General features: G+C 65.3%; 54 protein-coding genes and 1 riboswitch (1 of these 55 only partly in view). Of the genes, 27 read left to right on the forward strand and 27 right to left on the reverse strand.

Translation table 11 applies throughout. From position 1 onward, the window contains the following. Window positions 1-1156 (forward strand): calcium-binding protein (locus QPK32_RS13175; protein ID WP_290413276.1); only part of this gene is annotated, 1156 nt, incomplete at its 5' end. A gap of 33 nt (window positions 1157-1189) precedes the next feature. Beyond that, on the forward strand, window positions 1190-1786 hold the full coding sequence (locus QPK32_RS13180; protein WP_290413277.1) for a PEP-CTERM sorting domain-containing protein: 597 nt from the start codon (window positions 1190-1192) through the stop codon (window positions 1784-1786). A 62-nt stretch (window positions 1787-1848) separates the two neighbouring features. Here QPK32_RS13180 and purM read toward each other — a convergent pair whose 3' ends face one another. Continuing rightward, window positions 1849-2892, reverse strand: coding sequence for a phosphoribosylformylglycinamidine cyclo-ligase (gene purM / locus QPK32_RS13185; RefSeq protein ID WP_290413278.1), 1044 nt, complete (start codon window positions 2890-2892; stop codon window positions 1849-1851). A gap of 175 nt (window positions 2893-3067) precedes the next feature. Here purM and hda point away from each other — a divergent pair, with 175 nt between their 5' ends. From hda to thpR, 7 genes are all read left to right on the forward strand, one after another. Beyond that, the gene (gene hda / locus QPK32_RS13190) at window positions 3068-3763 is read left to right on the forward strand and encodes a DnaA regulatory inactivator Hda (RefSeq protein WP_290413279.1); all 696 of its coding nucleotides are present in this window, start codon (window positions 3068-3070) and stop codon (window positions 3761-3763) included. Then, window positions 3760-4443 carry an HAD family phosphatase gene (locus tag QPK32_RS13195; protein WP_290413280.1) on the forward strand — a complete coding sequence of 228 codons (684 nt, stop codon included), beginning with the start codon at window positions 3760-3762 and terminating at the stop codon, window positions 4441-4443. Before hda ends, QPK32_RS13195 begins: the two co-directional genes overlap by 4 nt. Then, window positions 4440-5822 (forward strand): polynucleotide adenylyltransferase PcnB, encoded by a 1383-nt coding sequence (gene pcnB, locus QPK32_RS13200; protein ID WP_290413281.1) that lies wholly within the window; start codon window positions 4440-4442, stop codon window positions 5820-5822. The genes QPK32_RS13195 and pcnB overlap by 4 nt, the downstream gene beginning before the upstream one ends. Further along, window positions 5819-6295: a 2-amino-4-hydroxy-6-hydroxymethyldihydropteridine diphosphokinase gene (folK, locus tag QPK32_RS13205; protein ID WP_290413282.1), complete on the forward strand. Its 477-nt coding sequence runs from the start codon at window positions 5819-5821 to the stop codon at window positions 6293-6295. The genes pcnB and folK overlap by 4 nt, the downstream gene beginning before the upstream one ends. After that, window positions 6295-6642, forward strand: a complete 348-nt coding sequence (locus tag QPK32_RS13210; protein ID WP_290413283.1) for a DMT family protein — start codon at window positions 6295-6297, stop codon at window positions 6640-6642. The genes folK and QPK32_RS13210 overlap by 1 nt, the downstream gene beginning before the upstream one ends. A 117-nt stretch (window positions 6643-6759) precedes the next feature. Next, window positions 6760-7629 carry a 3-methyl-2-oxobutanoate hydroxymethyltransferase gene (gene panB, locus QPK32_RS13215; protein WP_374046741.1) on the forward strand — a complete coding sequence of 290 codons (870 nt, stop codon included), beginning with the start codon at window positions 6760-6762 and terminating at the stop codon, window positions 7627-7629. 15 nt (window positions 7630-7644) lie between these two features. Then, entirely contained in the window at window positions 7645-8172 is a 528-nt protein-coding gene (thpR, locus tag QPK32_RS13220) for an RNA 2',3'-cyclic phosphodiesterase (protein WP_290413284.1), read from the forward strand. 105 nt (window positions 8173-8277) lie between these two features. On the opposite strand, the gene QPK32_RS13225 is transcribed toward thpR, so the two are convergent. The 3 genes from QPK32_RS13225 to QPK32_RS13235 all read right to left on the reverse strand — a co-directional run bounded on the left by QPK32_RS13225 (window position 8278) and on the right by QPK32_RS13235 (window position 11759). Continuing rightward, a complete protein-coding gene (locus QPK32_RS13225; protein WP_290413285.1) occupies window positions 8278-9459 on the reverse strand; it encodes an MFS transporter in 1182 nt (393 codons plus the stop codon). Then, window positions 9456-10244 (reverse strand): DeoR/GlpR family DNA-binding transcription regulator, encoded by a 789-nt coding sequence (locus tag QPK32_RS13230; RefSeq protein WP_290413286.1) that lies wholly within the window; start codon window positions 10242-10244, stop codon window positions 9456-9458. Before QPK32_RS13230 ends, QPK32_RS13225 begins: the two co-directional genes overlap by 4 nt. A gap of 183 nt (window positions 10245-10427) precedes the next feature. After that, the gene (locus QPK32_RS13235; RefSeq protein WP_374046746.1) at window positions 10428-11759 is read right to left on the reverse strand and encodes a glutamine synthetase family protein; all 1332 of its coding nucleotides are present in this window, start codon (window positions 11757-11759) and stop codon (window positions 10428-10430) included. Window positions 11760-11947: 188 nt separating this feature from the next. Between QPK32_RS13235 and QPK32_RS13240 the strand changes: the two genes are divergently transcribed. From QPK32_RS13240 to QPK32_RS13250, 3 genes are all read left to right on the forward strand, one after another. After that, entirely contained in the window at window positions 11948-13030 is a 1083-nt protein-coding gene (locus QPK32_RS13240) for a sensor histidine kinase (protein ID WP_290413287.1), read from the forward strand. Beyond that, window positions 13027-13770 (forward strand): LytTR family DNA-binding domain-containing protein, encoded by a 744-nt coding sequence (locus QPK32_RS26685; protein WP_290413288.1) that lies wholly within the window; start codon window positions 13027-13029, stop codon window positions 13768-13770. Before QPK32_RS13240 ends, QPK32_RS26685 begins: the two co-directional genes overlap by 4 nt. A 320-nt stretch (window positions 13771-14090) precedes the next feature. Beyond that, the gene (locus tag QPK32_RS13250) at window positions 14091-15548 is read left to right on the forward strand and encodes a sodium:solute symporter family protein (RefSeq protein ID WP_290413289.1); all 1458 of its coding nucleotides are present in this window, start codon (window positions 14091-14093) and stop codon (window positions 15546-15548) included. A gap of 164 nt (window positions 15549-15712) precedes the next feature. Here the strand turns inward: QPK32_RS13250 and QPK32_RS13255 are convergent, their stop codons facing one another. The 3 genes from QPK32_RS13255 to QPK32_RS13265 all read right to left on the reverse strand — a co-directional run bounded on the left by QPK32_RS13255 (window position 15713) and on the right by QPK32_RS13265 (window position 19458). After that, window positions 15713-17137 carry an aspartate aminotransferase family protein gene (locus QPK32_RS13255; protein ID WP_290413452.1) on the reverse strand — a complete coding sequence of 475 codons (1425 nt, stop codon included), beginning with the start codon at window positions 17135-17137 and terminating at the stop codon, window positions 15713-15715. Window positions 17138-17181: 44 nt separating this feature from the next. After that, window positions 17182-18552, reverse strand: coding sequence for a glutamine synthetase family protein (locus tag QPK32_RS13260; protein ID WP_290413290.1), 1371 nt, complete (start codon window positions 18550-18552; stop codon window positions 17182-17184). A gap of 123 nt (window positions 18553-18675) precedes the next feature. Then, complete coding sequence (locus tag QPK32_RS13265; protein WP_290413291.1) at window positions 18676-19458, reverse strand: gamma-glutamyl-gamma-aminobutyrate hydrolase family protein; 783 nt, start codon at window positions 19456-19458, stop codon at window positions 18676-18678. 665 nt (window positions 19459-20123) lie between these two features. Here QPK32_RS13265 and QPK32_RS13270 point away from each other — a divergent pair. Continuing rightward, window positions 20124-21800 carry a methyl-accepting chemotaxis protein gene (locus QPK32_RS13270; protein ID WP_290413292.1) on the forward strand — a complete coding sequence of 559 codons (1677 nt, stop codon included), beginning with the start codon at window positions 20124-20126 and terminating at the stop codon, window positions 21798-21800. Window positions 21801-21901: 101 nt separating this feature from the next. Here the strand turns inward: QPK32_RS13270 and QPK32_RS13275 are convergent, their stop codons facing one another. The 9 genes from QPK32_RS13275 to QPK32_RS13315 form a co-directional block, all read right to left on the reverse strand. Beyond that, the gene (locus QPK32_RS13275; protein WP_290413293.1) at window positions 21902-22270 is read right to left on the reverse strand and encodes a nucleotide pyrophosphohydrolase; all 369 of its coding nucleotides are present in this window, start codon (window positions 22268-22270) and stop codon (window positions 21902-21904) included. Further along, entirely contained in the window at window positions 22267-22947 is a 681-nt protein-coding gene (gene can / locus QPK32_RS13280) for a carbonate dehydratase (RefSeq protein ID WP_290413294.1), read from the reverse strand. The genes QPK32_RS13275 and can overlap by 4 nt, the downstream gene beginning before the upstream one ends. Window positions 22948-23045: 98 nt before the next feature. Further along, on the reverse strand, window positions 23046-24170 hold the full coding sequence (gene dnaJ / locus QPK32_RS13285) for a molecular chaperone DnaJ (RefSeq protein WP_290413295.1): 1125 nt from the start codon (window positions 24168-24170) through the stop codon (window positions 23046-23048). A gap of 267 nt (window positions 24171-24437) precedes the next feature. Beyond that, entirely contained in the window at window positions 24438-26384 is a 1947-nt protein-coding gene (gene dnaK / locus QPK32_RS13290) for a molecular chaperone DnaK (protein WP_290413296.1), read from the reverse strand. Window positions 26385-26481: 97 nt separating this feature from the next. Further along, window positions 26482-27030 carry a nucleotide exchange factor GrpE gene (gene grpE, locus QPK32_RS13295; RefSeq protein WP_290413297.1) on the reverse strand — a complete coding sequence of 183 codons (549 nt, stop codon included), beginning with the start codon at window positions 27028-27030 and terminating at the stop codon, window positions 26482-26484. A 483-nt stretch (window positions 27031-27513) separates the two neighbouring features. Then, window positions 27514-28635 carry a ferrochelatase gene (hemH, locus tag QPK32_RS13300; protein WP_290413298.1) on the reverse strand — a complete coding sequence of 374 codons (1122 nt, stop codon included), beginning with the start codon at window positions 28633-28635 and terminating at the stop codon, window positions 27514-27516. A gap of 120 nt (window positions 28636-28755) precedes the next feature. Next, window positions 28756-30420, reverse strand: a complete 1665-nt coding sequence (recN, locus tag QPK32_RS13305; RefSeq protein ID WP_290413299.1) for a DNA repair protein RecN — start codon at window positions 30418-30420, stop codon at window positions 28756-28758. Between the two features lie 46 nt (window positions 30421-30466). Continuing rightward, on the reverse strand, window positions 30467-31369 hold the full coding sequence (locus QPK32_RS13310; protein ID WP_290413300.1) for an NAD kinase: 903 nt from the start codon (window positions 31367-31369) through the stop codon (window positions 30467-30469). A 154-nt stretch (window positions 31370-31523) separates the two neighbouring features. Beyond that, a complete protein-coding gene (locus QPK32_RS13315) occupies window positions 31524-32495 on the reverse strand; it encodes a DUF3667 domain-containing protein (protein ID WP_290413301.1) in 972 nt (323 codons plus the stop codon). Window positions 32496-32622: 127 nt separating this feature from the next. Here QPK32_RS13315 and QPK32_RS13320 point away from each other — a divergent pair, with 127 nt between their 5' ends. The 5 genes from QPK32_RS13320 (at window position 32623) to ribB (ending at window position 36266) form a co-directional block, all read left to right on the forward strand. Beyond that, window positions 32623-32946 (forward strand): hypothetical protein, encoded by a 324-nt coding sequence (locus QPK32_RS13320; RefSeq protein ID WP_290413302.1) that lies wholly within the window; start codon window positions 32623-32625, stop codon window positions 32944-32946. Further along, window positions 32943-34241 carry a sorbosone dehydrogenase family protein gene (locus tag QPK32_RS13325; protein ID WP_290413303.1) on the forward strand — a complete coding sequence of 433 codons (1299 nt, stop codon included), beginning with the start codon at window positions 32943-32945 and terminating at the stop codon, window positions 34239-34241. Before QPK32_RS13320 ends, QPK32_RS13325 begins: the two co-directional genes overlap by 4 nt. A gap of 20 nt (window positions 34242-34261) precedes the next feature. After that, window positions 34262-34690, forward strand: a complete 429-nt coding sequence (locus QPK32_RS13330) for an OsmC family protein (protein ID WP_290413304.1) — start codon at window positions 34262-34264, stop codon at window positions 34688-34690. 174 nt (window positions 34691-34864) lie between these two features. Next, window positions 34865-35281 (forward strand): lactoylglutathione lyase, encoded by a 417-nt coding sequence (gene gloA, locus QPK32_RS13335; protein WP_290413305.1) that lies wholly within the window; start codon window positions 34865-34867, stop codon window positions 35279-35281. 76 nt (window positions 35282-35357) lie between these two features. Beyond that, a riboswitch (FMN riboswitch) is annotated at window positions 35358-35511 on the forward strand. Window positions 35512-35609: 98 nt separating this feature from the next. After that, window positions 35610-36266, forward strand: coding sequence for a 3,4-dihydroxy-2-butanone-4-phosphate synthase (ribB, locus tag QPK32_RS13340; protein WP_290413306.1), 657 nt, complete (start codon window positions 35610-35612; stop codon window positions 36264-36266). A gap of 67 nt (window positions 36267-36333) precedes the next feature. On the opposite strand, the gene QPK32_RS13345 is transcribed toward ribB, so the two are convergent. From QPK32_RS13345 to QPK32_RS13360, 4 genes are all read right to left on the reverse strand, one after another. After that, window positions 36334-37689 carry a TolC family outer membrane protein gene (locus QPK32_RS13345; RefSeq protein WP_290413307.1) on the reverse strand — a complete coding sequence of 452 codons (1356 nt, stop codon included), beginning with the start codon at window positions 37687-37689 and terminating at the stop codon, window positions 36334-36336. Window positions 37690-37738: 49 nt separating this feature from the next. Then, the gene (locus QPK32_RS13350) at window positions 37739-38062 is read right to left on the reverse strand and encodes a rhodanese-like domain-containing protein (protein ID WP_290413308.1); all 324 of its coding nucleotides are present in this window, start codon (window positions 38060-38062) and stop codon (window positions 37739-37741) included. A gap of 11 nt (window positions 38063-38073) precedes the next feature. Further along, the gene (locus QPK32_RS13355; RefSeq protein WP_290413309.1) at window positions 38074-38727 is read right to left on the reverse strand and encodes a protein-L-isoaspartate O-methyltransferase; all 654 of its coding nucleotides are present in this window, start codon (window positions 38725-38727) and stop codon (window positions 38074-38076) included. A 164-nt stretch (window positions 38728-38891) separates the two neighbouring features. Continuing rightward, complete coding sequence (locus QPK32_RS13360; protein ID WP_290413310.1) at window positions 38892-39554, reverse strand: TetR/AcrR family transcriptional regulator; 663 nt, start codon at window positions 39552-39554, stop codon at window positions 38892-38894. 273 nt (window positions 39555-39827) lie between these two features. On the opposite strand from QPK32_RS13360, the gene QPK32_RS13365 reads away from it, so the two are divergent. Continuing rightward, complete coding sequence (locus QPK32_RS13365) at window positions 39828-40085, forward strand: YkgJ family cysteine cluster protein (protein ID WP_290413311.1); 258 nt, start codon at window positions 39828-39830, stop codon at window positions 40083-40085. Between the two features lie 21 nt (window positions 40086-40106). Here the strand turns inward: QPK32_RS13365 and QPK32_RS13370 are convergent, their stop codons facing one another. Together QPK32_RS13370 and QPK32_RS13375 are read right to left on the reverse strand one after the other, a co-directional pair. Continuing rightward, window positions 40107-40475 carry a hypothetical protein gene (locus QPK32_RS13370; RefSeq protein WP_290413312.1) on the reverse strand — a complete coding sequence of 123 codons (369 nt, stop codon included), beginning with the start codon at window positions 40473-40475 and terminating at the stop codon, window positions 40107-40109. A gap of 2 nt (window positions 40476-40477) precedes the next feature. Next, window positions 40478-40999, reverse strand: a complete 522-nt coding sequence (locus QPK32_RS13375; RefSeq protein WP_290413313.1) for a hypothetical protein — start codon at window positions 40997-40999, stop codon at window positions 40478-40480. Between the two features lie 267 nt (window positions 41000-41266). On the opposite strand from QPK32_RS13375, the gene QPK32_RS13380 reads away from it, so the two are divergent. Genes QPK32_RS13380 through mobF form a run of 4 tightly spaced genes read left to right on the forward strand, consistent with a single transcriptional unit; the run spans window position 41267 to window position 45861 of the window. Continuing rightward, window positions 41267-41761 (forward strand): hypothetical protein, encoded by a 495-nt coding sequence (locus tag QPK32_RS13380; protein WP_290413314.1) that lies wholly within the window; start codon window positions 41267-41269, stop codon window positions 41759-41761. Beyond that, on the forward strand, window positions 41758-42084 hold the full coding sequence (locus QPK32_RS13385; protein ID WP_290413315.1) for a hypothetical protein: 327 nt from the start codon (window positions 41758-41760) through the stop codon (window positions 42082-42084). The genes QPK32_RS13380 and QPK32_RS13385 overlap by 4 nt, the downstream gene beginning before the upstream one ends. A 1-nt stretch (window position 42085) precedes the next feature. Continuing rightward, window positions 42086-43294 (forward strand): type IV secretion system DNA-binding domain-containing protein, encoded by a 1209-nt coding sequence (locus tag QPK32_RS13390; protein WP_290413316.1) that lies wholly within the window; start codon window positions 42086-42088, stop codon window positions 43292-43294. Then, window positions 43288-45861 carry a MobF family relaxase gene (mobF, locus tag QPK32_RS13395; protein ID WP_290413317.1) on the forward strand — a complete coding sequence of 858 codons (2574 nt, stop codon included), beginning with the start codon at window positions 43288-43290 and terminating at the stop codon, window positions 45859-45861. Before QPK32_RS13390 ends, mobF begins: the two co-directional genes overlap by 7 nt. Window positions 45862-45899: 38 nt before the next feature. Here mobF and QPK32_RS13400 read toward each other — a convergent pair whose 3' ends face one another. Beyond that, a complete protein-coding gene (locus QPK32_RS13400) occupies window positions 45900-47561 on the reverse strand; it encodes a recombinase family protein (RefSeq protein ID WP_290413318.1) in 1662 nt (553 codons plus the stop codon). Window positions 47562-47630: 69 nt separating this feature from the next. Here QPK32_RS13400 and QPK32_RS13405 point away from each other — a divergent pair, with 69 nt between their 5' ends. The 3 genes from QPK32_RS13405 (at window position 47631) to recQ (ending at window position 50674) form a co-directional block, all read left to right on the forward strand. Further along, window positions 47631-47840, forward strand: a complete 210-nt coding sequence (locus QPK32_RS13405; RefSeq protein WP_308632550.1) for a Fe-S-cluster oxidoreductase — start codon at window positions 47631-47633, stop codon at window positions 47838-47840. 143 nt (window positions 47841-47983) lie between these two features. Next, window positions 47984-48817 carry an undecaprenyl-diphosphate phosphatase gene (locus QPK32_RS13410; RefSeq protein ID WP_290413319.1) on the forward strand — a complete coding sequence of 278 codons (834 nt, stop codon included), beginning with the start codon at window positions 47984-47986 and terminating at the stop codon, window positions 48815-48817. 36 nt (window positions 48818-48853) lie between these two features. Then, entirely contained in the window at window positions 48854-50674 is a 1821-nt protein-coding gene (gene recQ / locus QPK32_RS13415) for a DNA helicase RecQ (RefSeq protein ID WP_290413320.1), read from the forward strand. A gap of 3 nt (window positions 50675-50677) precedes the next feature. Here recQ and QPK32_RS13420 read toward each other — a convergent pair whose 3' ends face one another. From QPK32_RS13420 to trmB, 3 genes are all read right to left on the reverse strand, one after another. Further along, a complete protein-coding gene (locus QPK32_RS13420; protein WP_290413321.1) occupies window positions 50678-51436 on the reverse strand; it encodes a LytTR family DNA-binding domain-containing protein in 759 nt (252 codons plus the stop codon). Further along, window positions 51433-52662, reverse strand: a complete 1230-nt coding sequence (locus QPK32_RS13425) for a sensor histidine kinase (RefSeq protein ID WP_290413322.1) — start codon at window positions 52660-52662, stop codon at window positions 51433-51435. Before QPK32_RS13425 ends, QPK32_RS13420 begins: the two co-directional genes overlap by 4 nt. A 198-nt stretch (window positions 52663-52860) precedes the next feature. Further along, on the reverse strand, window positions 52861-53541 hold the full coding sequence (trmB, locus tag QPK32_RS13430) for a tRNA (guanosine(46)-N7)-methyltransferase TrmB (protein WP_290413453.1): 681 nt from the start codon (window positions 53539-53541) through the stop codon (window positions 52861-52863). A 138-nt stretch (window positions 53542-53679) separates the two neighbouring features. Here trmB and QPK32_RS13435 point away from each other — a divergent pair, with 138 nt between their 5' ends. Continuing rightward, window positions 53680-54798 carry a succinylglutamate desuccinylase/aspartoacylase family protein gene (locus QPK32_RS13435; RefSeq protein ID WP_290413323.1) on the forward strand — a complete coding sequence of 373 codons (1119 nt, stop codon included), beginning with the start codon at window positions 53680-53682 and terminating at the stop codon, window positions 54796-54798. A gap of 132 nt (window positions 54799-54930) precedes the next feature. Here QPK32_RS13435 and QPK32_RS13440 read toward each other — a convergent pair whose 3' ends face one another. Further along, window positions 54931-55539 carry the final stretch of an EAL domain-containing protein gene (locus QPK32_RS13440; protein WP_290413324.1) on the reverse strand. 2085 nt of this gene lie beyond the right edge of the window, so the window shows 609 of its 2694 coding nt (coding positions 2086-2694); the start codon falls outside the window, past its right edge — the gene reads right to left on this strand; its stop codon occupies window positions 54931-54933.

Here is a 55539-nt window from a genome sequence, read left to right on the forward strand (position 1 = left end):
GCTCAGCGGCGCGCCCACCCAGGCCGTCATCGACGGCGGCGACGGCAACGACACCTTCTACCTCTACGACCGCGGCAGCGTCCAGACCATTACCACCGGCAGCGGCGCGGACACGCTCTACCTGAGCGGCCTGACGAGTGGCAGCGCGGTCGTGACCGTCACCGACTTCATGGCGGGCGGCGGCGGCGACAGGATCGACCTGAACGGCATCTTCGGCTACCTGACGGGATATGCGGCGAGCAGCGATCCCTTCGCCGGCGGCTTCCTGCGCCTGGTGCAGAACGGCGCCGACACCGAACTGCAATGGGACCGCACGGGCAGCGGCGACGGCGCGGCCTGGAATACGCTGTTCGTGCTGAAGGGCACGAATGCTGCCGCCTTCACGCTCGATAACTTCAACCCCGCCTACAACCCGGACGGCAGCGGAACGGGCCTGACGATCGACGGCACCGAGAACGGCGAGAGCCTGGCCGGCACGCCGAACAACGACACCATCAACGGCCTGGGCGGCGGCGACTACCTGTACGGCGGATTCGGCAACGACACCCTCGACGGCGGCGCCGACAGCGACTACCTGCAAGGGGAACAAGGCGACGATACGCTGGTCGGCGGCGCCGGCAACGACACCCTGTCCGACAACAGCGGCATCAACAAGCTGTACGGCGGCGACGGCAACGACACCTTCTCGCTCAGCGGCGCGCCCACCCAGGCCGTCATCGACGGCGGCGCCGGCAGCGACACCTTCTACCTCTACGACCGCGGCAGCGCCCAGACCATTACCACCGGCAGCGGCGCGGACACGCTCTACCTGAGCGGCCTGACGAGCGGCAGCGCGGTCATGACCGTCACCGACTTCACGGTGGGCAGCGGCGGCGACAGGATCGAGCTGGGCGGCATCACTGGCTACCTGAGCGGGTACGCAGGCGGCGATCCCTTCGCGGCCGGCTTCCTGCACCTGGTGCAGAACGGTGCCGACACCGAACTGCAATGGGACCGCACGGGGCCGTCCGACGGCGTCGCCTGGAACACGCTGTTCGTGCTGAAGGGCGTCACGGCATCCAGCCTCACGGCCGACAACTTCAACCCAGGCTATGCGCCCGCCGTCGCGCTGGTCGGGGTGGCGCCGGTCGCCGATACCGCCGCGCTGGCCGCATGACCACTACCAATCCGACAACGACAAAGGAACACCATGAAACAACTGATCATCCTCCTCCTCGCGCTCGCCGGCACGAGCGCCAATGCCACGGTCATCAAGGCCGACTTCAGCGCCAGGGCCGGCCAGGCGGCATGCACCACGTGCCCGCCGGACCTCGGCCCGGTCACGCTGCAGGCCCTGGGCCAGGCGGTCGGGAGCGGCATCGAACTGGATGACGGCGCCAGCTACGCCAACCCGTCCGGCTACCTGGGCGGCAAAGTCCATATCGACCTCGACCCGGTCGCCAGGACGCTGACGCTGCTGTCCCAGGACGACTACGATTTCTCCACCTTCGTGGCCGACATCGCCAATATCCGGTTCGACACCAACGAAATCATCACGGGACTGTCGCTCGTGTCGAACGACCTCACCGAAGACGAGGTGGTGGTGCCGCTGCTGTCCTTCACTGGCGACAGCCTGAAGATCAGCTACGATGCCGGTCCGGATGGCTTCTTCTACTTCACGGGACGCAGCGCCGTGTTCCAGTTCACCACGGAGGAGCGGCAGGTAGAGGTGCCGGAACCAGCTAGCCTGGCGCTGCTTGCCATGGGGCTGGGAGGCCTGGCCGCCGCCCGGCGCCGGCGCGGATGACGTTTGCACCATAGACAAAGGGCGCCGCGGCGCCCTTTGTCGTCGAAGGCCGGACCTTCCGCTTACACGACGATCGTCTGGTGCTCGCCCTCGCCACGCGCGCGGATCTCGCCGATGCGGTAGACGGTCTCGCCGGCCGCCTGCAGCTGGGCCATGGCGGCGTCCGCGTTCTCTTTCGAAACGATCACGGTCATGCCGATGCCGCAGTTGAACACGCGGTGCATTTCGGCGTCGGCCACGCCGCCGTGCTGCTGCAGCCACTGGAACAGCGGCGGCAGGGTCCAGGACTTGCTGTCCAGCACGGCCGTCAGGCCATCCTGCAGCACGCGCGGGATGTTCTCGACCAGGCCGCCGCCGGTGATGTGCACCAGGCCCTTCACTTCCATCGACTGCATCAGCGCCAGCAGCGGCTTCACGTAAATGCGGGTCGGCGCCATCAGGGCGTCGGACAGCTTCTGGCCGTGGAAGTCGCCTTCCAGGTCCGGTTTCGAGACTTCGATGATCTTGCGCACCAGCGAGTAGCCGTTCGAGTGGATGCCCGACGAGGCCAGGCCCAGCACGACGTCGCCCGGGGCGATCTTGGTGCCGTCGATGATCTGCGATTTTTCCACGGCGCCGACGGCAAAGCCGGCCAGGTCGTATTCGCCGTCCGGGTACATGCTCGGCATTTCGGCGGTCTCGCCGCCGATCAGCGCGGCGCCGGCCTGTTCGCAGCCGGCGGCGATGCCCTTGACCACGGCGGTGGCGGTCGGCACGTCCAGCTTGCCGCAGGCAAAGTAGTCGAGGAAGAACAGCGGCTCGGCACCCTGCACCAGGATGTCGTTGACGCTCATGGCGACCAGGTCGATGCCGACGGTGTCGTGGCGGTTCAGTTCGAACGCCAGCTTAAGCTTGGTGCCCACGCCGTCGGTACCGGAGACCAGCACCGGTTCCTTGTATTTCTTGCTGATCTCAAACAGCGCACCGAAACCGCCGATGCCACCGAGCACGCCTTCGCGCATCGTGCGCTTGGCAAATGGTTTGATCGCTTCGACCAGGGCGTCGCCGGCATCGATATCGACACCGGCATCGCGGTAGGAGAGAGAAACATTAGATGGTTGGCTCATGGTATTTGGCAGCGGAGGCGGTAAAATAGTAGGCGGTTGACTGATCGACACATTTGCGGCATTGGAGCCGACGGCCAACTGGTCAATCCGTTATTTTATCAAAACGGCCCGCTACGACGCTGTTTTACCGCCATAACAATAAATACCTGATTTTTAAAAACGTGAGAATCGCGCGATGAAACAGCTGGTGCTCGATTTAGGCGCCGAACCGGCGTACAGCCTCGACACCTTCCAGATAGGCGAGAATGCCGAAATGGCGCACCTGATGCACCAGTTCGCGCAGCGCGCCTCGCGCGAGCATTTCTGCTACCTGTGGGGCGAGACGGGCGCCGGCAAGACGCACTTGCTGCAGGGCCTGGCGGCCACGCCCGGCTCGCGCTACGTCGCGGCCGGGGCCGACGCCGCCGAATTCGTCTACGCGCCCGACGCCAGCCTGTACCTGGTCGACGACATCGACCAGCTCTCGCCGCAGCGCCAGATCGACGCCTTCGCCCTGTTCAACCAGGTGCGCGAGCACGGCGCCTACATGGTATGTACGGGCCCGGTGCCGCCGGCCGTGCTGCCGGTGCGCGAAGACCTGCGCACGCGCATGGGCTGGGGCCTGGTCTACGAGATCCACGGCCTGTCCGACGACCAGAAGATCGCCGCGCTGACCCAGGCGGCCGAGGCGCGCGGTTTGACGCTGTCGGCCAGCGTGTTACCCTATTTGCTGTCCCATTTCAAGCGCGACATGCGCTCCCTGTCGACCATGCTGGATGCCCTCGACCAGTACTCGCTGGAGACCCAGCGGCCCGTCACGGTCCCGCTGCTGCGCGACCTGCTGCTGCAGGAAAACCAAGGCAATGCGCCGCACAACGAAACCAAAGAATGAAGAACCTCGCGCTGTTTGACCTCGACCATACGCTGCTGCCGATCGATTCCGATCACGAATGGGGCGAGTTCCTGGTGCGCCAGGGCGTCGTGAACGCCGACGACTACCAGCGCCGCAACGACGCCTTTTTCGCCCAGTACAACGCCGGCAAGCTCGATCCCGTCGAATACCTCGAATTCGCCCTCGGCACGCTGGCCGGCTTCGAGCCGGCCGTGCTGCGCGACTTGCACGGCCAGTACCTGAAGGACGTGATCGCGCCGGCCATCAAGCCGTCCGCCGTCGCGCTGCTGCGGCAGCACCAGGACGCCGGCGACCTGGTGGCCATCATCACCGCCACCAACGCCTGGCTGACCGCCCCCATCGCGAAGATGCTGGGCGTGGAGCACCTGCTCGCCGCCCGTCCGCAGCTGGACGGGCGCGGCCACCCGACGGGCAAGCTGGACGGCCTGCCGTCCCACGGTCCCAACAAGGTGGTCCACATGCACGCCTGGCTCGACACCCTGGGCCGGCCGTTCGACAGCTTCGAGCGCAGCTATTTTTACAGCGACTCGCACAACGACATCCCGCTGCTGTCGGTCGTCTCCCATCCGGTGGCGACCAACCCGAGCGCGCTGCTGCACCAACACGCAAGCGCCAATGGCTGGCCTTTACTGCACCTGTTCGACGCATCTGTTCAATGATCAAAAAATTCATCCGTAAAATCCTTGGCGTGAAAGACGAGCGCGACCCCACCGAACCCGTAGTCCTTGGACCGGAACAGCACGGCATCGATCCGAAGCTGGTGTCCGGCAATGCCATCCGCGTGACCCAGACCCTGCAGGAAGCGGGCTTCAAGGCCTTCGTCGTCGGCGGCGCCGTGCGCGACCTGCTGCTGGGCGTGAAGCCGAAGGACTTCGACATCGCCACCGACGCCACGCCGGAAGAAGTGAAGCGCCTGTTCCGCCGCGCGTTCATCATCGGCCGCCGCTTCCAGATCGTGCACGTGATGTTCGGCCAGGACCTGCTGGAAGTGACGACCTTCCGCGGCCGCGGCAGCGACAATGCGCCGAAGGACGAGCATGGCCGCGTCCTGCGCGACAACAACTTCGGTCCGCAGCACGAGGACGCCGAGCGCCGCGACTTCACCATCAACGCCATGTACTACGACCCGGCCACGCAGACGGTGCTGGACTACCACGGCGGCATCGAGGACATCCGCGCCAAGATCCTGCGCATCATCGGCCAGCCGGAAGCGCGTTACCGCGAAGACCCCGTGCGCATGCTGCGCGTGGTGCGCTTCGCCGCCAAGCTGCAGTTCACGATCGAGCCGGCCACGCGCGCGCCGATCCCCGTCATGGCCCCGCTCATCAACAACGTGCCGGCCGCGCGCGTGTTCGACGAGATGCTCAAGCTGCTGATGAGCGGCCATGCGCTGGCCTGCCTGAAGGAGCTGCGCTCGTCGGGCCTGCACCATGGCCTGCTGCCGCTGCTGGACGTGGTGCTGGAGCAGCCGATCGGCATGAAGTTCGTGACGCTGGCGCTGGACTCCACCGATGCGCGCGTGCGCGCCGGCAAGGGCGTGTCGCCGGGCTTCCTGTTCGCCTCCCTGCTGTGGCACCAGGTGCTGGAAAAGTGGAACGCCTACCGCGCCGCCGGCGAATCGCCGATTCCCGCGCTGCACCTGGCCGCGGACGACGTGCTGGACAACCAGACCGACAAGCTGGCCCTGCAGCGCCGCATCGCCACCGACATGCGCGACATCTGGGCCATGCAGCCGCGCTTCGAACGCCGCAACGGCAAGGCGCCGTATAAGCTGCTGGAGCACCCGCGCTTCCGCGCCGGCTTCGACTTCCTGCTGCTGCGCTGCGAATCTGGCGAACTGGATGCCGACGTCGGCAACTGGTGGGCCACCTTCTACGCCGGCGACGTGGCCGAGCGCGAACGCCTGATCAACTCGGCGCGCGAGACGGCGCCCGCCGCCGCCAAGAAGCGCCCGCGCCGCCGCGGCCCGCGCAAGACGGGCGAAGGCGAAGCGGCCGGCTCCACCGTCGCCAACGAAGGCGGAGCCGCCGCCGAATGATCGCCTGGGTCGGCATCGGCGCCAACCTGGGCGACGCGCGCGCGAACGTGCTGGACGCGATCGATCGCCTTCGGCGCCTGCCCGGCGCGCGCTTCCTGCAGGCCTCCTCGCTGTACCGCACGGCGCCCATCGATTCCTCGGGCGACGATTACGTCAATGCCGTGGCCGCGCTCGACACCGACCTCGATGCGCACGCGCTGCTGCGGACCCTGTTCGACATCGAGCAGGCCCACGGCCGCGAACGCCCCTACCGCAACGCGCCGCGCACGCTCGACCTCGACCTGCTGCTATACGGCGACCAGGTGATCGCCGACGCGCCTGCCCTGCTCGTGCCGCATCCGCGCCTGCACGAGCGCGCGTTCGTGCTGGCGCCGCTGGCCGAACTCGCCCCCGACCTCGTCATTCCCGGCCGCGGCAGCGTGGCGTCGCTGTTGCCGGGCGTGGCCGGCCAATCCATCGAAAGGCTGTGCTGATGCAACTTCCCGTGATCGTCCAGACCGGCGGCTTGCTGGTCCTGTCCAACGTGTTCATGACCTTCGCCTGGTACGGTCACCTGAAGAACCTGTCGAACAAGGCCTGGTACGTGGCGGCGCTGATCAGCTGGGGCATCGCGCTGTTCGAGTACCTGCTGCAGGTGCCCGCGAACCGCATCGGGGCGAGCCAGTACAACCTGGGCCAGCTCAAGATCATGCAGGAAGTGATCACGCTGTCCGTGTTCGTGCCGTTCGCCGTGTTCTACATGGACCAGCCGTTCAAGCTGGACTACGTGTGGGCGGCGCTGTGCATGCTGGGGGCGGTGTATTTCATTTTCAGGTCCTGACCAGCAGGGCTTCGATTTCGGGTGCAGAATGGCACCCTGCGCGTATCACCGCGTGGGCGGGGTACCCGCCCACCCTACCCGTCGTTATCGGCGGTTTTTTGTTTTAAGAGGAATACTATGAGCGGATATTTGGGTGGCAAGGACATGGCGGCCCCGGGACAATCGAACGTGGCGCCCGCGCCCGCCAAGCCCGTGCAGAAGGCCGTGACCATTCCCTCGCTGATGGCCATGCGCGCCGCCGGCGAGAAGATCGCCATGCTCACCTGCTACGACGCCAGCTTCGCGTCCCTGATGGACCGCTGCGGCGTGGAGATCCTGTTGATCGGCGATTCGCTGGGCATGGTCTGCGCCGGCTACGATTCGACGCTGCCGGTGACGGTGGCCGACGTCGCCTACCATACCGCCTCCGTCAAGCGCGGCAGCAAGAACGCCCTCGTGCTGGCCGACCTGCCCTTCGGCAGCTACGGCAGCAAGGAACAGGCCTACGACAATTGCGCCGCGCTGATGCGCGCCGGCGCCCACATGGTCAAGATCGAGGGCGGCGAATGGCTGGCCGAGACCGTGCACTTCCTGGTCCAGCGCGGCATTCCCGTCTGCGCCCACATCGGCCTGACCCCGCAATTCGTGCACCAGCTGGGCGGCTACAAGGTGCAGGGCAAGACCGACGCCGGCGCAGACCAGCTCAAACGCGACGCCGGGGCCCTGCAGGATGCCGGCGCCGCCATCGTGCTGCTGGAAGCCGTGCCGGCCGCCCTCGGCAAGGAAGTCACGGACATGCTGCGCGTGCCGACCATCGGCATCGGCGCCGGCCCGGACTGCTCGGGCCAGGTGCTCGTCATGCACGACCTGCTGGGCGTGTTCCCGGGCCGCAAGGCGCGCTTCGTGAAGAACTTCATGGAAGGCCAGACGAGCATCGACGCCGCCGTCGGCGCCTACGTGGCGGCCGTCAAGGACGGCAGCTTCCCGGCGCCGGAACACTGCTTCTGAGCGTAGGATGGGGGCATGAACGAGATCGCCCCCTCCCCTGCCCCGTCTTCCCTGCGCCTGTTCCTGGCGCTGTGGCCCGACGATGCCGTGCGCGCGCAATTGCGCGCATGGCGCGACCGGTGGACCTGGCCGCGCGGCGCGGCGCCCGTCGACAGCGCCAAGCTGCACCTCACGCTGCACTTCCTCGGCGGCGTGCCGTCCGAGCGGCTGCCCGATCTGCTGGACGGCTTTTCCCTTCCCTTCTCTCCCTTCGCCCTGTACCTGGGCCGCGCCGAGCTGTGGCACAACGGCATCGCCGTGCTGGCGCCGCACGATGTGCCGCGGGCGCTGCTGGACCTGCATGCGGGCCTGGCGCAATCGCTGCAGGACCTGGGCCTGCAGCCGGAGGAGCGCGCCTACCGGCCGCACGTGACGATGGCGCGCCGGGCGCGCGATGCCGCCCCGCCGCAGGAAGGGCCGGAGATCGTGTGGCGGGCGGACCGCTATGCGCTGGTCGAATCGCGGCCGGGCGTGGGTTATACCGTGTTACGGGAATACCGGTAGGGTGGACGGCTGTGCCGTCCACGCGTTCAAACCGAGCTGGCTCCGACGGGGAGCGCAATGTAACCAACGACGCGTATCGGCGCGTGGACGGCGGGGCCATCCACCCTACGAACGTTTCACGACCTTCGCATTCAAGGCCACCACGATGCCGGCCAGCGACAACACGCCCAGCGCCACCGCGATATTGCTGTGCGCCGCGATCGAGCCGATGATCGGCGGCGCCAGCAGCAGTCCCGCGTAGCCGAGCGTCGCCACCGCCGCCAGCCCGCCGGCCGCCGACATGCCGGGCACGCGCGCGGCCGCCGAGAAGATCACCGGCACCACGTTCGCCGCGGCCAGGCCGATCAGCGCGAAGCCCAGCGCCGACAGCAGGAAATGGGTGCTGGTCACGGCCAGCAGCAGGCCCGCGCAGATGCCGATGCCGCCCGCCGTCATGACGCGCGCCGCGCCGAAGCGCAGCACGAGGCGGTCGCCGGCGAAGCGGCAGGCGGCCATCGTGACGGAAAACGCCGAGTAGCCGAGGGCCGCCGATGCGGGCTCCGCGCCCGTGCGCTCGGTCAGCAGCAGCGCGCTCCAGTCGACCAGCGCGCCCTCCACGGCGAAGCACAGCAGCGCCAGCAGGCCGAGGAACAGGGCCGGGCCGCGCGGCACGGCGAAGTGGCTGCCGTGCGAGGCGGGAGGCGCGACGAGGATGAAGCGGGCGCACAGCGCCACCACGACGGCGAAGAGGATGCCGGCCGCCAGCGCCCCGCGGCCGTCGCCGAAGCCGGCGCCGATCACGATGCCGCCCAGCGCCGCGCCGATCAGGCCGCCCAGGCTGTAGAAGCCGTGGAACGAGGACATGGTCGGAATGCCGCGCGCCGTTTCCACTTCGCTCGCATTGGTGTTCATCGACACGTCCAGTAGGCCGTTGCTGGCGCCGAACACGAAGGCCGCCACGAACAGGGCCGTCACGTCGCTCACGTTCATCAGGACGACGGACATGACGGCGAACATCCAGCCGGCGGCGAGCACCACGGCGCGCGTGCCCCAGCGTCCGGACAGCCAGCCCGACAGCGGCATCGCCGCGATGGCGCCGCCGGCGATCGTCAGCAGCAGGAAGCCCAGCGTGCCCGTCGAGATGCCGGCGCGCGCCTGCACCAGCGGCACGTGGGCGGCCCACAGGCCGATGCCGGCGCCGTTGAGCAGGAAGACCAGGGAGATCGCCCAGCGCGCCGCTTCGACCGTCGCGGACGGGCGTGCCAGGACCGCGTCGTCGTTCATCGCGCCGTCATTCATCGTTGTCATGCCTTGCTCCTTGTCGTGGTGCTGCCCAGGCGGATGTCCGGGGCCGGTTCGGCCTGGCGCAGGCGCGCCAGCACGTCCGGGGCGACGTCCGGTTCCAGCACCAGCTGGTCGACCTCGGACAGCGGCGCGATCAGGAACGGTGCCGGCGCTTCCAGCCGCTCGTTGAGCACGGCCACGACGCGGCGGCTGGCCGCCGCCAGCATCGCGCCCTTGACCTCGGCTTCCTCGATATTGCCGGCGCCCAGGCCTCGGTCCGCCTCGACGCTGCAGACGCCGACGACGGCCAGGTTCACGCGCAGGCGCCGGATCTCGGCCACCGTGTGGGCGCCCAGTACCGCATCGGCGTGCCCCGCATAGGTACCGCCCAGCAGCATCACGCGGGTCGTGCGCATATGGCCCAGCTCCAGCGCGATGCGCGGGCTGTTGGTGACGATGGTGGCCGCGTGGCCGTCCTCGAGCAGGCGCACGAAAGCAAGATTGGTGGTGCCGGCATCGACCAGCACGGTATCGCCCGGCCGCACGCTCTCCGCCAGCGCCCGCGCCAGCACGCCCTTGCGGGCCGCATCCGCATCGGCGCGCTGGCCGAAACTGGGCTCGGCGCGCGTGCGGCGCATGGCCCCGCCGTGGACACGGCGCAGCAGGCCGGCCGCATCGAGGTCGCGCAGGTCGCGCCGGATCGTGTCTTCCGATGTACGGAACTGCTGGGCCAGCTCGGCCGCCAGCACTTTTCCCTGGCGATCGACCAGTTCCACGATCGATTGCCGCCGTTCTTCCGCAAGTTGCATGGTTCCTCCTTGAATACCATGCACTCTACGGGTTTACGCATGAACATGCAACACCATGCAAAAACGTGCACGCGGAATTGATCACTGGCGTCGCCCCTGCGCAGGCAGGGGCCCAATGTCATGTGAACAGCCCGGCACACAAATTAGGCCCCTGCCTGCGCAGGGGCGACGGGTTTGGGGCAGCTAGACGAGCAGCATCAGGTGTTCGCGTTCCCACGAGCTGATCACGCGCGAGAAGGTGGCGAATTCGAGTTCCTTGACTTCGCAGAAGGCCTCGACGAAGAGCGGGCCCAGCATGTCGGCCAGGGCCGGGCAGGCGCGCAGCTGGCCGATCGCGTCTTCCAGGTTGCGCGGCAGTTCGCCGTGGACGTGTTCGGCGCTTTCCGCGGTGGGGGCGGCCGGTTCGATGCCCTGGGTCATGCCGAGGTAGCCGCAGGCGAGCGTGGCGGCCATGGCCAAGTAGGGATTGACGTCCACGCCCGGCACGCGGTTTTCCACGCGGCGGCTGGCAGGGCCGGAGTTCGGGATGCGGATGCCGCAGGTGCGGTTGTCGTAGCCCCAGTGGATGTTCATGGGCGCCGACTGGAAGCGCGACAGGCGCCGGAAGGAATTCACGTGCGGCGCGAACAGCAGCGTGGCCGGCGGCACGTAGCGCTCCAGGCCGCCGATGAAGTGGCGGAACAAGGTACTTTCCGTGCCCGCCGCGTCGGAAAAAATATTGTTCCCGCTGCCGTCGACGACGCTCTGGTGCACGTGCATGGCGCTGCCCGGCTCCGTTTCCATCGGCTTGGCCATGAAGGTGGCAAAGATGCCGTGGCGCAGCGCCGTCTCGCGCACGGCGCGCTTGAACAGGAACACGCGGTCGGCCAGTTCCAGCGCATCGCCGTGGGCGAAATTGATTTCCATCTGGCCGGCGCCGGCCTCGTGGATCAGCGTCTCGACGCCCAGTTCGTGCTGCTTGCAGAACGCCGACAGTTCCAGGAAGAAGGGATCGAAGGCATTGACGGCATCTATCGAATACGATTGCCGCCCCTGCTCCGTGAAACCGCTGCGCCCGGTGGGCGGGGCCAGCGGCTCATGCGGGTTGGTCGTGCGCGCGACCAGGTAGAACTCCATCTCGGGCGCCACCACGGGCCGCCAGCCGCGCGCCGCATACCTGTCCAGCACGCGCCGCAGCACGGCGCGCGGGGCCAGCTCGACGGGGCTGCCGTCGAAGTTCTCGCAATCGTGGATGACGAGCGCGACCCGTTCCGTGGCCCAGGGCACGACGCGGATCGTCGACGCGTCCGGCACGCAGATCATGTCCGGGTCGGTGGCGCCGACGTAGGGCACGTTGTCCGGCTGCTCGCCGTGCACCGTGTTCAGCAGCACGCTCTTGGGCAGGCGCATGTGCTCGCCGGCCAGGAACAAGTCCTTCGGCAGGATCTTGCCGCGCGCAATGCCGGTCATGTCGGCGATGACGCACTCGACTTCGTGGATGTTGTGCTCGCGCAGGAAGTCGCGCATGGAAGACATCATGGTGGACAGGCGTGCTGCGCTCATCGGGGTCTCGCCGTTGCGGTGCGGCCCACTATAGCATCGCGCCCCGGCATGCCGCGCCCGGGTCGCGCCCGCCTTGCCCGGTTTCCGCACTTCGTTCCCGGCCAGCCTCAGTTCGCGTCATCGCCGACGCAAGCGCTGTTTTCTGCGGCATACTTTTTATTATGGAACAGCTCACCGACCGACGACCGTCCACCGACATCCCGACCTCGCGCATGTGGCGCAGCTATGCCGGCGGCTGGCTCGCCTACATGCTGCTGCTCGCGGCGGCCCTCCAGCTCGACAATGGTGAAAGCACCGGTTTCAAGTGGAAAGGCCTTGCCGCGGTGGCGTGGGTCGTCGCGCAGGCGCTGTTGCTTGCCCTGGTGTGGCCCTTGCAAGGCTTCCTCGAACGCCGGCGCCTGCCGCCGGTGGGAGTCTTCCTCGTCCACGCCTTCCTGGCTGCGTCGTATGCGATCCTGTCCATGCTACCGGCAATGTACTACGGCACCACCAGGCCGCTCGCCTATTACGTATGGCCCACGCTATACGGTGCGATGATGTATATCGTGGTCGCCGGCGTGTTCCACGCCGTGCGCCTGGACGCCGCCCGCCAGCGCCAGGCCTTGACGATCCAGCAGGCGCATTCGCTCTTGATCGCCTCCGAATTGAACGCCCTGCGCAGCAAGCTCAATCCCCACTTCCTGTTCAACACCCTGCACTCGATCATCGCCCTGACGAGACGAAACCCGGACGCCGCCGAAACCGCGCTGTTCCAGTTCTCGGACATGCTGCGCTACGTGCTGGACACGGAAAAGACGGGCAGCGACCGCGTCACGCTGGACGACGAGCTGCGCTTCGTGCGCGACTACCTGGAACTGGAAAGCCTGCGCCTGGGCGCGCGCCTGCGCGTCGACTGGGACCTGGACGACGCGGCGGGACGCTGTTCGCTGCCCGCGCTGTCGCTGCAGCCGCTGGTCGAGAACAGCATCAAGCACGCGTTCAATCCGCACAGCCGGCCCGGCCGCCTGTTGATCCGCACCGGCGTCGACGCGCGCTCCGGCGCCTTGACGCTGACGGTGGGCGACGACGGCCCCGGCGCCGAGCTCGACGCCGTGCGCGCCTCCAGCGGCCTGGGCATCCGCACCGTGGACCGCCGCCTGCGCCTCGAATACGGCCCCGCCGGCGGCCTGGCCATCGACACCCGCCCGGGCGCCGGCTTCACCGTGACCCTGTCCATCCCCACCGCCCAAGGAGCCGCAACGTGAATGCCCGTACCGTGTTCATCGCCGAGGACGAACCGCTGGCGCGCGACGTGCTGCGCGACGCCATCTACGCCCACCCCGGCCTGCGCCTGGCCGGGGAAGCCGCCGATGGCGCCAGCGCGCTCGCCCAGATCGAGGCGCTCCGTCCGGACATCGTGTTCATGGACATCCAGATGCCCGAGATGACGGAGCTCGAGGTCTTGAAGCGCCTGTCCTGGATGCCGGCCATCGTGTTCACCACCGCCTACGACCAGTACGCCGTCACCGCCTTCGAGCTGAACGCCGTCGACTACCTGTTGAAACCTTTTACGCGCGCCCGCTTCGATGCGGCCGTGGCGCGCCTGCTGGACGAGCCGGCCGCGCCGCGCGAGGCCATGGATGCGGCGCTGGACCAGGCGGGCCGGCGCGCGGACGGCCGGCTCGACCGCATCCTGGTGCGCGACCGCGGCCAGATCTTCCCGCTGGCCGTGCACGAGATCGCCTACCTGAAGGCCGACTCGAAGTACACGGCGATCGGCGCGCGCGGCCGCACCTTCCTGGTCCGCATCGGCATCTCGGAACTGGAAGCCCGGCTAGACCCGGCACGCTTCATGCGCGTGCACCGCTCGGCCCTCGTGAACCTCGACTTCGTCGATTCGATGAAGGCGGACGAGCAATCGCAGCTGCTGATCCGGATGCGGGACGGGACGATGCTGACGGCAAGCAGGGAGGCGTCGAAGGTACTGAGGGACATGGCGATATGACCGCCGACGCAAAAAATCTCCGTCATCCCCGCGCAGGCGGGGATCCATACTGAGCCAGTGCTTGCCAGCTCAGCATGGAGGGAATAGTGCCGGGGGCACTATTCCCGCCTGCGCGGGAATGACGGTTTTAAAGCTAGCGATTTTTTCACGACAGTTGCACCATCTCCGCTCACACCCGCCCCCATCCGGCGCACGCTTGCCCCCCCCACCGTTGTCATCCCGACACGCCCCGATAAAATCGATCCCACGGGGGTTTTCTGCCGCTATAATCGCGAATTTTTCCAACCCGAAATTCCATTTCCGCCGGGGCACACCAACACATGAACACCATCCTGATTTCGTCTGTCGTGCTCTACCTGCTCGGCACGCTCGGCCTGGGCGTCTGGGCCGGGTCGCGGATCAAGAACACGGCCGACTTCGCCGTGGCCGGCCGCAGCCTGCCGCTGGTGATGGTCATCACGACCACTTTCGCCACCTGGTTCGGCGCCGAGACGGTGATGGGCATTCCCGCCAAGTTCGTGCAAGGCGGCCTGGGCGCGCTGGTCGAGGACCCGTTCGGCGCCGGCACCTGCCTGATCCTCGTCGGCCTGTTCTTCGCCGCGCGCCTGTACAAACTGAACCTGCTCACGATCGGCGACTACTACCGCGCCCGCTACGGCAAGGGTATCGAGGTGTTCTGCTCGGCCGCCATCATCCTGTCCTACCTGGGCTGGGTGGCGGCGCAGATCACGGCGCTGGGCCTCGTGTTCTCCGTGCTGACGGGCGGCGCGATGTCGGAGACGATGGGCATGATCGTCGGCACGCTGGCCGTGCTGATCTACGTGGTCGTGGGCGGCTTCCTGGCCGTGGCGATCACCGACTTCATCCAGATGATCGTGCTGGTCGTGGGCCTGTCGATCATCGCCGTGTTCTCGGCCAAGCTGGCCGGCGGCACCGGCGCCGTCATCGACATGGCGCACAAGGCCGAGCTGTGGAAATTCCTGCCGGAGGCGAAATTCACCGACATCGCCTTCTTCGTCGGCTCGGCCGTGACCATGATGCTGGGCTCGATCCCGCAGCAGGACGTGTACCAGCGCGTGATGTCCGCCAACAGCGCCCCGACGGCACGTGCCGGCGCCGTGATCGGCGGCGCCAGCTACATCCTGTTCGCCTTCGTCCCGATGTTCATCGTCGCCTGCGCCGTCATCGTGATGGGCAACGATGCGATGGAACTGGCCAAGAACGACTACCAGCGCGTGCTGCCGACCTTCGTCATGACGCAGATGCCGCTGATCATGCAGATCCTGTTCTTCGGCGCCCTGCTCTCGGCCATCAAGAGCACCTCGTCGGCCACGCTGCTGGCGCCGTCGACCAGCTTCGTCGAGAACATCCTCAAGAACCTGCGCCCCGGCATGAACGACCGCCAGCAGCTGCTGGCGATGCGCGTCACCATCGTGATCTTCGCCGCCCTCGTGCTGGCCTATGCGATCGCGATGCGCGGCACCTCGATCTACGACATGGTGTCCTCGGCCTACCAGGTCACGCTGGTCGGCGCCTTCGTGCCGCTGGTGATGGGCCTGTACTGGAAGCGCGCGACGACGCAGGGCGCGATTTTGTCGATCGCCGCCGGCATCGCGGCCTGGCTGCTGTTCTTCCCGCAGATCTCGTCGCTGGGCGAGGCGTTCCCGGGCCAGCTGGCGGGCCTGATCGCTGCATTGATCGGCATGGTCGTCGGGTCGCTGGCGCCGCAGGTGCTCAAGAACCGGCACGAGGCGCACAAGACGGTGTTCAGCGCCTGATTGAAGAAGGCCCCGGTTGGATGACCGGGGCCTTCTTCCTTGATGGCTTCGTTGCGCTCAGCATGGGTCCCTGCCTGCGCAGGGACGACGGAATTGATGCGTTAGCTTAAGCGCGTCGTTCCCGCGAAGGCGGGAACCCATGCTGAGTCCGACGAAGCCGAACATCAATCCATCCACCCGCGCCCGACCACATCCTCCAGCGTCAAGTCCAGGCAAGCCCGGATCCGCTCCACCATCTCGTCGATCTGCGCGCACGTCATGACGAGCGGCGGCGCCACGATCATCCTGTCCCCCACGGCTCGCATCACGACACCGTTGTCGAACATGTGCGCCCGGCACAGCATGCCCACGCCCAGCGTCCGCGCGAACGGCTCGCAGTCGTGCACGGTTTCCCCCTTGCGGCGCACCAGGTTCAGCCCGGCCGCCAGGCCGATGCTCTCGGCGTGGCCCACCAGCGGATGCGCCGCCAGCCGTGCAAAGGCCGTCTTCAGGCAGGGTCCCGTCTCGTGCGCCACGCGTTCGACGAGTCCTTCGTCGTCGAGGATGCGCAGATTTTCCAGCGCCGCCGCGCAGGCGACCGGGTGGCCGGAATACGTGAAGCCGTGGTGGAAATCGCCGCCGCGCTCGACCAGCGCCTCGGCCACGCGCTCTCCCACCAGCACCCCGCCCAGCGGGACGTAGCCCGAGGTGACGCCCTTGGCGAAGGTGATCAGGTCGGGCCGCATGCCCATGCGCTCGCTGCCGAACCACGCGCCCAGCCGGCCGAAGCCGCAGATCACTTCGTCCGCGATCAGGAGGATGCCGTACTTGTCGCAGATGCGCTGGATGTGCGGCCAGTAGGTCGACGGCGGGATGATCACGCCGCCCGCGCCCTGCACCGGCTCGCCGATGAAGGCGGCCACGCGCTGCGGGCCGACGGCGAGGATCTTCTGTTCCAGCCAGCCGGCCGCCTGCAGGCCGAATTCCGCTTCGCTCATGCCCGCGCCCGATTCCGCGACATTGGGCTGGTCGATGTGCACGAAACCGGGAATGGGCAGCGCCCCCTGCGCATGCATGGCGTCCATGCCGCCCAGCGAGGCCCCGGCGATGGTGCTGCCGTGGTAGGCGTTGCGGCGGCTGACGATGAACTGGCGTTCGGGCTGGTCCATCAGCTGCCAGTAACGCCAGGCCATGCGCACGGCCGTGTCGTTGGCTTCGGAGCCGGAGCTGGTGAAGAACACGCGCTCGAATCCCGCCGGCGCGATGTCCGCGAGACGCGCCGCCAGGCGCACGGCGGGCACGTTGGTGGTATTGAAGAAGCTGTTGTAGAAGGGCAGCGTGTCCATCTGCTGCGCGACCGCGCGCGTGATCGACGTCCTGCCGTAGCCCGCGTTCACGCACCACAGGCCGGACATGCCGTCGATGATCCGCTGGCCGTCCGCATCCCACAGGTAGATGCCGTCGCCGCGCACGATCACGCGCGCACCCCGTTCGCGCAGCGCCTTGTGGTCGGTGAACGGGTGCAGGTAGTGCGCGCTGTCGAGCTGCTGCAGCGCGCGGATATCGATGACGTCAGGGGCCGGCGTGCACAGGCCCTCCTCGCATGCCATGTCGTTCATGACTGCCTCCCATTGTGTTCGGTCTCATCATGCGTTCAGACATGCAGGAGAAGATGCTCGCGTTCCCACGGGCTGATCACGGTCATGAACTCCTGGTGCTCGAGCTCCTTGACGGCGGAATAGACGTCGATGAAGCGCTCGCCCAGGATGTCGCGCAGGCGGTCCTCGCCGCGCAGGCGGCTCAGCGCTTCCGGCAGGCCTTGCGGCAGGTCGACGGCCATCTTGTAGGCATTGCCCTCGACCATCGGCGTCGGTTCCAGCTGCTCGCTGATGCCGAGGTAGCCGCAGGCCAGCGTGACGGCCAGCGCCAGATACGGGTTGGCGTCGGCGCCGATCACGCGGTTCTCGACGCGCCGGTCCTGCGAGCCGGACACCGGCACGCGGATGCCGACGGTGCGGTTGTCGATGCCCCACTGCAGGTTGATCGGCGCGGCCGTGTGGCGCACGATGCGGCGGTAGGAATTCACGTAGGGCGCCACGATCGCCATCGCCGACGGCATGTAGCGCTGCAGGCCGCCCACGTACCAGCGGAACAGGTCGGACGGCGAGCCGTCTTCCTTGCTGAAGATGTTGCGGCCCGTCGCGCCGTCGACGACGCTCTGGTGCACGTGCATCGCCGAACCGGGTTCGCCGGCCATCGGCTTGGCCATGAAGGTGGCATACATGTCGTGCTTGAGCGCGGCCTCGCGCAGCGTGCGCTTGAAATAAAAGACCTTGTCGGCCAGGCCCAGCGGCTCGCCGTGCTGGAAGTTGATCTCCATCTGGCCGGCGCCGATCTCGTGGATCAGGGTGTCGACGTCCAGGCCCATCATGTCGCAGTAGTCGTAGATATCCTCGAACAGCGGGTCGAATTCGTTGACCGCATCGATGCTGTAGACCTGGCGGCTGGTCTCGGAGCGGCCGCTGCGGCCCATCGGCGCGCGCAGCGGCAGGTCGGGGTCGATGTTCTTGGCCGTGAGGTAGAACTCGAGCTCGGGCGCCACCAGCGGCTTCCAGCCCTTCTGTTCGTACAGCTTGAGCACGCGGCGCAGCACGCTGCGCGGGGCGAAGTCGACCAGGCGGCCGTCGGCGAAGTAGCAATCGTGGATGACTTGCGCGGTCGGGTCGACGGCCCACGGCACCATCGTGATCGTGCCTGGATCGGCCTTCAGGATCATGTCGCGGTCGGTGGTGGAGATGGCGCGGTCGAAGGCGTCGTCGTTTTCCGGCGAGTTGCCGGTGACGGTCATGCCCAGCACGATTTCCGGCAGGCGCATGCCGCGGTCTTCGGTGAATTTAACGCGTGGCAGGATCTTTCCACGCGCGACGCCGGTCAGGTCGGGGACCAGGCATTCGATTTCGGTGACTCGCTTGCCGTTGAGCCACTCATCCATATCGTTGTAGGAAAAATTGTCGCGGATAGCCATGATGATTCTCTGTTCGTTGGATGAAAGCGCGGAGCGCGTGCCAAGCCGCGCACGCCGCAGGGGTGCATCGATGGGAACAGGGAAGCTATGGAACGGGCCGGACCGCCCACCTGGCATCGCGTGTCATAGGGCGTCCCGTATCGTCGCGTGCCTGGCGGCCTGCTTGGCTTGCTGGTAGGCGCGGCAGGCATTGCCGAACGCGCCGAACATCTTCATGGAGTGCGGGTTGTGGATGATGCGCCACTCCGGATGCCATTGCACGGCCAGCGTGAAGCCGGGCGAGTTCCCCACCGTGAATGCTTCCACCAGCCCATCCTCGGCGGTCGCCTCGACGACCAGGTTGGCCGCGAGTTCGTTCACGCCCTGCCCGTGCAGCGAATTCACGGGGATTTCCGGCGTTCCCAGGATGCCGTGCAGCATCCCGCCCTCGACCAGCGCCACCTTGTGCGCATCGCCGTACTGCTCGTCCATGCCCAGCTCGGGATTCTCGCGGTGGTCGAACTTGCCCGGCACCGCCTGCACGGCCTGGTGCAGGCTGCCGCCCAGCGCCACGTTCATCTCCTGGAAGCCGCGGCAGATCGCGATGATCGGAATGCCGCGCTCGACCGCCGCCCGGATCAGCGGCAAGGTGGTCTGGTCGCGTGCGGGATCCTGCGGCAGCGACGGGTCGAGCACGTCTTCGGAGTAGTAGCTGGGATGCACGTTCGACGCCGAACCGGTCAGCATGATGCCGTCGCACAGGTCGAGCATCGTCTCGAGGTCGAGCGATGCCCCCAGCGACGGCAGGATGAGCGGCGCGCAATCCGCGCCGAGCACGATGGCGTCGACATACTTGTGCTGGGCCGCGTGGTACGGATGTTCGCCGAAGTCGCGGGTGCAAGCGGGGACGAGAACGATCGGGCGCATGGTCTCTACCTTTGTAAAGTGAGGCGCACACGGACCATCATACTGCATTCGGTCCCGAGTGCGGGTGGCCGTTAATCCAGATCAAGAAACGCGCGTTACATCTTGCGTTCCTTGTGGAATTTGCTAGTGGAATAAGGTTCCCTGTTTCGAAACCAGTAGCAAAATCATAACGGCAACTCGAAAACCATGCCAACACAAACGGGCGGCTTCCTGACTCGCCATCGATACGGCATGGTAGGACAGGCCCATGGCCCGTTCCAGTAAAAATCCTTTGATGGCGTAAACGCCCCTATACGCTGGCATCCTGGCGATGTCCGTCTCAGAACGTCCAACGATAATTTTCCTCCTTGAATACAGCTCCATACATTATTCGAGACAGCGACCATGTGGCGTGATTCATCGGAAACCACGTTTCCGCATTATTCATAATTCAATGGTACATACCCATCTGAAATAATTATGTTGTATGTTTTCCACTCGGCATCTTTTTGGTTGTTCCACATCAATACGCCTCCTAGAATCCTTTGGATGACGACCTGCAGGTTACTGCGGGCCGTAACCAGCATTTCCATTTCCATTCCCCGTAACGTGTCTGCGTTGGCATCCCGGGATGCCAACGTGGGGAACCGGTGCTCGCTTTCATTTTTACATCAGAAGGAACGAACATGAAGTTACGCAGCATGAAGATCGGTCAGCGCCTGGCCCTGGGGTTCGGCGTGGTGCTGGCCCTGCTGTTGCTGGTTGCGTTCACCGGTTTCAAGAACATGAGCCGGCTTAACGATCTGACCGACAAGATCGTCAACGACAGCAACGCCAAGACCGAGGCCGCCAACGGGATGCGCGATGCGCAGCGCCGCATCTCCGTCACCGTACGGGATCTCATCCTGACTACCGACGAAGATGGCATGGCCGCGCTGGCCAAGACGCTCGACGGCGCATGGGACGACTACGGTCGCTGGCGCAAACGGTCGGAAGAGCTGACCACGAACCCCGAGCAGCGGGCCTTGCTGGCCAAGGTCAAGGAAGCGCGCGAGAAAGCCATGCCGATCGTCTCGAACATCGTGACGCTGGCGCGCGCCAACAGGAACGACGAAGCCATCGCGCTGCTGAAGCGGGATGCGGTACCGGCGGCGAAGGCCTGGCAGGAAGCGCTCAACACGATGCTGGACGACCAGGCGGCGCGCAACGAAACGGAACAGACCAGGGGCAAGGCCGACTACGAGCAGGCGCGCGTGGTGCTGGCCGTGGTATCGGTGCTGGCCACGCTGGTGGCCGTCGCCGTTGCCTGGTTCATCACCCGCTCGATCACGGCGCCGATGCGCCGCGCCGTCGACATTGCCCGCACCGTCGCGGGCGGCGATCTCACCAGCCGCATCGAGGTCGACAGCACCGACGAGACGGGCGAGCTGCTGGCCGCGCTGAAGGAGATGAACGGTTCGCTGCAGACCATCGTGGGCCGCGTGCGCAGCGGCACCGGCACCCTCGTCACCGCCTCCGGCGAGATCGCCAGCGGCAACCTGGACCTGTCCAGCCGCACCGAGCAGCAGGCCAGCGCCCTGGAAGAAACGGCCTCGTCGATGGAAGAATTGACGGCCACCGTCAAGCAGAACGCCGAGAATGCGCGCCAGGCGAACCAGCTGGCCAAGTCGGCCTCGGACGTGGCCAAGCGCGGCGGCGCCGTGGTGGCCGACGTCGTCACCACGATGGATTCGATCCACGAATCCGCCAGCAAGATCGTCGACATCATCGGCGTCATCGACGGCATCGCGTTCCAGACCAATATCCTGGCGCTGAACGCCGCCGTCGAGGCGGCCCGTGCCGGCGAACAGGGCCGCGGCTTCGCCGTGGTGGCCTCCGAGGTGCGCAACCTGGCGCAGCGCTCGGCCGCCGCCGCCAAGGAAATCAAGGCGCTGATCGGCGACTCGGTCGGCAAGGTCGACGAGGGCAGCCGCCTCGTGCAGCAGGCCGGCTCGACCATGGAAGACATCGTCACGAGCGTGCGCCGCGTCACCGACATCATGGCCGAGATCTCGTCGGCCAGCCACGAGCAGGAAGCGGGCATCGAGCAGATCAACCAGGCGATCGGCGAAATGGATTCGGTCACGCAGCAGAACGCGGCGCTGGTCGAGGAAGCGGCGGCCGCCGCGCAGTCGATGCAGGAACAGTCGAACGCGCTGGAGCAGCTGGTCAGCACGTTCAAGATCGCGGGCGGCGGTACGGCAGTTGCGGCCAAGGCCAGGCCGGCGCAGGCGGCGGCGCGTGCGGTGGCTGTCGTGGCCAAGCCGGCCAACGCGCAGCGCGCGGCGCCGGCCAGGCAAGAAGAGGAGTGGGAAACGTTCTGATCGTAAGGTGGACGGGTTTCCCGTCCACGCGGTGATTGGCACCGGTTGAGTTACCGAATCGGCAAGCGGTAGCGAACGCGTGGACGGCAGAGCCGCCCACCCTACCGGTCTTTGTATTCGTGGTACTTGCGCGCGTCGCCGCGCACCAGCTCGGCCGGGTACTTGGCCCGGTTGAGCACCATCTTTTCCTCCACGGCGGCGAACAGGTCGACGTCGAGCTTGTCGGCCAGGCGCACCAGGTAGACCAGCACGTCGGCCATCTCGTGGCGCACCTGCTCCAGCTTGCCTTCGCCCAGTTCCTCCTTGCCGCCGTCGCGCAGCCACTGGAAGTGTTCCAGGAGCTCGGCCGCTTCCACGGTCAGCGCGGCGGCGAGGTTCTTGGGCGCGTGGAACTGGTCCCAGTCGCGCTCGTCGACGAAGGCGCGCACGATGGCGCGCAATTGTTCGAGTTCGCCGCCGGGCCGGCTCACTTGTGGCTCCCGCCCGATTCCCGGTAGCGCGCCAGGATCAGGTCCAGCTTCGGCTGGATCTCGTCATAGCTGCTGACGGTGATGCCCAGGTCGCGCAGCAGGCCGTCGTGCACGCCGTAGACCCAGCTGTGGATGGTCAGGTCCTGGCCCCGTTCCCAGGCGTCGCGCACGACGGTGGTCTGGGCGATGTTGATGACCTGCTCGGCCACGTTCAGTTCGACCAGGCGGTCGGCGGCGGCCTTGCCGGCCACGGCGCCGAGGTATTTCTCGTGCTTGTCGCGCACGTCGCGCACGTGGCCGAGCCAGTTGTCGGCCAGGCCCACGCGGGTGTTGTTCAGCGCCGCGCCCACGCCCGAGCAGCCGTAGTGGCCGCACAGGATGATGTGCTTGACCTTCAGCACGTCGACGGCGAACTGCAGCACGGTCAGCGCGTTCAGGTCCGAATGCGAGACCACATTGGCGATGTTACGGTGCACGAACAGCTCGCCCGGCGCCATGCCCAGCAGTTCGTTGGCAGGCACGCGGCTATCCGAGCAGCCGATCCACAGGTATTCCGGGGCCTGTTGCGAGGCGAGGTCCTTGAAGAAGCCGGGGTCTTGTTCGACCATCGTCGCGGCCCATTGGCGGTTGCGTTCGAACAGGTCGGCGGCCGTCAGGCCGGTGGGGGTTTTTGCCATGTGAACTCCTCTCTTTGTTGCAGATACTTGCCTGACTGGCCATACGCCAGTCAAAAAAAACCGCCGAAGGCTTGCACCGTTCAGCGGTCCGGGACTTCTTACTCGAAGAAGTCCTTCACTTTATCCATCCAGCCCTTGCTCTGCGGGCTGTGCTTCGCGCCGCCGTCGTTGGTCAGGCGCTCGAACTCCTTGAGCAGGTCCTTCTGCTTGTCCGTCAGCTTGACGGGGGTCTCGACCACGACGTGGCAGAACAGGTCGCCCGCATAGCCGGAACGCACGCCCTTGATGCCCTTGCCTTTGAGGCGGAAGGTCTTGCCGGTCTGGGTGCCTTCGGGGATGGTAAAGGACACTTTGCCGCCCAGCGTGGGCACCTCGATCTCGCCGCCCAGGGCAGCCTTGCTGAAGGAGATCGGCATCTCGCAGTGCAGGTCGTCGCCTTCGCGCTGGAACACGGGGTGCGGCTTGATGTGGATCTCGACGTACAGGTCGCCCGGAGGACCGCCGTTGGTGCCCGGCTCGCCGTTGCCCGAGGAGCGGATGCGCATGCCGTTGTCGATGCCGGCCGGGATCTTGACCTCGAGCGTCTTGTTGCGCTTGATGCGTCCGGCGCCGCCGCAGGCCGCGCACGGTTCCGGAATGATCTTGCCGCTGCCGTGGCACTTCGGGCAGGTCTGCTGGATCGAGAAGAAGCCCTGCTGCATGCGCACCTGGCCGTGGCCATGGCAGGTCGAGCAGGTGACGGGCGAGGTGCCCGGCTTGGCGCCACTGCCGTGGCAGGTGTCGCACTTGTCCCAGCTCGGCACGCGGATCGTGGTGTCGAAGCCGCCGGCCGCCTGTTCCAGCGTGATCTCGAGGTTGTAGCGCAGGTCGGCGCCGCGGTACACCTGGGGACCGCCACCGCCGCCACGACGGCCGCCGCCGAAGATGTCGCCAAAGATGTCGCTGAAGGCATCGCCGAAACCGCCGGCGCCGAAGCCGCCGCCCATGCCGCTGTTCGGATCGACGCCGGCATGACCGTAGCGGTCGTATGCCTCGCGTTTCTCCGGATTGGTCAGCATCTCATAGGCTTCCTTGACCTCCTTGAACTTCTCTTCCGCTTCCTTGTTGTCGGGGTTGCGGTCCGGGTGGTATTTCATCGCAAGCTTGCGATAGGCCTTCTTGATGTCTTCTTCCGAAGCACCTTTCGCGACCCCGAGGATCTCGTAAAAATCACGCTTTGCCATTTGGCGGCACCTTGCTGTTATCTACTGTACTGGCGAACTGTGAAAAGCCCCGGCAACCTTGCGCGCGGCGTCGTCCCGACCGGGATCTGCAGTCCAAAACACTCGAGTATACCGCGAGCATGGCGGGCTTGCTGCGATCCGGCTGGAAATACAACGCGCTGGGATGAAGGGGATCTTTACAAAAAAACCGAGCCGGGCACCTGGCGGTTGCATCGGCTCGGCGGGTTCGGCAACGAAAGCCGCGCGGGCGGCTTTCGCTCGACGATATTACTTGGCGTCCTTGACTTCCTTGAAGTCGGCGTCCACCACATCGTCGTCCTGCTTGGCACCCGCGTCGGCGCCCGGCTGCGCACCGGCACCGGCCTGGGCACCCGCGGCACCCTGCTGGGCCTGCATGTCGGCGTACATCTTCTCACCCAGCTTCTGGGCGGCGGTCGACAGCGCGGCGACCTTGGCGTCGATGTCGGCCTTGTCGCCCGACTTGATCGAGCCTTCCAGGTCGGCGATCGCCGCTTCGATCTTTTCCTTCTCGCCGGCTTCCAGCTTGTCGCCGTACTCGGTCAGCGACTTGCGGGTCGAATGGACCAGCGCGTCGGCCTGGTTGCGCGACTCGGCCAGTTCCTTGACCTTCTTGTCTTCTTCCGCGTTCAGCTCGGCGTCCTTCACCATCTTCTGGATCTCGTCTTCCGACAGGCCCGAGTTCGCCTTGATGGTGATCTTGTTTTCCTTGCCGGTGGCCTTGTCCTTCGCGCCCACGTGCAGGATGCCGTTGGCGTCGATGTCGAAGGTCACTTCGATCTGCGGGGTGCCGCGCGGTGCCGGCGGGATGCCTTCCAGGTTGAACTCGCCCAGGCCCTTGTTACCGGCGGCGATCTCGCGCTCGCCCTGGAACACCTTGATGGTCACGGCCGGCTGGTTGTCGTCGGCGGTCGAGAACACCTGCGAGAACTTGGTCGGGATCGTGGTGTTCTTCTGGATCATCTTGGTCATCACGCCGCCCAGGGTCTCGATACCCAGCGACAGCGGGGTCACGTCCAGCAGCAGCAGGTCCTTGCGGTCGCCCGACAGCACGGAACCCTGGATGGCGGCGCCGACGGCGACGGCTTCGTCCGGGTTGACGTCCTTGCGCGGATCCTTGCCGAAGAACTCCTTCACCTTCTCCTGCACCTTCGGCATGCGGGTCATGCCGCCGACCAGGATGATGTCGTCGATGTCCGAGACCTTGACGCCCGCATCCTTGATGGCGACGCGGCACGGCTCGATGGTCTTGGCGATCAGTTCCTCGACCAGGGCTTCCAGCTTGGCGCGGGTGATCTTCAGGTTCAGGTGGACCGGGGCGCCGTTCGCCATGGCGATGTACGGCTCGTTGATCTCGGTCTGCTGCGACGACGACAGTTCGATCTTGGCGCGCTCGGCCGATGCCTTGATGCGCTGCAGGGCGATCGGGTCCTTGGACAGGTCCAGGCCGTTGATCTTCTTGAATTCGTCGATGATGTAGTCGATCACGCGCTGGTCGAAGTCTTCGCCGCCCAGGAAGGTGTCGCCGTTGGTCGACAGCACTTCGAACTGCTTCTCGCCGTCCACGTCCGCGATCTCGATGATCGACACGTCGAAGGTACCGCCGCCGAGGTCGTACACGGCGATCTTGCGGTCGCCCTTGTCGGTCTTGTCCAGGCCGAATGCCAGCGCGGCCGCGGTCGGCTCGTTGATGATGCGCTTGACGTCCAGGCCCGCGATGCGGCCGGCGTCCTTGGTCGCCTGGCGCTGCGAGTCGTTGAAGTAGGCCGGCACGGTGATGACGGCTTCGGTCACTTCTTCGCCGAGGTAGTCTTCGGCGGTCTTCTTCATCTTGCGCAGGACTTCGGCCGAGATCTGCGGCGGCGCCAGCTTCTTGTCACGCACGCCGACCCACGCATCGCCGTTGTCGGCCTTGGTGATCTGGTACGGCATCAGCGAGATGTCTTTCTGCACTTCCTTCTCGTCGAACTTGCGGCCGATCAGGCGCTTGACGGCGAACAGGGTGTTCTTCGGGTTGGTGACGGCCTGGCGTTTCGCCGGCGCGCCGACCAGGATCTCGCCATCTTCCTGATAAGCGATGATCGAAGGCGTGGTACGGGCGCCTTCCGCGTTTTCGATGACCTTGGGCTGGCCATTTTCCATGATGGCCACGCAGCTGTTGGTGGTGCCCAGGTCGATACCGATGATTTTGCCCATAATATTTTTTCCTTTTTAGTACTTCAGTTTTCCAGATGTGCCGAATATTGGGAAATACCGCTTGCTTTCAAGAGCTTGAAGAAGCTTCAACGCAACATTATTTCGGGGCGGCGGCGGTCACGATGGCCGGACGCAGCAGGCGGTCGGCGATCATATAGCCCTTCTGCAGCACGGCCACCACGGTATTCGCTTCCTGGTCCGCCGGCACGACGGCCACGGCCTGGTGCTTGTTCGGGTCGAGCTTGTCGCCGGCCTGCGGCATCACCTCGACCAGGCGATTCTTCTCGAAGGCGGCGGTCAACTGCTTGAGGGTCATCTCGACGCCTTCCTTGATCGACTCGACCGTCGGCGCCTCGACCTTCAAGGCCATCTCCAGGCTGTCGCGCACCGGCACCATGGCCTCGGCAAAGCTCTCGATCGCGAACTTGTGGGCCTTGGCGACATCTTCCTGGGCGCGGCGGCGGACGTTGTCGGCCTCGGCCTTGGCGCGCATGAAGGCGTCGTGCATCTCGGCCAGCTTGGCTTCGGTAGCGCTCAGCTGTTCTTCGAGACCGGATCCGGCCGGCGCCGCGGTCTGCTGTTCGGCCGCGGGCGCGGCGTCACCTTCGGGCTGCTTCGCCACTTCTTGGTTTTCTTGGTCTTGCATCGAAAAAACTCCTGGAATCAAGGACTTGGCTGATGGATTGACGAATGATCTTCGTCGTACAGGCCCGCATATGGGGCGATCTCCTACATTTTCAAGGGGAATTGCACCCTTGGCATGTCGGGGGTGTCATCTTTTGTTACAAGATTTACCAACCCGCAGGCCCTGTCATCGGCACGGCATGTCAACATGTTTCCTATAAGACATCCAGCGCGCATGCGCCGACCTCCGATAGGGAACCATCATGAAACTGCATCTGATCAGTGGCGCCGTGGTGGCTTACACCCTGCTGACGCTGCTCGCGATCTGCCTGGCCGAGCTCAATCCGGCGCCACAAAACGTGCCATTCTAGCAGCTTGATTGGGAATGTCTCTCGTTCACGCCATGGTGGGCATCGCATGCCCGCCGGCCTGCCGACACCGTTGAAGAATGCGTCGTGCGGAGTAAATCGGGCACTGGCCCGATTTACCTGCCCACGCCTGGCGCCTACGAGACAGGCGCTTGCTCCGCGCCGAGGGAAATGGCGTACTCGTGCCCGACCTGGGCATCGCGCTTGCGCGCTGCCTGCTGCACGGGCGTGAGCATGGTCGGCCAGCCGATCAGGTGCTGCTCGGCGACTTCCGCCAGGCCCGCGATCCAGTCCGGGCTGTCGTTCAGGCAGGGGATATAGTGGTATTCCTGGCCGCCGTTCGATTCGAAATCGTGGCGGACTTCCATATTGATCTCTTCCAGCGTCTCCAGGCAGTCGCTGGTGAAGCCCGGGCACATGACGTCGATGCGGCGCACGCCGCGCTGCGCCAGCTGCTGCACGGTCGGCGCCGTGTACGGCTGCAGCCATTCCGCCTTGCCGAAGCGCGACTGGAACGTGACCAGGTATTCGTCCGCGCCCAGGCCCAGGCGGGTGGCCAGCAGGCGCGCCGTCTTGTGGCATTCGCAGTGGTAGGGATCGCCCAGCTCCAGCGTGCGCTTGGGCACGCCGTGGAAGCTCATCACCAGCTTGTCGCCGCGGCCGTGCGCTTCCCAATAGGCCTCCACCCGGCGCGCCAGCGCCTCGATATAGCCTTCGTGGTCGTGGTAGTTGCGCACCAGGCGCAGCTCCGGAACGTTGCGTACGTCCTTGTAGTGGGCGAACACGGCATCCCAGACCGAGGCCGTGGTGGTGCCGGAGTACTGCGGGTAGGCCGGCAGCACGACGATGCGATCGACGCCGCGCGCCTTCAGGCCGTCGAGCACGTCCGGCAGCGATGGGGAACCGTAGCGCATCGCCATGACGACCTCGACGTCCTGGTGGCCGCGCTCGGCCAGCAGCTTCTGCAGCTGCACCGCCTGGCGCTCCGTGTACACCTTCAGGGGCGAACCTTCGCGCATCCAGATCGTCTGGTACTTCTTGGCCGACGCGCCGGAGCGGAACGGCAGGATCGCCAGGTTCAGGATCAGGCTCCACACGGCGCGCGGGATCTCGACCACGCGCGGGTCGGACAGGAATTGCCTCAGGTAGCGCCGCACCGCAGGACGGGTCGGGGCGTCGGGCGTGCCGAGGTTGACGAGCACGATGGCACTGCGGGACACTGTGCCGTGCTGGTGGGGCGGTTCTTTGCGGTAGGCCATGGGAGCGTGGATGATTATTTGGCGCCATTATAGATTGGCGCCGTATTGATGCCGAGTTGATATTACTGATCGGTCCGATAGGGCCGGCACGCGACGGCGTACCGGCAGTCATCGCGCCGCTCAGGACGCCAGCAGCTCGCGCGCGTGCTTGCGCGTGGTCTCGGTGATCTCGATGCCGCCCAACATGCGCGCCACCTCTTCCACCCGCGCCTTGTTGTCCAGCACGTCGATGCGCGACACGGTCTTGCCGTATTCGGTCGTGCCCTTGGCCACCTGGAAGTGCTGGTTGGCCTGGCTCGCCACCTGCGGCAGGTGGGTCACGCACAGCACTTGCCGGCTCTGGCCCAGGCGCTTGAGCAGGCGGCCGACGACTTCCGCCACGCCGCCGCCGATGCCCGTGTCGACCTCGTCGAAGATCAGCGTGGGCACCGTCGTCGCGTGCGCCGTGATCACGGCGATCGCCAGCGAGATGCGCGCCAGTTCGCCGCCCGACGCCACCTTGGCCAGCGGCCGCGCGACGACGCCGGCGTGGCCGGCCACCATGAACTCGACCTGCTCCAGGCCGTAGCTGGCCGGCTCGCACGGGTTGAGCGCGACCTCGAAGCGGCCGCCGCTCATCGACAGTTCCTGCATCGCTTCCGACACCTGCGAGGACAGGCGCTGGGCCATGGCGGCGCGGGTGGCGGAGAGCTTGCGCGCCGCTTCCATGTAGACGCCCCTGGCCTTGTCTTCCTGGCGCTTCAGGCCCTCGACGTCGCTGGCGTCGGCCAGCTGCTGCAGCTTGGCCTTCAGCGTCGCGTGCTCGTCCGGCAGTTCCTCGGGCGTGACGCGGAACTTGCGCGCCGTGCCGTGGATGGCATCGAGGCGGGCGTCGACCTGGGACAGGCGCTCCGGATCGAGCTCGATCTTGTCGACGTAGTTGTTCAGCGCGTACACCGCTTCCTGCAGCTGGATGCGCGCCGGCTCCATGCAGTCGAGCACGGCCTGCAGGCCGGCATCGACGTCGGCCAGCTTGGCCAGCTTCTGGTTCAGCGAGGACAGCTGCGACAGGATGGGCTGCTCCGCTTCCGACAGCGCATTCAGCGCTTCCTGCGCGCCCTCGATCAGGCTGGCCGCATGCGACAGGCGGCTGTGTTCGTTGGTGACCTCGGCCCACTCGCCCGGCTTGACGGCCAGCTTGTCGAGCTCGCCGACCTGCCATTCGAGGCGCTCGCGTTCCAGCAGCACGTTCCTGGCATTGGTCTCGTATTCCTCGCGCTGGCGCGCCAGCGCCTTCCACGATTTGTACGTGGTCGCGACCTCGCGCACCTGTTCGGCGGCGTCCGGGTCGCGCACGGCGACCTGGTTGTCGAGCAGCGCGCGCTGGGCATCTCCCTTGAGCAGCGACTGGTGCGCGTGCTGGCCGTGGATGTCGACCAGCAGCTCGCCCAGTTCGCGCAGCTGGCTCGCGGTGGCGGCGCTGCCGTTGATGTAGGCCTTGGAGCGGCCGGCATTGTCGATCACCCGGCGCAGCAGCGCCCCGCCCTCTTCCGACGAGAATTCGTTCTGGTCCAGCCAGCTGCTTGCCGCCGGTGTCAGCGCGAACTCGGCGCTGATGTCGGCCTTGAGCGCGCCTTCGCGCACCATGCTGGCGTCGCCGCGGCCGCCCAGCGCGAGCTGGAGCGCATCGATCAGGATCGACTTGCCGGCGCCGGTCTCCCCGGTGAATACCGTGAAGCCGTTCGAGAACTCGAGCTCGATCGTGTCGACGATGACGAAGTCGCGGATGGTCAGTGTGCGCAACATGAAGAAAGGGGTCTCCTGGTGGATGGCCTGCGGTTACCTGGTGCGGTTACCTTGGTTTGTCGCCGCTGGACGGATATTCGTTCCAGTGCAGCTTTTCGCGCAGGGTATGGTAGTAGCTCCACCCTTCCGGATGCAGGAAGGTGATGGTGTCGGGCGAACGCGAAATGACGATCTCGTCGCCGTGCTGCAGGCTCGTGAAGGTCTGCATGTCGAAGTTCACGCTGATGTCGCGGCCATTGACGATCTCGACCACGATCTCGCTGTTGTCCGGTACCACGATCGGGCGGTTCGACAGCGCGTGCGGCGCGATCGGCACCAGCACGATGCCGGCCAGCGTCGGGTGCAGCAGCGGGCCGCCGGCCGACAGCGCGTACGCCGTGGAGCCGGTGGGCGTGGAGACGATCAGGCCGTCCGACCGCTGGTTGTACATGAACTGGCCGTCGACCGTGACCTTCAGCTCGGCCATGCCAGCGCCCGTGCCGCGCGCCACCACGACGTCGTTCACGGCGACGGAACAGTGGATCTCGGCGCCGCCGCGCATGACGCGCGCTTCCAGCAGCGTGCGCTCCTCGGCGCGCGCCTTGCCGCTCAGGATCTCGCCCAGCGCCGGCAGCATGCGGTCGATCGGGATGTCGGTGATGAAGCCCAGCCGGCCCGAGTTGATGCCGATGAGCGACAGCTTGAAGCGCGCCAGCTGGCGCGCGATGCCCAGCATGGTACCGTCGCCGCCGACCACGATGGCGGTGGCGCAGTGCTCGCCGATCTCGCCCACCGTCATCGCATCGACGCCGGACACGGCCACGTGCGAGGCCGTTTCCTGCTCGAACACGACGCGGTAGCCGCGGCCGCGCAGGAAGTCGACGATGGCCTTGACGGGCTCGTCGATCCCGGCCGTGTTGTGCCGCACGACCAGCGCGATGGTTTGTTGCGGTTCAGGCGTCACGGACATACGACTCTCGGCGGCGGTAATGAGGAGACAGAAGATTAACCGATTCGCTTGGCTTCTGCACTATCGCAACTCAGCAAATACTGTACAAACACACAGTATAGTTGGGCGGATGCGCTTCCCGCAAGCGACTCGGAAAATACTTCTTGGCAACACCTCAATGCAGCACGCCGAACGCCACCGCCAGCAGCAGCGCGGCACCGATCGACAGCCAATGGAAACACATCAGCACCGCCCAGCGCAGCACCGTCAGCATGCGGCCGCCGCCGTACACGCGCCGCATGGCCTTGGGGAGGTACAGCGCCAGCCAGATCCACAGGGCGAAGGTGACGAGGCCGAAGCCATTCGGCACCAGCCGCATCAGGGCCATCATCAGGAAGGCGAAGGCATTCGTGTGCAGCGCGAACAGCAGGTGTTCGCCGTAGCGCCGTCCCGAGCCCAGGTACAGCACCTTGAGGTACAACGCGAACAGCGGCATCAGCAGGAAGATCGCGTACGGCGCGTAGCCGTAGAAGGCGGCCCGCAACACCCTTTCCCGCTCCGCTTGCGACAGGTCGACGAAATGCTCGAGCTTTTCGCCCAGGTAAGGACTGGCGTCGTTGACTACCTTGCGCACGTCGCGCGTGCCTTCTCGGAATTCGCCCGGCTTGTCCTCGCTGATGACAGCGACCTTGCCATCCTTGGTCCGGCCCCCGTCGCCGTCCGCGGTCTCGCTTTCCGCGGCAGGCGCGGGCGCATGAGCGCTGCCGTCCTGCTTGCCGGCCGCCCGCTCCTTGACCGGGCCCGTATGGATGATCTCCTTGTCGCCATGGTCGGTGAACTTCAGGACGGCGAAGAAGATCACGCTGAAGGTCAGGTACACGCGCAGCGGCTGGACGTAGCGCACGCGCCGGCCCGCCATGTATTCCAGCGTCAGCTGCCCCGGTTTGAGCAGGAGCAGCCGCAAGGTCTGCCACAGCTTGCCTTCGAGGGCGACGTAGTGGCCGATGAATTCGTGCAGGAACTCGCGCGTGCTGGGCGGATGCAGTACCGTCTCCTGTCCGCACTGGTGGCAGAAGTTGCCGGAAACATCGGCGCCGCAGTTCGGGCAATCGCTGGCGGCTTGGTGGTCGAGCGCTTCGTGTTTCACGGTGGTTCCTGGCAATTGTCGGGAAACTATATGGTAAACACGTAATTGCAAAAAAGCATCATCCAATTGCGCGACCGGCTTGCGGATGTGGCGTTAGGATTTAAACAATTAAATCTGGGAGGCCATCATGCCGCAGGAAGAAAAAGACCGTGTCGTGAACACGGATCGCAAGATCGAGGAACAAAGCTACAAGCGCGAACCGCACGAGCGCGACGAATCGCCGGACGGCCAGAGCGTGAAGCCGCGCGGCATCATCAAGCAGGCCGCCGAGGACATCGAGAACGGCCTGGTCGATACCGAGAACTACGAGGGCCGCGGCACGCCGGGCCTGGAACAGGCGGTGCAGCCGAATCCGGACGCCAGCGGCGAAGCCAATCCGCTGCCGGACCGCAACCGCGACATGCGCGACCACGACTCCGTCGTTCCCGTCGACGAAGGAAAGAACCGATGACGGCAAGGCCCCTGCTCGCCCTCCTCATCGGCGCCTTCAGCGCTTCCGCGCTGGCCCAGCAGTACCCGACCGGCTGGGGCCCGAACCCCGCGCTGCCGGCGCCGCAGGCATCGCTGATCCCGACGCTGAACATCGCCAAGGCCGAGCCGTGGCCGCAAGGCACCCGCCCGACGCCGGCCGCGGGCCTGACGGCCACGGCGTATGGAAGCGGCCTCGATCATCCGCGCTGGCTCTACGTGCTGCCCAACGGCGACGTGCTGGTGGCCGAGAGCAACAAGCCGAAGAATGCGCCGAAGGAAGGCGGCATCAAGGCCAAGGTGCAGGGCATGGTGCAGGACAAGGCCGGTGCCGGCGTCGAATCCCCGAATCGCATCACCCTGCTGCGCGGCCTCAAGGCCGACGGCACGGCCGAGACGAAGACGGTCTTCGCGAAGGACTTGAATTCGCCGTTCGGCATGGTCCTGGTCGGCAACGACCTGTACATCGCCAACGCCGATGCGCTGTGGAAGTTCCCGTATAAAACGGGCGAGACGAGCCTGTCCGGCAAGGGCGCCAAGGTGATGGATCTGCCGGCCGGCATCAACCATCACTGGACCAAGAACGTCATCGCCTCGCCGGACGGCAAGAAGCTGTACGTGACCGTCGGCTCGAACAGCAACGTGGCCGACAAGGGCATGGAGATCGAGGAAGGCCGTGCGGCGATCTGGGAAGTCGACGTCGCCAGCGGCAAGGGCCGCATCTTCGCGAGCGGCCTGCGCAACCCCAACGGGATGGCCTTCCACCCGCAAAGCAAGGCGCTGTGGACGGCCGTCAACGAGCGCGACGAGATCGGCAACGACCTCGTGCCGGACTACATCACCAGCGTCAAGGACGGCGGCTTCTATGGCTGGCCGTACAGCTACTACGGCCAGCACGTCGACGAGCGCGTCAAGCCGCAGCGCCCGGACCTCGTCGCCAAGGCCATCGTGCCGGACTATGCCGTCGGCGCGCACACGGCCTCGCTGGGCCTCGCCTTCTACGACGGCAACCTGCTGCCCCAGTACAAGAACGGCGCCCTGATCGGCCAGCACGGTTCCTGGAACCGCAAGCCGCATTCGGGCTACAAGCTCGTGTTCGTCCCCTTCGCCGACGGCAAGCCGAGCGGCCCGCCAAAGGATATATTGACAGGCTTCCTGAGCAAGGACGAACATGCGTACGGGCGTCCGGTCGGCGTGACGGTCGCCAAGGACGGCGCCATCCTGCTGGCGGACGACGTCGGCAACATCGTCTGGCGGATCGCTCCGGCAGGCAAATAAACCACCTAGGGAGAACGAGCATGATCAAGCGTAAAGGCAGCGCCGTCTGGAGCGGCGGACTGAAGGACGGCAAGGGTGCGGTCTCGACCCAGAGCGGCGTGCTGAAGGATACCCAGTACGGTTTCAACACCCGCTTCGCCGACGGCATCGGCACCAATCCGGAAGAGTTGCTGGCGGCCGCGCACGCGGGCTGCTTCACGATGGCCCTGTCGGCCCAGCTGGCCGAAGCCGGCCTGACGGCGACGAAGCTGGAAACCAACGCCACCGTGTCGCTGGACCAGGTCGACGGCGGATTCGCCATCACCGCGGTGCACCTGGACCTGACGGCCACCATCCCCGGCGCCAGCCAGGAAGCCTTCCAGGATGCGGCGCAGAAAGCCGAGAAAGGCTGCCCGGTGTCGAAGCTGTTCAATACGAAGATCACGCTGGATGCAAAACTGCAGGCTTGATGCGTGCATTGCGGTGGGCATGTCATGCCCACCCTACCCGGCTACGGCAGGCATCACGGCTGAACACCGGGGTCAGAGCCCTCTGGAAAACAAAACCGGGCTCTGACCCCGGCTGCAAAGATTCCCCTGAACGCATAGAATCCCTGTTTTCCCCACATTCCAACAAGGATAACCATGCGCCTCCTGCACACCATGCTCCGCGTCGGCGACCTGCAGCGCTCGATCGACTTCTACACCAAGGTGCTCGGCATGAAACTGCTGCGCACCAGCGAAAACACCGAATACAAGTACAGCCTGGCCTTCGTCGGCTACGGCAACAACCCGGACCACGCCGAAATCGAGCTGACCTACAACTGGGGCGTCGACAAGTACGAGATGGGCACCGCCTACGGCCACATCGCGCTGTCCGCCGAGGACATCTACAAAACCTGCGAACAGGTGCGCGCGGCCGGCGGCAACATCACCCGCGAGCCGGGCCCGGTCCTGGGCGGCACCACCGTGATCGCCTTCATCACCGACCCGGACGGCTACAAGGTCGAGCTGATCCAGCGCGGCGACAACGAGAGCGGCGGCGGGCTGACCAAGCAATAAGCGGCTGCTGCCAGCAGGGTCCGGCGGGCCCTGCTACAATCCTCTTGTCCGTTTCAAGCGGACACTGTTTATATAAATACGTCTTCGGGGCGGGGTGCGATTCCCCACCGGCGGTATGGCCATCACGGCCGAGCCCGCGAGCGCTCGCTGCATGGTTCTTATGCGGCGAGGTCAGCAGACCTGGTGAGAAGCCAGGGCCGACGGTATAGTCCGGATGAAAGAAGATGTGCGTCATTACGCGCCTGCGTGCCCTGCACGCCTGGCCGCGCCGTTTCGCTTTGCCCTGATGCGTTTTTCGCTAGTTCACCATATTGCGAGGAGCGTCTCAATGACCATCGATACCTTTACCCTTCAAAGCGACGACCTGGAAGGCCGCATTGCCGCCGCCCTGGAAGCCACCCGCGCCGGCATTCCGGTGATCCTGCTCGACGACTTCGACCGCGAGAACGAAGCCGACCTGATCGTGTCGGCCGAAAAGCTCACGAACGAGACCATGGCGCTGATGATCCGCGAATGCAGCGGCATCGTCTGCCTGTGCCTGTCGGCCGACAATGTGCGCGCGCTGGAACTGCCGCCGATGGCGCTTGAAAACGGCAGCAAGTACGGCACCCCGTTCACCGTCTCGATCGAGGCGCGCGAAGGCGTCACCACCGGCGTGTCCGCGGCCGACCGCGTGACGACGATCCGTGCCGCCATCGCGGCCGATGCGAAACCGGCGGACCTGGTCCGCCCGGGCCACGTGTTCCCGCTGCGCGCCAACCCGGCGGGCGTGCTGGGCCGCGCCGGCCACACGGAAGGCTCCGTCGACCTGTCGATCATGGCGGGCCTGCAGCCGGCCGCCGTGCTGTGCGAACTGATGAACGAGGACGGCACCATGATGCGCGGCGAGACCATCGAGCGCTTCGCGCGCGAGCGCGGCTTCCCGATCCTGACCATCGCCGAGATGATCGAATGGCGCAAGCGCGAGCAGCGCGAAGCGGCTTGATCAGGCTTTGATCGTGCAATGAAAAAACGGCGCCGCGGCGCCGTTTTTTCATTGCTGCATGCCGTGCTTACGGCTGCTGCAGTAGCGCGTTGATCGGCTGCAGGTCCTCTTCGCGCAGCGAGCCTGCGGCGGCCTTCAGGCGCAGGCCGGCGATGATGGTGTTGTAGCGCGCCTTGGCCAGGTCCGTGCGGGTCTGGTACAGCTGGCGCTGGGCATTCAGGACGTCGATGTTGATACGCACGCCGACCTGATAGCCGAGCTTGTTCGATTCCAGCGCCGAGTTGCTCGACACTTCCGCCGCTTCCAGCGCCTTCACCTGGGCCAGGCCGCTGTTCACGCCCAGGAAGGACTGGCGCGCCGTGAGCGCGGCATTGCGGCGGCTCGCCTCCAGGTCGTTGCGCGCCTTGTCTTCCAGCGCGATCGATTCGCGCACGCGGCTGGTGACCGAATAGCCGCTGAAGATCGGGATGCTGTACTGGACGCCGACCGCGTTGGTGGTCTGGCGGCCCGAGAAATAGGTCTGGCCGTCGGTGCGGTTATGGCGCGAGCTGGCCACCAGGTCCAGCGTCGGATAGTGGCCGGCGCGGTTCTTCGAGATGTCGCGCTTGGCCGATTCCAGCTGCAGCTGGGCCACCGCCACGCCGTAGTTCTGGTCTTCCGCGGCCGACACCCACTGGTCGACGTTGATCGGCTGCGGCGCCGTCAGGGTCACGCCCGTGCGCAGCGTCGCCAGCGTGGCCGGCGGCGTGCCGATGATGGCCTGCAGCGCCGTCTTCTTGTTCTCCAGGTCGTTGACGGCGGCGATTTCCTGCGAAATCACGAGGTCGTAGGCGGCCTGGGCTTCGTGGGTATCGGTGATCGTCTGGGTGCCGACCTCGAAATTGCGCTTGGCCGATGCCAGCTGCTCGGTCGTCGCTTCCTTCTGGGCGCGCGTCGATTCCAGCGTGTCCTGGGCCGACAGCACGTCGAAGTAGGCCTGCGCCACCCGCACGATCACGTCCTGCTGGGCCTGGGCGAACTGGGCTTCGGAGATGGCTTGCTGCAGCTTGCTCTGCTGGTAGGTTTGCCAGCGGTCCCAGCGGAACAGGGGCTGCTGCAGGGCGATCGTGTAGGTCTTCGACGTGGCGGTGCCTTCGCTGCCCTGCACGGTCGAGAACGGGTCGTTCGGGTCGATGATCTGGCCTTCGTTCCAGGCCGCGTTGTCGTTCTTGGTGCGGGTCACGTCCCCGGTGATGCCGACGGTCGGCAGCAACCCCGAGCGCCCCTGGGTGATGCGTTCGCGGCCCGCCACGGCGGAGGCACGGGCGCTGGCATAGGTGGCGTCGTTCGCCAAGGCCTGCCGGTACACCTGGAGCAAATCGGCCGCCTGCGCCTGGAGCGAAAAAGCACTGGCCAACAGCACGGCGATGAGGGGTTTCTGCATTACTTTCTCCGTCGGAGTCATCAAGTTATGGACGCAGGCCGTCGACGCTTCAATACTTCGGCATCGAGGGATCGACCTGCACGGCCCAGGCGTGTATCCCGCCCGTCAAATTCGTTACGTTGCTGAACCCGTTACGCTCGAGGAAGGCGGCGACCTGCATGCTGCGCGCGCCGTGGTGGCACACGCAGACGATGTCCTGGTCGTCATCCAGTTCGCTTACGCGGATCGGAATCAAGTGCATCGGGATCTGGGTCGAGCCTGCGATCTGGCAGGTCTCGAATTCCCAGTTTTCCCGCACGTCGAGCAACAGCGGCTTGGGACGCGCGGGGTCGGCCAGCCAGGCCGCCAGCTCGGGTGCGGTAATGTGTTGCATGGCGCGCCCGTTCAGAACTGGAAGTGCGACGGCACCGGGGCGCCCGTCAGGTACTTCACGTTGGTCTCGAACACCTTCACCGTGCTCCAGGCGTTCTCGCCGGTGCGGGTGATGATCGACGCTTCCATCACGGGCGGCTGGCCCACGATGGCGGCGATGCGGCCGCCCGGCTTGACCTGCTTGAGCAGTTCTTCCGGCAGCACTTCCAGCGCACCCGAGATCACGATCACGTCGTACGGCGCGCCCTTGCCGAACTCCACCACGCCGTTGCCCTGCTCGACGGTCACGTTCGAGATGCCGGCCTTGGCCAGGTTCTTCTTCGCCAGCTCGACGCTTTCCGGATTGATTTCCACCGTGGTCACCTTGGCGGCGCGGTGCGCCAGCAGGGCGGCCATGTAGCCCGAACCGGTGCCGATTTCCAGCACGGTCTCGTGCTTGCGGACCTTCAGCTCTTCCATGATGCGTGCCTCGATCTTCGGCGCGAACATCGCTTCGCCGCCCGGCAAGGGGATTTCGACGTCGGCGAACGCCAGGTTCTGGTACGCGGCCGGCACGAACTGTTCGCGCTTGACGACGTGCAGCAGGTCGAGGATTTCGGTATCCAGCACGTTCCACGGACGGATCTGCTGTTCGATCATGTTGAAGCGGGCTTGTTCGATGTTCATTTCAATACTCGGTTGAAAAAGAAATAATCCGATATTTTATCGTTGAACGGCTTCAGCAAACATATCTTAACGACACGTTTGCCGAGACCAGCGGAAATTGCGACAGTCTGCAGTTTGGAGGGGATGAAACCCGGAAAACCGCGCGCCGGTCGCAGGGAGGCGATTCACCGGGCGCCGGCGGGCGCCGCGGTGACGGAGGGCGACAGGCCGTGCAGGGCCATGTCGAGGAAGGTGTCGAGGAAGGCTTGCGGGTCCAGTTCGGCGCGCGGGCACGGGCCGACCGAGTGCTTCCAGGTGATCAGCATCAGCATGGGGGCGACCAGCACCTGCGTCATCATGGACACGTTGATGGGACGGAAATCGCCGCGCGCGATGCCCCGTTCCAGCATCGTGGCCATGGCGCGGGTACCCCGGTTGATGACTTCTTCCTGGTAGAAGCAGGCCAGTTCGGGGAAATTGTCGGATTCCGCCGTCACCAGCTTGATGATGCCGGAGACCTTGGTCGCGCCCAGGCGCCCCCACCAGGACAGCACCAGCTGGCGCAGCAGGTCGGCGCTGTGCCCCTCGAACTCGGCCACGGAGACTTCGGCGTCGCCGATGATGGGCACGATGCTGGAACGCACGACGGCCTTGAACAGCTCTTCCTTGTTCTCGTAGTACAGGTAGAGCGTGCCCTTGGAGACCCCGGCGCGGCGGGCGACGTCTTCCAGGCGTGTGGCGGCATAGCCACGTTCGACGAACAGGTCGAGCGCCGCCTCCAGCAACTCCTGGGGCCGCGCATCCTTGCGCCGTTCCCAGCGCGGCTTGGTGTCAAAAGGGCATGCCATGCTTCTGTCTGACAACTTATTGTTGAGTCAACCGACTATAAGACCGGCATCCGGGGGAGTCAAGAAAGCCCCTGTCACGGATTGTATCTGGCAGCCGTAGTATACTGGCGGGCTTGCCTCCCCTGTGTTTACTCCCGCACATTCCCTGTGACTTCTTCCTCCGAACCCGCGCGCTGCCGTCCCGGCTGCGGCGCCTGCTGCATCGCGCCGTCGATCACGTCGCCCATTCCCGGCATGCCCGACGGGAAGCCGGTTGTCAACTAAAGTGATGTTATGAACTGTCGTGACCATTGCGGTGCGTGCTGCATCGCTCCTTCGATTACCAGCCCAATACCAGGCATGCCAGACGGAAAGCCAGCAGGGGCGAGATGCGTCCAACTTGCGGAAGATAGCCGCTGCCGGGTCTTCGGAAAACCGGAGCGGCCAGCATTCTGTGCAGGACTACAACCGTCGGCAGAGATGTGCGGCTCCAGCCGCGAACATGCTATCCGCTGGCTGGATGAGTTGGAGAGAGCAACCGCCCCGAGTTGAGATGCCAGGCGGAAGTCGCCGTCAGATGCCCTTACTTTTCATCCAAAGCGAAAAAATAGCGACAACGATGATGACAAGGCCCCAGCCAATAAAAATCCGGCGCCGGGAAGTTGGATTACGCTTGCTTTTGAAAAGCGATGCAATTGCCACGTGGACGACTGGGAAAAGCAGGCTTGCCCCGAAGGATTCCGCTATCAGTTGACTCAGTGCTTGAGGATAGTTGAAAGCGGTAGCGATTCTTGGGAGTGACTGCAGCCTAAAACTATGCACCCAAGATTGAACAAACGCGAGCAAAAAGGATAAAAGCGAAAGAGTAATCGCTAGTGCTAGCGAGGTGTGCTCTGCCGAATTCTGTTCAATGGCGTCAGCCCTTGTGTTGGATACTTCCATTTTCAACGTCCCCTGTCCTCGAATGACCCGTCGGCCCCCAGCCAAACCCCGTCGCTAAGGTAGACGGGTTCCCCATCGCCATGGCTCAGGGCTTGGTACAAGCTGGACGTGCTTCCCTGCTCGCGCTCCTTCGCTTTAGTACCATATTTGCTAGCCCACTCAGAACGCCCAATCCCGACCTTCTGGAAATATGACTCGTCTATCGGCTGATTATTGACGAAGAGCGAAACAGCCGAAAGCGCTTGCGAATGAATGGAAACTTCACTCTCTGTATAGTTGTATTCGACAAACCGGTCGTCTGCTCGATGCACGACACTCAACTTTCTGTCGGAATTGAGCATTTCTTCAATGGGCACGGACGTGATAAGTAAATCTACTCCTCGCGTGCGAATCAATACGAACATTGTTTGAGTGCCGTTTGACTTGACCCAGGCCATACGCCACTTCATCGACGCCGTTCCCTGAGGGCGAAAACCGTGCGCTTTCAACTCCTGAATCAGCTCATCTCGCGTTAACGCCTTCATTTTTTCTCCCTTCAGGCATAAGAGTGCTGGACGGAAATGCAATCTGAACATTCTTCGGGAACGTAAGCAGATTGTCAAGAAAAGACCGTTTAGCCCGTAGGTATCGTCGCTCCCGCGCGGTGCACAACGCCCGCATGCTACCGATATAAAACTCATGGCTTAACTACCGCGTGGACTGGCCCCGCCAGGTCCTTCGGGCCACGTCGTTCCGAGATTTCGGAATCGCGTTCGCTATACGAAAAATCCCAACCACGCAAAGAGCAAGCCATGCAAACCGTCACCCCGGCTCCAACAAGCCAAGCAAAGAAAGTACACACCCCTGCAATCTCCGATTGCGACGCATTCGCCCCTGAAACCCGCGCCAATGCTGGCTTTGCGGGTGGACCGTCCTCGATTTCAGCGGCCCACAAACAGGCCACGCAGCGCGGTACCGCAGTGCCACGGGCAGCCGCGCGCAGCAGGTTCATCAAGGTCCGCGTTTCGCCGGACGAATACTCAGCAATTGCCTGTCAAGCAGACATCGCCAGCCAGCCAATGAGCGAGTACGTACGCGAGCAGGTGCTCGCGGCCCACGAGACCCTCGACTTGAAGGCTGAGCTGGCAACCCTCCGTGGTCTGCTCGGTGCGCCAGTCCAGTCCACGGGCGACACGCTGGCTCTGGAAGCCGTGTTGCTCCTGCGCGAACTGGCAGCGGCCAGGGATGCGCAAATCCTGTCGCGCGTGCGTGCGCAACTGGCCCAGCGGAACGGAGGGAAAGCATGAACATCCGCGACCCATTCCTGAACAGTATCGGCATCGTGCTCGACCGCGTGGCTGTGTGGACGGCGCTGACCGGGGCAAATTTCATAGTCATCTGGGCAGCAGTATGGCAGCGCGGCCTTGGACTTCACTGGTCGGTCGCTGTCAAGCAGCTTGAATCAGTTGTCACCGGAACAGCAACGTCCCTGACCCAAACGCTGTTTGTGCTCACCCTGACCGTTGCCGTGCTGGCGACCAGCGGGGTATGCATGTGGCTCTTCGCGCGGTGGAGACACCAGGGCGAGCTAAAGGGTGCGCACATCCGTGGCCCCAGACTGGAGGCTTGAGATGCAACAGTTCGACACCCTCACCTTGGCCGACATCCCGCTACCACGAGAAATCGAGCCCCTGCATTGGCTGTTGACCGGCACCACCGGTGCTGGCAAGACTACTGCCATCTCGGAGCTGCTCGACGGTACCCGCGCTCGTGGCGACCGGTGCATTATCTGTGACCCCAACGGCGGATACCTCGCGCACCATGCCCAGGATGGCGACAGGCTGCTGAATCCGTTCGACAGCCGGAGCGAACGCTGGTCTCTGTTCAACGAGTTCCGCAAGGATTTCGACGCGGAGCGCCTTGCCAGGAGTGTCGTCCCGGACGGGCACGGCGAAAGTGCCGCTTGGCATGGCTACGCACAGACGCTACTGGCCGAAATTCTCCGCGCCTTGGTACGTACCGGCGAAACATCGACGGACAGGCTGCTCTACTGGGCCAGCATCGCACCAGCCAGCGAACTTGCACAGCTATTGGCGGGCACGGCGACGGCAGGGCTCTTCGACCCGGAAGCCGCGAAGGCGCTTGCGTCTACCAGGTTTGTCCTGGCGGCGCGGCTTGCACCCCAGCGCTATCTCGCACCCGGTGCATTCTCTCTGCGGAGCTGGCTGGAGAACGAGTCGGGTAGTCTGTTCCTCACCTGGCGCCCCGACATGCAGACGGCACTTGCCCCACTCATGGGCACTTGGGTGGACGTACTTGCCAATGCCGTGCTCTCGCTGCCACCGGACCCGGCACGGCGTATCTGGCTCATCGCCGACGAACTCGCCGCTCTCGGGTCTCTCGCATCGCTCGAAGCAGCGCTGACCTTAGGACGCAAGCACGGGCTCTGCGTGGTCGCAGGCGTCCAGAGCACGGCCCAGCTTGACGGGCTCTATGGGAAGGACGCCGCGACGGTGTTGCGTAGCTGCTTCCGGAACCTGATGGTTTTAGCTATCTCTCGTACAGACCCGGACACTTGCGATGCCCTTTCCCGGTCCTTGGGCGAACGCGAAATACAGCGGCCCGACGCCTCGCGTTCACAAGGCACGCAGGGGACCAGCCGTGGCACCAGCCTGCAGACGGCGCAGGAGCGGCTTGTCTTGGCGTCGGAAATCGCAGGGCTGCCCAGCTTACAGGGCTATCTGACGCTTGCCGGCGACAGCCTCGTGCGCAAAGTGCGCTTACTGCCGCAAATTCGCGATGTCGTCACCGAGGCATACCAGGAGGAGGCCGCATGCTGAGCCTTGCCAAAGTGACCTCGGGTGATGCCGCTGCCAGCTACTACGAAAGTGCTGACGATTACTACGCGGAAGATGGCCAGGCCGCCAGCGCCTGGTGGGGTGCGGGCGCGGAGGCACTGTGTCTCGCTGGCGTCGTGGATACCCCGACGTTCAAAGCGCTTCTCGACGGCGAGCTACCGGATGGCACGACAATGCACCATGGCGGCGACGGAGAGCGCCGGGCCGGTTCAGACCTGACGTTCAGTGCGCCGAAGAGCGTATCGATGCAGGCGCTGATTGCCGATGACGAACGGCTGTTGAAGGCGCACGACACAGCGGTCGCACGCGTGCTGTCCCACGTGGAGGCACGTCTTGCTGCATGCCGCGTGACGCAAGCAGGTGCAACGTATTCGGAACTGACGGGCAATCTGACAGTCGCTACGTTTCGGCACGAGCTGTCACGTGATGCCGAACCACAGTTGCACACGCATGCCGTCGTCCTGAACTTGACGCGCCGCGCTGATGGACAGTGGCGTGCTCTCGACGCGGCGCCGCTGTACGCCCAGCAGAAATTGCTTGGAGCCCTCTACCGCGCCGAGTTGGCGTTGGAGGTGCAAGCACTCGGCTATGCGGTTCGCTTGACCCACCATGACGGCCGCTTCGAGCTCGCCCATCTTTCCGATAGTGCCGTGGCAGCATTCAGTAGCCGCAGCCAGGCCATTGCTCACGCCCTTGCGAAACATGGAAAGGACCGGCGTACCGCCTCGGCAGCAGAGCGCGAGATTGCGGCGCTCGCGAGCCGCAAGGCCAAGGGAGACCTGGACCGTGAGAGCTTACGCATGGCGTGGCGCGAAAAGAGTGCCGCGCTTGGAATCGACTACGCACCGTTGGCGCCCTCGTCCCTCAGCGCGGACGAGCGACATCAACGAGTTGCGGCAGCAGTCGACTTTGCAACCGAGCACTTAACAGAAAGGCAAAGCCTGATAAGGCACGAAGCCGTAGCGGGCTGGGCATTGGGGCACGCTACCGGCGCCGCGACAATGGCCGACATCGAGACGGAATTGGCGAGCCGGGTCAGCAGTGGTCGTCTGCTGTCGAATGGCGAGGTCTACACCACCCCCGAGGCGCAATCGACAGAGCGGGCATTCCTGGGCATCGAAGCACGCGGACGAGATGCACTCGCCCCCATCGTCCGCCAGCAATGGTTGCCGGGTACTGAGGGCACGGAGCTCAACGTGGGGCAATGGGGCGCGGCGCGACTCGTCTTGACAAGCCGGCACCGCGTCGTCGGCATACAAGGACGCGCTGGCACCGGGAAAACACGCATGCTCACGCAGGTACACGACATCGCATCCATGAACGGCTGGCGCTCAATGGGGCTGGCACCGTCAGCCGCCGCCGCGCAGGAGCTCGGCGGCGCCGGTATCGAAGCTCAAACCATCGCCGCATTTTTGGCCAGAGGTGGCCGTGGTCTTGATAGCGGCACGCTGGTCGTGGTGGACGAGGCAGGCATGGTCGCTGCACGTGACATGCAAGCCGTTCTCGAGCTGGTGGAGTGTGCCAACGCACGCGTCGTGCTTGTAGGCGACACCCAGCAGTTGAAAGCCGTCCGCGCGGGTATCCCCTTCGCGCAGCTCCAGGCAGCGGGCATGGAAACCGCAATCATGCACGAGATTCAGCGGCAAACCAACGCGAACCTGAAGACGGCTGTGGAACACGCTGCGGAAGGCAATGTAGCGGAATCGGTAAAGCTTCTTGCACCCCGAATTGCGGAGGTCGCTCACGCTCGCGACAGGTACGCGACCATCGCTCGTCACTACTGCGCACTCGTTCCCGCGCAACGCGAACAAACCCTGATTGTGGCCGGCACTCATCACGCGCGCGAAGCCATCAACGCCGAGGTCCGCGCTCGCCTCGGTCTCGTTGGCGAGGCGGTATCGATTCTTGTGAGCCGCGACCTGACCGATGCGCAAAAAAGGAGCTCGGTGTCCTACCATGTCGGCGACCTCGTGCAGGCTCAGAAGGACTATCCGTCGCTCAATCTGTGCCGGGGCGATTTCGCCACGGTTGTTTCGGCAGGAGGCGGCCAGGTCGCACTGCAATGTCAAGACGGCACTACTCACCAATGGCGTCCGGCGCTGCTCTCCCACGTTAGCGTCTATACGGTCGCCGAGCGCAACCTCGCCGTCGGCGATAAGGTGCGGGTCAGCGCCAACGACTACGCCCGAGGTCTCATCAACGGCGAATTCTGCACCGTAACCGCAGTCACGAGCCTCGGGGTCACGGTCAAGACAGAAACCGGAAGCGCGGTAACGCTCGACCGTGCGCGCCCGCTCCATCTGGAGCACGGATACTGCACCACGGTCCACTCTGCGCAAGGGCAGACCTGTGCCCGTGTCTTGATTGACGCTGACGTAAGCAGCGCGATGGCGAACGAGAGTCTGTTCTACGTCGCCATCAGCCGTGCCAGGGAGGAGGTCAGGCTCTACACTGATGACCGCCAGCTGCTACCCGCTGCCATGGCCAGGACGGACGTGAAGTCTGCGGCGCTCGACCTGGACAAGCCCCGCTTGGCAATGGGGCTGTAAATACCAACGGATTCGCCAATGATTGGACAAGGCCGTGTTCACCCGAGCACGGCCGTTTCATCATTGCTGGCGCAGATTGGCAGTGACAGCTCGCCTTTGAGCGCCATGTGAAGCGGAACCTGCTCGGACAGAGGGATGAAAACGTTGGCGTCGTCATGGCGAAGCTGAAGTACGGCATGACTATCGGGCCAGACCAACAGTTTCCTGATGACGCGAGTGAACGACCCATGCAGCTCCGCGCGCTCAGTCATCCGCTCGTCCGTGATGTCCCTGACTGCGCCAAGCGCATCCACGATGGCCTGCTCCAGGTCTTCCTCCCATACGGCCGCAACAGGGTCGTTCGCAATAGCAGACAGCTCCACCACGCGGGCCTTGCGCGCCTCCACCGCGCTGTCAAGCTCACGAATGCGGTTGGCCAGGGCAGCCGAGCCGCCCGCTTGCTCGACGATATTCAGCAAGTTTTGCAGGGATTTCGTGTCCTGCAGGAGCGCAGCGCGCTCCCGGTCCAACGCTTCGAGGGCATCCTGCTTGACGCTCCCCTTCAGTATTTCGGCAGAGACGGAGGTCATAAGCGGTGGGATGAGCTTGGTCTCCAGTTCACGCGCGTTCCAGTTGGGGCATTTGGTCACGCCACGGTCACGGTCGGCGCAGACGTACAGAGCATAGCCGGCGCTGTTACGACCGCTCGTCTTCCCTTTGCGCGCCAGGGTCGCGCCACAGTGCCCGCAGCGCAAGAACCCCTGAAATACGTTGTGATAACCAACATCACGGCGCTTGGGGAGGTGACGCCGCCGCTCTGCCGCCGCCTGTGCAGCGTTGAAGAGTTCCAACGAGACAATCCTCGGGTAGTAGTCGGACCAGCAATCGCCAGTCTGCCTGCGAGCCTTCCCATCCTTGATTGACGGCTCGAACTCACCGAGAACCCTGCGGTTGTGCACGAGCTTATGCGGCAAGGTCTTGTGCCAATCCTTCGCTTTCCCGGGCACTGGCCAGCCTTCCCGATTCGCGATGCGTGCGATTGCTGTAGAACCAATGCCGCTCGCAACGAGCTCAAAGACCTTGACTACGCTCTCGGCCTTCTCGGGAATGACATCCCAGCCAGTTTTGTTGCCGTTCGGCCGTAGCCAACCCGGTCCTTGGCCGAAAGCGAACTTTGACCCGTTGTCGCGCTTGCGCTGATGTGCCTTTTTCACCCGGTCAGACTTAGTTGCCGATTCCTCATTAGCACGGATGAACACCATGACTGCCCAGATAAGGCTCGTCTGGTCCTTGATGCTCTCTTCGTCAAGAATCCTTTTGTCGATGAGTGTAACGACGCGGATGCCGAGCTTTACCAGTTTGGCAAGCAGCGCCATTGCGTCGAACAGGTCCGCACGAGACAGACGGTCAAGGTTTTCCACCAGCAGGAACGACCCTCGCTCAATTGCGCCGGACTCTACGGCCTGGATGAAGGCGGCAAGGGCTCCTTTGGTGGCGTTCGAACGGTCGAAGGCAGAGACGCCGAGGTCTTCGAACGATTTCTCTTGCAGAAGAAGGTTGTGTTCTGCTGCATACTCACGGCTTCGGTCGAGCTGCCGCTGGAGACTGTCACCCTTTGCCTGACGCCTTGTGGAAAAGCGTACATACGAGTACGCCTTAGGACGTTCGGAAGGGAAGAGCTTCGAAATCTCTTTAGCTGCTACAGTGGTGGTGCTGGTCATGGGTCTGGTTCCTTAAGGGATGGACGAAACCAGTAAATGCAGCAGTTTTATATTGACCCTACACTTGAAATGGTTTCTCTTTCATCCCTTAAGGTAACTTCCGGCAAGCCGGCCGGGGTGCGCTGCGTGCAGCTGGACGAGGACAACGGTTGCCGCATCTTCGGCCAGCCGGGCCGGCCGCGCGTCTGCGGCAGCCTGCCGCCCTCGCACGAGATGTGCGGCACGACGCGCGAGCACGCGATGTTCTTCCTGGCCGAGCTGGAACGATTGACGTCCTGACAAGCTCGACGAGCGACTCTTGCCTCCGGCGAAAAAAGCACCACCTGAGATTTGTAACTCGACGGTTAGTCCCTTCATGGTAAGCTTGCGGCCCGCGCCGTTCCCTTCCGCAACGTTTCCCGCAACCTGAACAAGATCACCACATGGACATCATTCTCGCCCTCAAAGCGATCATCATGGGCCTCGTCGAGGGCTTTACCGAATTCCTGCCGATCTCTTCCACGGGTCACCTGATCCTGGCCGGCAGCTTGCTCGATTTCACGACCGAAAAGGCAAAGGTGTTCGACATCGCCATCCAGGCCGGCGCCATCCTCGCCGTCATGTGGGAATACCGCGCGCGCATCGGCGCCGTGTTTTCGGGCATCACGTCCGAGCCGCGCCAGCAGAAGCTGGTCGTCAACCTCGCCATCGCCTTCCTGCCGGCCGCCGTCCTCGGCTTCCTGTTCGCCAAGGCGATCAAGGAACACCTGTTCACGCCCGTGCCCGTGGCCAGCGCCTTCATCATCGGCGCGCTCGTGATCCTGTGGGCGGAAAAGCGCCACAAGACGCTGCCCGGCTCGCACCGCGTGGCCACCGTCGACGACATGACCATGCTCGACGCGCTGAAGGTCGGCTGCGCCCAGTGCTTCGCCCTGATCCCGGGCACCAGCCGTTCCGGCTCGACCATCATCGGCGGCATGCTGTTCGGCCTGTCGCGCACGGCCGCCACCGAATTCTCGTTCTTCCTCGCGATCCCGACGCTGCTGGCCGCCACCGTGTACTCGGTGCTGAAGGCGCGCCACGAGCTGTCGATCGCCGACCTGCCGCTGTTCGGCATCGGCGGCCTGGCCGCCTTCGTGTCCGCCTTCCTGTGCGTGCGCTGGCTGCTGCGTTACATCAGCACGCACGACTTCACGATCTTCGCCTGGTACCGTATCGTGTTCGGTGTGGTCGTGCTGGTCACCGCCCACTTTGGCTGGGTGGTGTGGGCTGACTAATCGCACCCGGTTCCCATCGAAGGATCGATTGACATCATGACGAGCGACATCCAGCAACGCGCGCTGCACGTCTTGGAGACGGTGTTCGGCTATCCCGCCTTCCGCGGGCAGCAGGCCGACATCGTCGAGCACGTGGCGGCGGGCGGCGACGCGCTCGTGCTGATGCCCACGGGCGGCGGCAAGTCGCTGTGCTACCAGATCCCCGCGCTGCTGCGCGACGGCGTCGGCGTCGTCGTGTCTCCGCTCATCGCGCTGATGCAGGACCAGGTCGACGCGCTGGCCGAAGTGGGCGTGCGCGCCGCCTTCCTGAACTCCACCCAGACCTTCGAGGAAACGCTGCGCATCGAACGCATGGTGCGCACGGGCGAGCTCGATCTCGTCTACGTGGCGCCCGAGCGCCTGATGACGCCGCGCTGCCTGGAACTGTTCGAGTCGGCGCACATCTCGCTGTTCGCCATCGACGAGGCCCACTGCGTCTCGCAATGGGGCCACGACTTCCGGCCGGAATACATCCGCCTGTCGATCCTGCACGAGCGCTTCCCGCACGTGCCGCGCATCGCGCTGACGGCCACCGCCGACCAGATGACGCGCGCCGAGATCGCCCAGCGCCTGCAGCTGGAAGAGGCGCGCCAGTTCGTCTCCTCGTTCGACCGCCCGAACATCCGCTACTCCATCGTCGAGAAGACCAACGGCCGCAAGCAGCTGCTGGACTTCATCACGACCGAGCACCCGGGCGACTCGGGCATCGTCTACTGCCTGTCGCGCAAGAAGGTCGAGGAAACGGCCGAATTCCTCAACGAGAACGGCATCCGCGCCCTCGCCTACCATGCCGGCATGGACCACCAGCTGCGCGCGTCGAACCAATCGCGTTTCCTGCGCGAGGACAATATCGTGATGGTCGCGACGATCGCCTTCGGCATGGGCATCGACAAGCCGGACGTGCGCTTCGTGTGCCACCTCGACCTGCCGAAGTCGCTCGAAGGCTATTACCAGGAAACGGGCCGTGCCGGCCGCGACGGCCTGCCGTCCAGCGCCTGGATGGCGTATGGCCTGCAGGACGTCGTGCTGCAGCGCCGGATGATCGACGAATCCGACGCCGACGAGAATTTCAAGCGCGTGCTGAGCTCCAAGCTCGACGCCATGCTGGGCCTGTGCGAGACGCTCAGCTGCCGCCGCATGCGCTTATTGGAATATTTCGGCGAGCGCTCCGGCCCCTGCGGCAACTGCGACACCTGCCTGATCCCGCCCACCTCGTTCGACGCCACGGTGCCCGTGCAGAAGCTCTTGTCCGCCATCTACCGCGTCGACCAGCGCTTCGCCGCCGGCCACGTGATCGACGTGCTGCGCGGCGTCTCGTCCGAGCGCGTGGTCCAGTGGCACCACGACAAACTGACCGTGTTCGGCGTCGGCACCGACCGCGGCGAGCAGGAATGGCGCGCCATCGTGCGCCAGACCATCGCCCTGGGCCTCGTCACCGTCGACCACGACGCCTTCAGCTCCCTCAAGCTGACGGAAGCCGCGCGCCCCGTGCTGAAGGGCGAGCAGAAGGTGCAGCTGCGCCAGTACCAGAAGCCCGTCAAGCCCAAGCGCACGTCGACGCCGCGCGGCAGCTACGAGGAAATGGAACTGTCCAAGTCCGAGCAGGCCGTGTTCGACAAGCTGCGCTGGTGGCGCATGGAGACGGCGCGCACCCATGGCGTGCCGGCCTACGTCGTGTTCCAGGACGCCACGCTGCGCGAGATCGCCAAGGTCAAGCCGACCTCGCTCGACCAGTTGCGCGGCGTGTCGGGCGTGGGCGAGAAGAAGCTCAATTCCTACGGCGACGAGATCGTCAACATCATCAGCGAGATGGTCTGACGCTCAATCCCGGAACAAATGCGCGAACGTCCGGCTGACGGTCAATTTTTCATCGCACCCGCGCAACAGCACCTGCATCCGCTCCGCATCGATGCGCTCGGCCGCCGCGATCGCCGTCGCGTTGACGACGGTGCCGCGGTGGATCTGCCAGAAGCGCTCGCGGTCCAGCCCTCCCAGCAAATCCTTCAGCGGCGTGCGCACCAGTGCCTCGTAGTCGCGCAGCACCACGCGCGTGTACTTGGTGTCGGACTGGAAGAACAGTACCTCGTCGACGTCGATCACGCGGATCTGCCGTCCCACGCTCGCCTTCAGCCAGCGCGTGCGCTCCGGACGCATGCCGGGCAATGTGGATTTCAGGTGGGCGAGCAGGTCGCCCAGGTCGGCCGGCGGATGGGGCACGGCGGCATCGAGCTTGTCGCGGATGCGCGCCACGGCCTTGCCGAGGCGGTCCGCCTGCACGGGTTTCAGCAGGTAGTCGACGGCGCCGGCGTCGAAGGCGTCGACGGCGTACTGGTCGTAGGCCGTCACGAACACCACGTGGGCCAGCTTGCCGATGCGCTGCGCCACCTCCAGCCCGGACAGGCCGGGCATGCGGATGTCGAGGAAGGCCACCTGCGGCTCGTGTTCCAGGAAGCCGTCCCAGGCATCGTTGCCGTTTTCCGCGGCCAGTACCACGCGCGCCTCGGGCCAGGCCACGGCCAGCAGTTCCAGCAGGCGCTCGCGCATCAGCGGTTCGTCTTCGGCGACCAGGACCGTCGTCATGCGGCCTCCGCAGGGCGCGCGCAGGGAAGCGCGATCTCGGCCACCAGGCCCGGGTCGGCGTCTTCCAGCACCAGGCGGGCCGCCTCGCCGTAGGCCAGGCGCAGGCGGTGGCGCAGGTTGTCCAGGCCCATGCCGGTGCCCGCCACCTTGTCCACGATGACACTCATGCCGACGCCGCTGTCGGCCACGCGCAGCCGCAGCATGCCGTCGTCGAGATGGGCGGACAGCGCGATCTCGCCGCCGCGCAGCGCCGGTTCGATGCCGTGCTTGATCGCGTTCTCGGCCAGCGTCAGCAGGATCATGCTGGGCACGCGCACCTCGACCAGCGCGCGCGGCAGGTCCACCGAAAAACGCAGGCGTTCGCCCAGGCGTACCTGCATCACCTTCAGGTAGGACGCGACCAGGCCGAACTCCGCTTCCAGGCTGACCTGGTCGCAGCGCATGTCGCCCAGGCTGGCGCGCAGGAAGGCGATCAGGTCGGCGGTGAGTTCGGCCGCGCGCGGCGCGCCGTGCTGGGCCAGCTGCTGGACGGCGCCCAGGGTATTGAACAGGAAGTGCGGCTCGATCTGGGCGCGCAGCAGGCGCAGCTTCGATTCGGACAGTTCGCGCGCGAGGCGCTCGCGCTCGGCGTCGGCCTGCAGCTGGGCCGTGAGCAGCTCGTACTGGCGGTTGCGCAGGATGCCGACGGCGATCATCGGTACCGCGAACAGCAGGCCGGCGCCCAGCAGCACGGCCAGGAAACCGGGGACGACGTCCCACACCGCGCCGATGCGCGTGTCCGTCATGACCAGCACGCCGTAGGCCGTCACGACGCCGCAGACCACGGTCGCCAGCACGATCTTGCCGAGCACGGTCCATTTCTTGCGGACGATCTTGCGGTAGTTGAACCACACGCCGACGATGCCGATGACCATACTGAAGCCGGCCGCGTTCGCCACCACCACGGGCGCCACCCAGTTCGCATGGAGGAACAGCAGGTTCAGCAGGACGCCGATGCCGGTGAACAGCAGGGCCAGCTTGCCCATGGCGAGCCAGCCGCGCCAGCCCCGGTAGTCCGCCGAAAACGCGAGCAGCTGGCTGCGCTCGATGGCCGACAGGGCAGCGACCTGCTCGGCGGCCCGGCGGCGGTAGCCGGCCGGCACCCGGGCCGCCAGCGCCGGTTGCGCGAGCACGGCGAGGAGCTCGTGCTCCCATTCGCGATGCCAATCCCGGATCCTGCGCCACATGACGGCCTCCTGTTCATTACTATTTAGCAATGATCATAGTGTAGGAGGCCCTGCCGCCGCTGCAAAGTGCCTGGCGACGGACGACGAGGACAAGGGGACGAAACACGGTAGGGTGGACGGGTTTCCCGTCCACGCGTTCGGCACACGTCGGTTGAACGCGTGGACGGCAGAGCCGTCCACCCTACCGAAGTTGGCTGCTTATTTTTTGGTGAACACGAGGTCCCACACGCCGTGGCCCAGCTTGATGCCGCGGTTCTCGAACTTGGTCAGCGGACGGTAGGCCGGCTTCTCGGCATAGCCCTCGGCCGTGTTCTGCAGCAGCGGCTCGGCGCCCAGCACTTCCAGCATCTGGACCGCGTAGTCTTCCCAGTCGGTGGCGCAGTGGATGTAGCCGCCCGGCTGCAGCTTCTGGCACAGCAGCTTCACGAACTCCGGCTGGATCAGGCGACGCTTGTTGTGGCGCGCCTTGTGCCACGGGTCCGGGAAGAACACGTGCACGCCGGCCAGCGAACCGTCGGCGATCATGTTGTTGAGCACCTCGACGGCGTCGTGCTGGATCGCGCGCAGGTTGGTGACGCCTTCCTCGCCGATCAGTTTCAGCAGGCTGCCCACGCCCGGCGTGTGCACCTCGACGCCGATGAAGTCCGTGTCCGGCATTTCCTTGGCAATGTGGACGGTGGAGCCACCCATGCCGAAGCCGATCTCCAGCACCAGCGGCGCGGTGCGGCCGAACGGGGCGTGGAAGTCGAACGGCTCTTTCCGGTATTCGATCAGGAATTGCGGGCCCAGTTCTTCCAGCGCGCGCGCCTGCCCGGTCGACAGGCGTCCGGCGCGCGTGACGAAACTGCGGATGCGGCGTTCGGTCGGGTCGTAGAGCATCGGACGGCCTTGCTCGTTCAGGGGCGTATCTGCGGACATGGGAGGAGAAAATGTGAGGAAAAAACGGCGGCCATTATAACCCGGCGCTGTGCCGCCCCGATCTCCGACATAATGGCTTTCTTCCCCAGGAGATGCCAGATGCAGCAAAAAAGCCACCCGATCGCCACCGAAGACAACGTCGCCCGCTACCAGCTCGCCTCCCTCCACTTCGGCACGCCCGGCCGCGGCAGGAAGGCCTATGTGCAGGCCTCGCTGCATGCCGACGAAGTGCCGGCCATGCTGGTCGCGCATTGCCTGCGCCAGGAGCTGGAAAAGCTCGACGCCGCCGGCAAGGTCAAGGGCGAAGTGATCCTGGTGCCGGTGGCGAACCCGATCGGCCTGTCGCAAGTCATCCACGGGGCGCCGTTCGGGCGCTTCGACCTGGCCACGGGCGTGAACTTCAACCGCTCGTACAAGCACGTGGCGGACGACCTGAAGGTGTCCTTGCAGGGCAAGCTGGGGCCGGACGCGGCGGCCAACGCGGCCCTCGTGCGCGAGCACGCGCGCCGCTCGGTGGCGTCGTGGGTGCCGAAGAACGCGACCGAGGAACTCAAGAAAACCCTGCTCGGCATGGCGATCGACGCCGACGTGATGCTCGACCTGCACTGCGACAACGAGGCCGTGCTGCACCTGTACACGGGCACGCCGCTGGCGGACGACGTCAAGCCGCTGGCCGCGCTGCTGCAGGCGCATGCCGTGCTGCTGGCGAAGGAGTCGGGCGGCGAGCCGTTCGACGAAGCCTGCAGCCGCGTGTGGTGGGAACTGGCCGAGCACTTCGGCGCGGCGACGCCCATTCCCATGGGCTGCATCGGCGTGACGGTCGAGCTGCGCGGCGAGAACGACGTGCGCTACCACCTGGCCGAGAAGGATGCGCGCGCCCTGCTCCAGTACCTGGCGCGCCTGGGCATCGTCGAGATGGAACACGACCCGCTGCCGGCGCCGCTGTGCGCGCCGACGCCGCTGGAAGGCGTCGAGCCGCTGCACGCGCCGCAGTCGGGGGTACTGGTATTCCTGAAGAACCTGGGCGACCGCGTCGCGGCGGGCGATACGGTGGCGGAAATCGTCAACCCGGTCAGCGGCAGGACGATGCCCGTGAAGGCGTCGCAGGACGGCATCCTGTTCGCCAGCACGGCGCACCGGCACCTGGTGAAGGGGATGCATGTCTGTAAGATCGCGGGGGCGCAGGGGTATCGCACGGGGAATCTCCTGACGGCCTGAAACCTCGTCGTCCCTGCGAAGGCAGGGACCCAAGCTGAATGCGCATGGTGCTGGCTGCACGCCGCAGGGCCGCATGCCGTGCTTGGGCCCCTGCCTGCGCAGGGGCGACGTTGGTTGATGTCACGGCAATGCTCAGGCTGCGAGTGCCTGGTCCAGCAGATAGCGCTTGTCCAGCAGCGCCTCGATGGCATCGGCCGCCATCGGCCTGGCGATCAGGTAGCCCTGTACCTCGTTGCAATGCAGGTGGCGCAGGATCGCCAGCTGCTCGGCGTTCTCCACGCCCTCGGCCACCACCTCCATGCCCAGCGCGTGCGCCATCGACACGATCGCCTGGAAGAACACGGTGCCCTCCTTCGAGCGTCCCAGCTCGGCGGTGAAGGAGCGGTCGACCTTCAGCACGTCCATCTTCATGCGCTGCAGCTGCGACAGCGACGAATAGCCGGTGCCGAAGTCGTCCACGTGCAGCTTGATGCCCAGCGCGCGGATCGCGGCCAGTTCGGCCAGGATCTCGTCCTGGTCGCCCATCATCGCCGACTCCGTGATCTCGACTTCCAGCAGGCGCGCCGCCACGCCGTGGCGGCCCAGCGCCTCGGCCAGCTCGCGGTGCACGCCGCCGCGCAGGAACTGCTTGGGCGAGACGTTGATCGAGACGGGCACCGGGTCCAGTCCCGCCGCGTGCCAGGCGGCCAGCTGGGCGCAGGCCATGTCGATCACGATGGCGCCGATCGGCACGATCAGGCC

It is taken from the genome of Massilia sp. YIM B02763, assembly GCF_030412015.1.
Taxonomy (GTDB): Bacteria; Pseudomonadota; Gammaproteobacteria; order Burkholderiales; family Burkholderiaceae_D; genus Telluria.

What these genes read in the sequence shown, in the direction of transcription:
- QPK32_RS13180 (WP_290413277.1), top strand. Translation starts at nt 1,190, where the DNA reads ATGAAACAACTGATCATCCTCCTCCTCGCGCTCGCCGGCACGAGCGCC.
- purM (WP_290413278.1), bottom strand. Translation starts at nt 2,892, where the DNA reads ATGAGCCAACCATCTAATGTTTCTCTCTCCTACCGCGATGCCGGTGTC.
- hda (WP_290413279.1), top strand. Translation starts at nt 3,068, where the DNA reads ATGAAACAGCTGGTGCTCGATTTAGGCGCCGAACCGGCGTACAGCCTC.
- QPK32_RS13195 (WP_290413280.1), top strand. Translation starts at nt 3,760, where the DNA reads ATGAAGAACCTCGCGCTGTTTGACCTCGACCATACGCTGCTGCCGATC.
- pcnB (WP_290413281.1), top strand. Translation starts at nt 4,440, where the DNA reads ATGATCAAAAAATTCATCCGTAAAATCCTTGGCGTGAAAGACGAGCGC.
- folK (WP_290413282.1), top strand. Translation starts at nt 5,819, where the DNA reads ATGATCGCCTGGGTCGGCATCGGCGCCAACCTGGGCGACGCGCGCGCG.
- QPK32_RS13210 (WP_290413283.1), top strand. Translation starts at nt 6,295, where the DNA reads ATGCAACTTCCCGTGATCGTCCAGACCGGCGGCTTGCTGGTCCTGTCC.
- panB (WP_374046741.1), top strand. Translation starts at nt 6,760, where the DNA reads ATGAGCGGATATTTGGGTGGCAAGGACATGGCGGCCCCGGGACAATCG.
- thpR (WP_290413284.1), top strand. Translation starts at nt 7,645, where the DNA reads ATGAACGAGATCGCCCCCTCCCCTGCCCCGTCTTCCCTGCGCCTGTTC.
- QPK32_RS13225 (WP_290413285.1), bottom strand. Translation starts at nt 9,459, where the DNA reads ATGACAACGATGAATGACGGCGCGATGAACGACGACGCGGTCCTGGCA.
- QPK32_RS13230 (WP_290413286.1), bottom strand. Translation starts at nt 10,244, where the DNA reads ATGCAACTTGCGGAAGAACGGCGGCAATCGATCGTGGAACTGGTCGAT.
- QPK32_RS13235 (WP_374046746.1), bottom strand. Translation starts at nt 11,759, where the DNA reads ATGTCTTCCATGCGCGACTTCCTGCGCGAGCACAACATCCACGAAGTC.
- QPK32_RS13240 (WP_290413287.1), top strand. Translation starts at nt 11,948, where the DNA reads ATGGAACAGCTCACCGACCGACGACCGTCCACCGACATCCCGACCTCG.
- QPK32_RS13250 (WP_290413289.1), top strand. Translation starts at nt 14,091, where the DNA reads ATGAACACCATCCTGATTTCGTCTGTCGTGCTCTACCTGCTCGGCACG.
- QPK32_RS13255 (WP_290413452.1), bottom strand. Translation starts at nt 17,137, where the DNA reads ATGGCATGCGAGGAGGGCCTGTGCACGCCGGCCCCTGACGTCATCGAT.
- QPK32_RS13260 (WP_290413290.1), bottom strand. Translation starts at nt 18,552, where the DNA reads ATGGCTATCCGCGACAATTTTTCCTACAACGATATGGATGAGTGGCTC.
- QPK32_RS13265 (WP_290413291.1), bottom strand. Translation starts at nt 19,458, where the DNA reads ATGCGCCCGATCGTTCTCGTCCCCGCTTGCACCCGCGACTTCGGCGAA.
- QPK32_RS13270 (WP_290413292.1), top strand. Translation starts at nt 20,124, where the DNA reads ATGAAGTTACGCAGCATGAAGATCGGTCAGCGCCTGGCCCTGGGGTTC.
- can (WP_290413294.1), bottom strand. Translation starts at nt 22,947, where the DNA reads ATGGCAAAAACCCCCACCGGCCTGACGGCCGCCGACCTGTTCGAACGC.
- dnaJ (WP_290413295.1), bottom strand. Translation starts at nt 24,170, where the DNA reads ATGGCAAAGCGTGATTTTTACGAGATCCTCGGGGTCGCGAAAGGTGCT.
- dnaK (WP_290413296.1), bottom strand. Translation starts at nt 26,384, where the DNA reads ATGGGCAAAATCATCGGTATCGACCTGGGCACCACCAACAGCTGCGTG.
- grpE (WP_290413297.1), bottom strand. Translation starts at nt 27,030, where the DNA reads ATGCAAGACCAAGAAAACCAAGAAGTGGCGAAGCAGCCCGAAGGTGAC.
- hemH (WP_290413298.1), bottom strand. Translation starts at nt 28,635, where the DNA reads ATGGCCTACCGCAAAGAACCGCCCCACCAGCACGGCACAGTGTCCCGC.
- recN (WP_290413299.1), bottom strand. Translation starts at nt 30,420, where the DNA reads ATGTTGCGCACACTGACCATCCGCGACTTCGTCATCGTCGACACGATC.
- QPK32_RS13310 (WP_290413300.1), bottom strand. Translation starts at nt 31,369, where the DNA reads ATGTCCGTGACGCCTGAACCGCAACAAACCATCGCGCTGGTCGTGCGG.
- QPK32_RS13320 (WP_290413302.1), top strand. Translation starts at nt 32,623, where the DNA reads ATGCCGCAGGAAGAAAAAGACCGTGTCGTGAACACGGATCGCAAGATC.
- QPK32_RS13325 (WP_290413303.1), top strand. Translation starts at nt 32,943, where the DNA reads ATGACGGCAAGGCCCCTGCTCGCCCTCCTCATCGGCGCCTTCAGCGCT.
- QPK32_RS13330 (WP_290413304.1), top strand. Translation starts at nt 34,262, where the DNA reads ATGATCAAGCGTAAAGGCAGCGCCGTCTGGAGCGGCGGACTGAAGGAC.
- gloA (WP_290413305.1), top strand. Translation starts at nt 34,865, where the DNA reads ATGCGCCTCCTGCACACCATGCTCCGCGTCGGCGACCTGCAGCGCTCG.
- ribB (WP_290413306.1), top strand. Translation starts at nt 35,610, where the DNA reads ATGACCATCGATACCTTTACCCTTCAAAGCGACGACCTGGAAGGCCGC.
- QPK32_RS13345 (WP_290413307.1), bottom strand. Translation starts at nt 37,689, where the DNA reads ATGCAGAAACCCCTCATCGCCGTGCTGTTGGCCAGTGCTTTTTCGCTC.
- QPK32_RS13350 (WP_290413308.1), bottom strand. Translation starts at nt 38,062, where the DNA reads ATGCAACACATTACCGCACCCGAGCTGGCGGCCTGGCTGGCCGACCCC.
- QPK32_RS13355 (WP_290413309.1), bottom strand. Translation starts at nt 38,727, where the DNA reads ATGAACATCGAACAAGCCCGCTTCAACATGATCGAACAGCAGATCCGT.
- QPK32_RS13360 (WP_290413310.1), bottom strand. Translation starts at nt 39,554, where the DNA reads ATGGCATGCCCTTTTGACACCAAGCCGCGCTGGGAACGGCGCAAGGAT.
- QPK32_RS13365 (WP_290413311.1), top strand. Translation starts at nt 39,828, where the DNA reads ATGAACTGTCGTGACCATTGCGGTGCGTGCTGCATCGCTCCTTCGATT.
- QPK32_RS13370 (WP_290413312.1), bottom strand. Translation starts at nt 40,475, where the DNA reads ATGGAAGTATCCAACACAAGGGCTGACGCCATTGAACAGAATTCGGCA.
- QPK32_RS13375 (WP_290413313.1), bottom strand. Translation starts at nt 40,999, where the DNA reads ATGAAGGCGTTAACGCGAGATGAGCTGATTCAGGAGTTGAAAGCGCAC.
- QPK32_RS13380 (WP_290413314.1), top strand. Translation starts at nt 41,267, where the DNA reads ATGCAAACCGTCACCCCGGCTCCAACAAGCCAAGCAAAGAAAGTACAC.
- QPK32_RS13385 (WP_290413315.1), top strand. Translation starts at nt 41,758, where the DNA reads ATGAACATCCGCGACCCATTCCTGAACAGTATCGGCATCGTGCTCGAC.
- QPK32_RS13390 (WP_290413316.1), top strand. Translation starts at nt 42,086, where the DNA reads ATGCAACAGTTCGACACCCTCACCTTGGCCGACATCCCGCTACCACGA.
- mobF (WP_290413317.1), top strand. Translation starts at nt 43,288, where the DNA reads ATGCTGAGCCTTGCCAAAGTGACCTCGGGTGATGCCGCTGCCAGCTAC.
- QPK32_RS13400 (WP_290413318.1), bottom strand. Translation starts at nt 47,561, where the DNA reads ATGACCAGCACCACCACTGTAGCAGCTAAAGAGATTTCGAAGCTCTTC.
- QPK32_RS13405 (WP_308632550.1), top strand. Translation starts at nt 47,631, where the DNA reads ATGGTTTCTCTTTCATCCCTTAAGGTAACTTCCGGCAAGCCGGCCGGG.
- QPK32_RS13410 (WP_290413319.1), top strand. Translation starts at nt 47,984, where the DNA reads ATGGACATCATTCTCGCCCTCAAAGCGATCATCATGGGCCTCGTCGAG.
- recQ (WP_290413320.1), top strand. Translation starts at nt 48,854, where the DNA reads ATGACGAGCGACATCCAGCAACGCGCGCTGCACGTCTTGGAGACGGTG.
- QPK32_RS13420 (WP_290413321.1), bottom strand. Translation starts at nt 51,436, where the DNA reads ATGACGACGGTCCTGGTCGCCGAAGACGAACCGCTGATGCGCGAGCGC.
- QPK32_RS13425 (WP_290413322.1), bottom strand. Translation starts at nt 52,662, where the DNA reads ATGTGGCGCAGGATCCGGGATTGGCATCGCGAATGGGAGCACGAGCTC.
- trmB (WP_290413453.1), bottom strand. Translation starts at nt 53,541, where the DNA reads ATGCTCTACGACCCGACCGAACGCCGCATCCGCAGTTTCGTCACGCGC.
- QPK32_RS13435 (WP_290413323.1), top strand. Translation starts at nt 53,680, where the DNA reads ATGCAGCAAAAAAGCCACCCGATCGCCACCGAAGACAACGTCGCCCGC.